This window comes from Tenebrionibacter intestinalis, from assembly GCF_016632365.1.
Lineage (GTDB): Bacteria > Pseudomonadota > Gammaproteobacteria > Enterobacterales > Enterobacteriaceae > Tenebrionibacter > Tenebrionibacter intestinalis.
The window spans coordinates 1-57671 of record NZ_JAEPBH010000020.1 but is presented as its reverse complement, the minus strand read 5'-3'; the positions used below and the strand labels follow the sequence as shown (position 1 = coordinate 57671).

The window sequence follows — 57671 nt, the reverse complement described above, 5'->3', positions numbered from 1 at the left end:
GGCATTGGCGGTTTGTTCTGTGACTCTCTGAATACGCCTGATTTCAACTATGCCTTTCGTTTTATGCAGGCCGTAGGCCTGGGCTATCTCGATGCTTATCTGCCCATTGTACAGCGTCGTCGGGATATGCCCTGGGGGGAGCGCGAACGCCATTTTCAGCTTTACCGCCGCGGACGGTACGTGGAGTTTAATCTGATCTGGGATCGCGGCACGCTGTTTGGGTTACAAACCGGTGGGCGCACTGAGTCTATTTTGATGTCGATGCCGCCGCAGGCGCGCTGGGAATATGATTATCATCCCGAGCCCGGCAGCCCGGAAGCTGCGCTGGCGAAGTTCATTGAGGTGCGCGAATGGGTGTAACGCGCGGTCCCGTTATTAATCAATAAAAGCGCCTTCCCCCTTCGGCGCCTTATAAAATATTTTTATTTATTTTCGATAAATTACCACTATCAGTTTGTTTATTTGGTTTGATAAAAACCCCTGGCTTGCGGGATTAAATCTCGCAAATTGCCACGCCGCACGTTCACCGCCCAATCCCTACTGGTAGCCCGGCGGGATCTATGGATATACTGTCTGAAATAAGGAATAAATTCTCAAAGGAACACAATGCGTAAATCACCTCTTGTTATTGCCGCTGCGCTGGCCTTTCTGCTCGCTGGCTGCGATAACAAAAAAACCACCACCGATGATCCCGGCAAACCTCCGGTTGTAGAAACCCCACAGTCAACCGACAACGGTGAAGACATCAAGGCCGATTTGTCGCTTATGGGCGAAATCGTCAATAACAACGAAGCGGAAGTGAATAAGCTTCGGGAAAGCATTAAATGGTTTAGTGACAAAGACGAGCAGGAAATGCTTAAGGAAACTCTTGCCCGCTCGCGCAAATTGCAGGAAAACGCAAACAGCCAGCTACGGGCCCTGACGCTAAAAAGCAAGGAAGGCGAAGGGCTGCGCCATAAACTGATCGATTCCAATAATATGGCGATCAAAATGGCCGAGCTGGCCAGCGGCGAAACCGTCAGCGAGGAAGACAAACAGTCGCTTGAGCAACTCGGCAAGCAATTTCTCGCCCTGCAAATGGATATCATGCAGGAAGTGAACGCGCTGGCCGTGAAATATAACTGGCAATAACACCGGCCGCTGCCTGTAGAGCGGCCCCCCTGCGCCATTAAACAATCGGGGAAACCGCCTGCGCGTTCAGCCTGTCTCGTTAACACGCCGCGCCTTGGGCGCATCGCCCACGGCGCGCCAGTTTTGGCTATAATACGCCAGCCTGCGCCTCCACCACCGCCAGCGCGACCATATTGACGATGCGGCGCACTGACGCAATAGACGTCAAAATATGCACCGGTTTCGCCACTCCCATCAGCACCGGCCCAACGGTCACCCCTTCAGAGCTGGAAACGCGCAACAGGTTATAGCTGATTCGCGCCGCTTCCATATTCGGCATAATCAGTATATTGGCCGCCCCCTTAAGTGGGCTGTCCGGCATACGGTCATTGCGGATGCTCTCAACCAGCGCCGCATCGCCGTGCATTTCACCGTCTATCATCAGTTCCGGCGCTCGCTCGCGCACCAGCGCCAGCGTTTCACGCATTTTCAGCGCGCCCGGCGCATCCGATGAGCCGTAGTTAGAGTGAGACAACAGCGCTACCTTCGGCTTAATACCAAAGCGACGCACCGTTTCTGCCGCCATTAGCACAATTTCGCTCAACTGCGCAGGCGTAGGATCGGCATTAACATAGGTATCGGCAATAAATGTATTGCCGCCTGGCAGCAGCAGCGCGTTCATTGCGCCCGCGGCTTTTACGCCCTCACGATAGCCGAACAACTTCTCCACCACCGTGAAATGCTCATGATACTCACCGATAGTGCCGCAAATCAGCGCATCCGCTTCGCCACGGTGCACCATAATCGCGCCAATTACCGTGGTATTGCTCAACACCGCGCGCTGCGCCTGCTCCTGCGTTACGCCGCGACGCTTCATAATAGTGTAATATTCGTTCCAGTACGCTTTATAGCGCGGATCGGATTCGTTGTTTACAATTTCGAAATCACGCCCCGGCTGGATCTGAAGCCCAAGTTTCTGGATACGCATCTCAATCACGCTCGGGCGGCCGATAAGGATCGGCTTCGCCAGCCCCAGCGTCACCAGCTCCTGGGTAGCATGCAGCACGCGGGTATCTTCCCCTTCCGCCAGTACCACGCGCTTGGGCGATTTGCGCGCCTGGGAGAAGATGGGTTTCATAAACAGGTTGGTTTTATAAACAAACTCAGTAAGCCTGTCAGTATAGGCGTCAAAGTCTTCAATGGGCCGCGTCGCCACGCCGGAATCCATCGCTGCCCTGGCCACCGCTGGCGCGATTTTTACAATCAGACGGGGGTCGAACGGTTTTGGAATCAGGTATTCCGGGCCAAACGACAGCTCCTGATCGCCATAGGCTGACGCCACCACCTCGCTCTGCTCGGCATGGGCCAGTTCGGCAATGGCGTGTACTGCCGCCAGCTTCATTTCTTCATTAATAGCCGTAGCCCCGGCATCCAGCGCACCGCGGAAGATAAACGGGAAGCAGAGTACGTTATTAACCTGATTTGGAAAATCAGAGCGCCCTGTGCAGATGATGGCATCCGGGCGCACCGCTTTCGCCAGCGGCGGCATAATTTCCGGCTCCGGATTCGCCAGCGCCAGAATCAGCGGCGACGGCGCCATTTTTTTTACCATTTCCGGCGTTAAGACTTTCGGCCCGGAACACCCCAGGAAAATGTCCGCGCCTTCAATAACCTCTTCCAGGCTGCGCCGGCCATCATCATCCACCGCATAAGCAGCTTTGGTTTGCGCCATATTCGCTTCGCGGCCTTTATAGATAACGCCACGCGAATCGCAGACGACAATATTATGTTTTTGCATACCGAGCGCCGCCAGCAGGTTCATGCAGGCAATGGCGGACGCCCCGGCCCCGGACACCACCAGCCGTACGTCGGAAATAGCCTTTTTTACCACCCGCAGGCCGTTGAGTACCGCAGCGGTACAAATAATAGCGGTGCCGTGCTGGTCGTCGTGAAACACAGGGATATTCATGCGCTCACGCAACTTTTGCTCAATATAGAAACATTCAGGCGCTTTAATATCTTCAAGGTTGATGCCGCCAAAAGTTGGCTCCAGTGCGGCCACAACGTCAATCAATTTATCCGGGTTGGTTTCGTCAACTTCAATATCAAATACGTCAATGCCGGCAAACTTTTTAAACAGCACGCCTTTACCTTCCATCACCGGTTTGCCCGCCAGCGCGCCGATGTTGCCCAGCCCCAGCACCGCCGTGCCGTTAGAAACTACCGCCACCAGGTTGCCGCGCGCGGTGTATTTGTGGGCAGCCAGCGGATCTTCTGCAATTTCCAGGCAAGGCACGGCCACGCCTGGAGAATAGGCCAAAGCAAGATCGCGCTGGGTTGCCAGCGGCTTGGTGGGTGAAACCTGTATTTTTCCCGGAACGGGAAACTGATGAAAATCGAGGGCGCTTTGTTTTAACTGTTCATCCATCGTGTTTTACCTGTGAATTTATTCTGAAAATCTGCCGGGTTATAGAACCGTTAAGTATCTCCCGTACGCAGCGTCTAAACTTTGAAGAACGCCATACTCTCGGCAACGGACGCCAATCGTTGTTAATTAATTTTTGACAAAATGTTGCATAGCCCAAACAACAGTATTATGCCCTTCTGCTATGCTTTTTTGTTATGCGTCACAAAATATTCACCTCGAGGAAGCGCAGAAGCGCAATATAAGCAATTGATAAACATGGAGTTTATAAAATGAACCAGTTAGAAGCGATCAAACAGTTCACCACCGTCGTTGCCGACAGCGGCGATATTGAATCTATTCGCCATTACCAGCCGGAAGATGCCACCACTAACCCATCATTACTGCTTAAGGCCGCCGGGTTGAAAAACTACGACCCGCTGATTGAAGACGCGCTGGCCTGGGCGCGCAAGGCAGGCGGCAACCGCGAACAGCAAGTTATCAACGCCTGCGACAAGCTGGCGGTAAACTTCGGCGCGGAGATCCTCAAAAGTATACCGGGGCGCGTCTCTACCGAAGTCGACGCCCGGCTCTCCTTTGATAAAGAAAAAAGCATCGCCAAAGCGCGCCGCCTGGTTGCGTTATATAAGGAGCAGGGCGTTGATCCATCACGTATCCTGATTAAACTCGCATCGACCTGGGAGGGCATTCGAGCGGCCCATGCGCTGGAAAAAGAGGGTATTCACTGTAACCTGACGCTACTTTTTTCCTTCGCGCAAGCCCGCGCCTGCGCCGAAGCGGGCGTATTTCTGATTTCGCCTTTTGTCGGGCGTATCTACGACTGGTACAACAGCCGCAAGCCGCTGGATCCCTATGTGGTGGATGAGGACCCAGGCGTAAAGTCGGTACGCAATATTTATGACTACTACAAGCAGCACAGTTACGAAACTATCGTCATGGGCGCCAGCTTCCGACGTACCGAACAAATCCTCGCGCTGACGGGCTGCGATCGCCTTACCATCTCGCCAAACCTGCTTGAAGAGCTGCAAAAAAGCGAGCAGCCAGTCATACGCAAACTAATCCCAACACCGCAAAAATACCATCGCCCGACGCCGATGAGCGAAGCGGAGTTCCGCTGGGAGCACAACCAGGACGCGATGGCGGTGGATAAACTGGCTGAAGGTATCCGACTGTTCGCTATCGATCAGCGCAAACTTGAAGATCTGCTTGCCGCCCGACTTTAATCCGACATGGAGTAAACTATGACTCGCCAGGCACTTGCCAACGCCATTCGCGCCCTGAGTATGGACGCGGTACAAAAAGCTAACTCCGGGCACCCCGGCGCGCCGATGGGAATGGCGGATATCGCCGAAGTACTGTGGAATGACTTCCTGCGGCATAATCCGGGCAATCCGGCCTGGTACGATCGCGACCGCTTTATTCTCTCCAACGGCCACGCCTCGATGCTGCTCTACAGCCTGCTTCACCTCACCGGCTACGACCTGCCGATGGAAGAACTGAAAAACTTCCGCCAGCTACATTCAAAAACGCCAGGCCACCCGGAACTGGGCTATACGCCTGGCGTCGAAACGACCACCGGCCCACTTGGGCAGGGGCTGGCAAACGCCGTAGGGCTGGCCATCGCCGAGCGCACGCTCAGCGCGCAGTTCAACCGGCCAGGGCATTCTCTCATCGACCATTACACCTATGTGTTTATGGGCGACGGTTGCCTGATGGAGGGGATCTCCCACGAAGCCTGCTCGCTGGCCGGTACGCTGGGGCTTGGCAAACTGATTGGCTTCTACGACCACAACGGCATCTCGATTGACGGCGAAACGGAAGGCTGGTTTACCGACGATACCGCAAAACGCTTTGAAGCCTATCACTGGCATGTCGTGCATGAAATCGACGGTCACGATCCGGCGGCGATTAAGCGTGCAATTGAAGAAGCGCAGCGCGTAAAAGACAAACCCTCGCTGATTATCTGCCGCACCGTTATCGGCTTCGGCTCGCCTAATAAAGCAGGCAAAGAGCAAGCGCATGGTTCACCGCTCGGCGCCGAGGAGGTCGCGCTGGCGCGTAAAAAGCTCGGCTGGAACGAACCGCCGTTTGTCATTCCAGAGGATATCTATAAGGGCTGGGATGCTCGCGAAAAAGGCGCCAGGGCCGAATCCGAGTGGAACCGTACCTTTGCAGCCTATAAACAGGCTTTCCCGGAACAAGCGGCTGAATTTGAGCGCCGCATGCGCGGCGAACTGCCAAAAGACTGGGAAAAAACTACCACCGCACTGGTAAAAACCTGGCAGGACGACCCGGCTAAAATCGCTACCCGCAAAGCGTCGCAAAATATGCTTAACGTGATTGGCCCGCTACTGCCGGAACTGCTCGGCGGGTCGGCGGACCTGGCGCCCAGCAATCTCACGCTCTGGTCCGGTTCAACCTCGCTAAAGGAGGATCCCGCCGGTAATTACATCCACTACGGCGTGCGCGAATTCGGTATGACCGCTATTGCTAACGGCATCGCTCACCACGGTGGATTTATACCCTATACCGCCACGTTTTTGATGTTTGTGGAGTATGCGCGCAACGCCGCACGCATGGCGGCGCTCATGAAAGCGCGTCAGATAATGGTTTATACCCATGATTCCATCGGGCTTGGTGAAGACGGCCCCACGCACCAGGCCGTTGAACAACTCGCCAGCCTGCGCCTGACGCCCAACTTCAGTACCTGGCGGCCATGCGACCAGGTGGAAGCGGCAGTGGCATGGAAAGCAGCGCTTGAGCGCCATGACGGCCCGACGGCGTTAATACTGTCGCGCCAGAATCTGGCGCAAATGACGCGAACGCCGCAGCAGCTTGCTGACATCGCCCGCGGCGGCTACGTGCTTAAGGCGTGCAACGGCAAACCGGATGTTATCCTGATAGCCACCGGCTCCGAAGTGGACATTACCGTCCAGGCGGCGGATGCACTGGCGCAGGAAGGCATCAGCGCGCAGGTGGTGTCGCTGCCGTCCACCGATGTGTTTGATGCGCAGGAGGAAAGCTGGCGCGAATCTGTGTTGCCGTCTGACGTCAGCGCGCGCGTGGCGGTGGAAGCCGGGATTGCCGATTACTGGTACAAATACGTTGGATTAAAAGGCGCAGTCGTCGGTATGACCCGCTTTGGCGAATCAGCGCCCGCCGAAAAGCTGTTCGCGTATTTCGGTTTCACCGCCGAAAACATCGTGGAAAAAGCGCGCCAGGTATCAGGGCGCTAGCGTTGCGCTGAGCGGATGGTTTATCCACAGCACGGGCCAGCCAACCGGCCCGTGCCAACCGTCACACGCCGGTTCGGCGGCATAGCGTATAAGCCGAAATTGCTGACCGTCAAAACGCCAGCGCGTCGCCACGCCGCAATCGCCAATTCCTCTGTTTTTCTTAAGCGTTCTCAGCTCTCCGGTCTGCTCATCAAAGACGCTGTTCATCAGCTCCAGCCGTCGGCCGTGGCCTGGCGGTTGAAACGGCAGCACCAGTTGAACCGGCGTCGCCGTTACAGGCTCGCTGCGCGATACAAACCAGGCTAAATCAACGATATTCCACGCTCCCGCTTCGCAGTTAACCAACACCAGCGCTGTGGTATTCGACAACGCATACGCTCTTACCGACTGGCGCATCGGCGAGAGAGAGCAGCGGCTGGTATTCATACGCCAGGCTGCATAGTCCAGCAGCGCGCTTCGCTCCTGTGAAGACAGCGGCGGCACGCTGTACGCCTGCTTCACACCGGCCGCCGCCTCTGGCGTCGAAGCCGCCGTATGCCGCGGGCGGGCGTTAATATAGGCCAGCGCGGCATTAAACCCCTTCAGCGACAACTTGCCCGGCCCCTGCTTTAGCGTAATCACCTCGCCTTCGCCGATTGTGTGTAAAAAGGCGTCCACGGTGGCGGCATCGTCAGTAAAAAGCATATGTTCGCTGCTGTGCCATTTACCGGCGAGAACCAGCGGCTCACCGTCAAGCTCCAGGCGCGACATAAAGTGCGATTGCGGCGCAAGCACGCTGCGCTGAAGGCCCGCTTCCCTGCGTAACCCCACCCCAATATCGCCTTTTTCACCACGCTCAAGCGTCATCACCAGCCCCTGATGCTGGCCGGTATTGCGCGCCAGGCAAAGGTTAAGGTTGTTGCAGGTGACCTGCCAGTCGGCAAAGCTGCGCTGCGCAGGGTCAGCCTGTGCCGGAACAACGCAGCAAAGCAAACAACACAGCAGCAAAAGTTTAAATGGATAGAACATGAATAAGGCGTTCCGGCAGGATCTTTGATGGTCGAAATATGCGCATATCTTTGACTGTGGCGCTGCGCCACTCAATCAGATTTTTCAGATTACGCTATAGCGCGTATGCCGCGCTATCCGGCTTGTGACGGCGGTTCACATCACGCCTCGTAGCTGTAGTTGTTGCAGTAAAATAACCGTTTTACCATCACGGATTTCACCCCGGCGTACCATCTCCAGCGCCTGGCTAAACGGAAGTTCCAGTACGTCTATCTCCTCATCGTCCACGCCGCCGCCGCAGCCGGTGCGCTGCGCGTCGCTGTATTGCGCTATAAAGAAATGAATAAGCTCGGTCACCCCGCCGGGCGACATATACAGCTCAAAAACTTTCTCTACCTCGCCAACCTGATAGCCGGTTTCTTCAATGGCCTCCTTGCGCGCGCACGCTTGCGGCGCATCCTCATCCAGCAGCCCGGCGCAGCTCTCAATCAGCATGCCGTCGCCATTGCCGTTTAACCAGGTTGCTACCCGAAACTGGCGCGTCAGCACCACGGTTTTCTTCTCACGGTTATACAGCAAAATGGTCGCGCCGTTGCCGCGATCGTACACTTCGCGGCGATGACGCACTACCTCGCCGCTGCGGCGCGTGAGATCGTAGGTAATATTGCGAAGAACAAAATAGTTATCCGAAAGAATTTTATCTTTGATAACGCGGACATTCAGCGACATAGCAGCTCCATCACAACAGCCGATGCATCATAGTATCCGCTCCGTCAGCGTTTGTCGCGAAACGTAAAAGCCGCCCGGGCGCGCAGGCGGCAAAACAGCGTTAAAAACCGTTTTTTACTTCATGCATATCCGGCAATCTGTGCGCGATGCCCTTGTGGCAGTCAATGCAGGTTTTACCCTCTGTAATGGCCTGGCTGTGCATTTTTGCCGCCACCGTTTTCTGCACGGTAAAGTCCATATTGTTGAAATTATGGCAGTTTCGGCATTCCTGAGAGTTATTATCTTTCATCCTTCGCCACTCGTTCTGCGCCATAGTCAGGCGATGCTGTTCAAACTTTTGCGGCGTGTCAATAACGCCGAACAGCTTACCGTACAGCTCTTTACTGGCCTTGATTTTGCGCACCATCTTCGGCACAAACTCATGCGGCACGTGACAGTCCGGGCAGGTTGCACGCACGCCGCTGCGGTTATTATAGTGCGCCGTCTCCATATATTCTTCGTACACGGTATTACGCATCTCATGGCAGCTTATACAGAACTGCTCGGTATTGGCCGCCTGCATACCGGTATTAAAGCCGCCCCAGAACAGGATTCCGGCTCCAAAGCCCAGTAGCAGCAACGTTCCCAGCGCCAGACGGCTCGGGCGCCGCCACCACTGCCAGAGGCGACGAATCAAACCTGGTTTTTTATTATCCATCCTGCGCCTCACTGACCAAAGCCTTTAGAAGGTTCAAAGGTATTACCGACAATAGGCGCAGCATCGGCTTGCGGCACATGGCACTGAAGGCAGAAGTAGCGACGCGGCGCGACGCCGGAGAGCACCTTACCGTTGCTGTCCATAAAATGGGTCGGGCTGATACGCGGCGCGCCGGTGCTGCGATAATGCTCCACGCCGTGACACGCCAGGCAGCGGTTCGTGCGGGTAGAGACCTGATAGCCGTCCACGCTGTGCGGGATCATCGGCGGCTGGTTTACGTAGTTCAGCGCCATACGCTCCTGTTGCTTCGGCATACGCGCGGCTTCCTGTACGCCGGATACCTCCGGCGACTGACTCAGATCCACCGCGTCCACCGCCAGCGCAGCGCCGCTCATTATTAACATCAGTGCCGCCATGCAGCTCAAAAGGCTTCCTTTACGGACAGGGCTTTTCATGATTTTGCTCCCGAACTCCAACGTGTCGTTATTGTAAGAACCTCTTCGGCACAGATATCCACACAGCGGCCGCAGGCGATGCAGTCGCGATGAGTAACCCGCGCCGGGCTCTCTTTATTCAGCACCGGGGCGCGCAGTACGTGCGGCTCCGGGCAAATGTGAAAACAATCCATACAGCGTGTGCACTTATCGCGCCCCGCCGCGCTAATCTCCAGCGCGCCTTTCGCGCCCGCCAGGCCATAGAGCGCGCCCAGGGGACAAAGATGTCCGCAAAAACCGTGCTCCACGATCAGTAAATCAAAGACAAAGAGCGCCGCCAGCAGCCAGACGCCGGCGCCGAAGCCGAAAATCAGCCCCCGCCCCATCAGCGATACCGGATTCAGCCATTCCCATACCATGCCGCCAAAAGCGGCGCTGCCCGCCAGCACCAGTATCAGCACTACGTAACGCAGCGAACGCGGCAGCGCCGCCGAGCGGGTAATGCCAAACCGCCGCCGCAGCCAGGCCGCCAGGTCGGCCAGGGGGTTGACCGGGCAAACCCAGCCGCAGAAAACGCGTTTGCCGATAAGCGCATAACCCGCCAGCACGACGGCTGCTCCCGCCAGCGCCAGAGCGCCAGGCAAATGGCCGGCGGCCAGGCTTTGCAGAATCATTAACGGATCGCTTAGCGGCACCGTATTAAGCAGCAGGCTACCGCTGTAATTTCCGTGCAGAATCCACACGCCAAATCCTGGCCCGCTCAGAAAAAGCCCCAGTATCAGCAGTTGTGTAATGCGGCGCAGTACCAGCCAACGCAGGCTACGCCAGCCGCCCTTTTTGGCCCAGGCGTCACGCCCGGCGTCTCGCTTAAGGTTTGCCATTACGCCCCTCCAGCCAGCTAAAGCGATAGTGATGCCCCAGCTCGCCCTTCGCCAGATAGCGCGGCAGCACTTTTATCGCCGCGACTTCCAGAACGCAGGCCTTCTCGCACTTGCCGCAGCCGGTGCAATCGCTGCTGTGTACCGTGGGTAAAAAGCGTGCATGCTTGCCGGTGCGGGCGTTGCGCTCCCGCTCCAGGGTGATGGCCCTGTCGATAGACGGGCAGACGCGGTAGCACACATCGCAGCGCAGCCCCTGAAAGTTAAGGCAATTTTCGTGGTCGAGCAGCACCGCCAGCCCCATGCGCGCTTCGTCAACAGAGGTCAGCGCATTATCGAGCGCGCCGCTTGGGCAGGCCGCGGCGCACGGGATGTCTTCACACATTTCACAGGGAATATCGCGCGCTACGAAGTACGGCGTCCCGGCGGCGTCGCCGGTGACGAGCGTCGCCAGCTTTAGCGTATCGTAGGGACAGGCCTGCACGCACTGCCCGCAGCGCACGCAGGCGCGGGAAAACGCCGGCTCCGGCAGTGCGCCTGGCGGACGCAGACGCACCCCGCTTGCCTGGCTGCGCTGCTGTTGAATTCCCAGCAGCGCGACGACAATCCCCAACCCGCCCGCCGCCCGCGCGGCGTCGCGCAGGAAGCGGCGGCGTGCCGGCGTCGACGCGTCCTTACGTGGCATGGCTTACACCTTCACCAGCTTGACGGCGCACTTCTTGAAATCCGTTTCGCGGGAAAGCGGATCGGTGGCGTCCAGCGTCAGGTTGTTGACCAGTTGTCCCGCATCAAAGAATGGCATGTAGACCAGGCCTTTCGGCGGCGTGTTGCGCCCACGGGTTTCGACAGTGGTCAACACTTCGCCACGCCGCGACACCACTTTTACCTTCTCCCCCCGACGCAGACCGCGATCTTTGGCATCCAGCGGGTGAATAAACAGCACCGCCTCCGGGAAGGCGCGATGCAGTTCGGGCACGCGGCGGGTCATGCTGCCCGTATGCCAGTGCTCCAGCACGCGGCCGGTGGAAAGCCACAGGTCGTACTCTTGATCCGGGACTTCTGCTGCAGGTTCATACGGCAGCGCAAAAATGACCGCTTTTCCATCCGGTTTGCCGTAAAACGTAAAGCCTTCGCCAGCTTTCACATACGGGTCGTGACCTTCGCTGTAGCGCCACTGCGTCTCTTTACCGTTAACAACCGGCCAGCGCAGGCCGCGCGCTTTGTGGTAATCGTCAAACGGCGCCAGATCGTGCCCATGACCGCGACCAAAGGACGCGTACTCCTCAAACAGCCCTTTCTGGATATAGAAGCCCAGCTCGCGCGCTTCGTCATTCAGCTGATCATCCTTAAGTTCGCTGAGCGGATACCGGCGAACGCGCTCGGTGGCAAACAGCACGTCATAGAGCGTTTTGCCGCGCATTTCCGGGCGCTGCGCCAGCAGCGTTTCAGGCCAGACATCATCGGTTTTAAAGCGTTTTGCAAAACTCACTAACTGCCAGAGATCCGATTTTGCCTCACCCGGCGCTGATACCTGCTGGCGCCAGAACTGAGTGCGACGCTCGGCGTTACCGTAGGCGCCTTCTTTTTCCACCCACATAGCGGTCGGCAGTATCAGATCGGCGGCCAGCGCGCTTACGGTCGGATACGGATCGGAGACAATGATAAAGTTGCGCGGATCGCGCCAGCCCGGCATGCGCTCTTCGTTGATATTCGGACCAGCCTGCATATTGTTGTTGCACATCACCCAATAAACATTGAGCTTGCCGTCTTTGAGCGCCCTGTCCTGAGCCACGGCGTGCAAACCGACTTTCGCAGGAATAGTGCCTGCGGGCAAACCCCACTCTTTTTCCGCGATCTGGCGATGTTTTTCGTTAGTTACCACCATATCCGCCGGCAGGCGATGAGCAAAAGTGCCTACCTCGCGCGCCGTACCGCACGCCGAAGGCTGCCCGGTAAGCGAGAACGGGCCGCAGCCCGGCTGCGAGATTTTGCCGGTCAGCAGATGAATGTTGTAACAAAGATTGTTGGCCCACACGCCGCGTGTATGCTGGTTAAAGCCCATCGTCCAGTAGGAGATAACTTTTTTATTCGGGTCGGCATAGAGCTTCGCCAGGCGTTCGAGCTGATCTTTCGGCACGCCGCTCATCTTGTGAGCTTTGTCAAGGGTATAATCGGCTACAAAGGCCTTATATTCGTCAAAACTCATCGGTTCAGAAGCGTCAGAACCGGGGTTCTTCGCCGCTTTTTCCAGCGGGTGCTCCGCACGCAGGCCGTAACCGATATCGGTCGCGCCGCGGCGCAGGCTGACGTGGTTTGAGAAGAAGTCCTGGTTCACCGCATTGTTCTGGATAATGTAGTTAGCGATGTAGTTAAGAATCACCAGGTCTGTCTGCGGCGTAAAGATCATGCCGTTGTCCGCCAGTTCAAAACTACGGTGACGGAACGTAGACAGTACGGCCACTTCCACATCGTCATTAGCCAGGCGACGGTCGGTGATGCGTGACCACAGGATCGGGTGCATCTCCGCCATATTAGAGCCCCACAGCACGAACGCATCGGCCTGCTCGATATCGTCATAGCATCCCATCGGCTCATCCATGCCAAAGGTGCGCATAAAGCCCACTACCGCAGAAGCCATACAGTGGCGCGCGTTCGGATCGATATTATTGGAGCGCAAGCCCGCCTTGAACAACTTAGCGGCAGCGTAGCCTTCCCAAACCGTCCACTGACCGGAGCCGAACATGCCGATGCTGTCCGGACCTTTCTCTTTAAGCGCGGCCTTGAACTTCTGCTCCATCACGTCGAACGCTTTTTCCCAGGTGACCGGGGTGAACTCGCCCTGCTTGTCATATTCGCCATTGCGCATACGCAGCAACGGCTGCGTCAGGCGGTCTTTACCGTACATAATTTTCGGCAGAAAGTAGCCCTTGATACAGTTCAGGCCCCGGTTGACCGGCGCGTCCGGATCCCCCTGGCTTGCCACCACGCGCCCGTTTTGCGTGCCCACCAGCACGCCGCAGCCGGTGCCGCAGAAGCGGCACGGCGCCTTGTCCCATTTAATGGCGTCAGATTGCCCCACTACCGCACGAGCGGCTGAGGGGATGCTGATACCGGCTGCCGCTGCGGCGGCGGCAACGGCATTAGCTTTCATGAAGCTACGACGACTGAGTTTCATGGCGTTTCCTCACCTGTACTTTCTTGCTGGTGGTAGACCAGCGAAACGGCCAGCACGCCCGAAATTTCACGCGCTGACTCAATATTGTTCAGCAGCGCTCGCGACGAACCTGCTTCCATTACTACCGCCAGCTTGCCGGTGGCGGCATCGCTGACGGCCACTTCGCTACCGGGCAGCGCGTTTAGCGCCGCGCTGACTATGGCGATATTCTCTGGCCGGGTCTGAACCATCAGCCCGCATACCTGCCAGCTATTACTCATTACAACTCCTTAAATTCGATCGCGAAAACCGGGCACCCCGCCGCACACGCCCCGCAGGCGCTACACCTTTCGGGAACGATTTGCGGCCTTGCAACGCCTGCGCGCGTTGGGCGAAAGCGAATCGCGCGTTCGGGGCAGGCGTCTTCACAACTGCGGCACTCAATGCGGTTTTCCGCCAGGCAATGCGCGCCAACGGCTGCCTGATAACGCCAGGGCAGGCTGTCACGTGCGACGAATAGCGCTTCAGCGCAACTTTCCGCGCAGGCATAGCAGAACGTACATTCACCGCGGTGAAAATCGACAACGGGAAAGCCGCCTGCGCCACGTATCACAATGCCTGTCTCACAGGCCTGAACACAGGCATCACAGCGGGTACATACGGCGGTAAACGCTACGTCTGCGCGGCTCCACGGCGGCCGCATCGCGCCCGACTGGCCGCGAAAAGCGCCGGTCAGTAAGCTACGTCGGGAGCATTCAGCCATGACTGTTCCTTAACTCATCAATCCGGGAGTTACGCTGCATTTTTCGTCAGTGGGGACGTCGGAGGGAGACAGCGGTATACCCCTTATCTCTGGTGTCGGTAAAATATTCGACCAAAGAGCCCAGCGCATCACCCTTAAGGGGTAAATGCCGTTGCCCGATCAAGATTAAAGCGATTATGTGTAAAAGCGGCGCACTCATGGTTAAGTTATGCACATTCAGGCGCGTAGCCTGCACGGTCGTTAATCAAACAAATGACGGGGTTAAATACGGCGCTGTAATTAACAGGTCGCCTAACGGCAACATGTTACACTTAGTAGGTATCCCGGAAGACGCGCTGGCAAGGCGAATTGCGCTTTACGCCTGTGTTGAAAAATAGCGCTGAGCGCATAGCTATTCTCACCTGTTCACTTTCCACGGCGCGTTACGCGTTTTACCCATCGATACCGCCGAAAAACCCGCAGAATGTAATAGTGACGTTATGCATATTTTACGCGCAGGTAGCAGGTAACGATTAAAGCAAGCAAAGCGCCGTAATTCCCTCTTTATCGGGTTTTCGCTACCGTTCATTTCTGGTACGTTGCGGCCATATTTACAGGAGAGATAACGATTGATCATGGTTAAGCGCCCGGTATCCACCAGTCTGGCTCGCGCCTTTTTTTATATCGTGTTGCTCTCTTTACTGACTACCGGCATGGCGCTGTCCATGCTTGCCAGCAGCATGCGTGACGCGGAGGCCATTAACCTTGCCGGCTCGCTGCGTATGCAGAGCTGGCGGCTTGGTTATGATTTGCAGGGCAAGCGCGACAGCCTGACGCGCCACCGCGCGCAATACGAAAAAACGCTGCGCGCGCCGCTGCTCAGCGCGCCCGGCTGGCTGGCGCCGCAATCGGTGCGCGAACGTTACGCCACGCTTTATCAGGCCTGGCAAGAGATGGACGCCCGCCTCGCCCGCGGCGATCTGGGCTGGTACCAGAAAAATATTGACGACTACGTCGCCCAAATCGATCTTTTCGTCCTCGCGCTCCAGCACCACGCAGAAAGCAAAATGGCGCTGGTCGTGGCCGTATCCGCCATGGGCTTTTTCGCCATTTTTACGCTGGTGTTCTTTACGCTACGCCGTATTCGCCGCCAGGTGGTGGAACCGCTGAATGCGCTGGTGGCGGCCAGCCAGCAGGTGGAGCGCGGCGTTTTTACGCCGCCTGAGCTAAATGCCCATCTCCCTAACGAACTCGGGCTTCTGGGGCACACGTTCACCCGCATGGCGGGCGAACTGCGTAAGCTCTATCAGTCGCTTGAAGCGAATGTGCAGCAAAAAACGCAAAGCCTGAAAGAGGCCAATCGCCGCCTGGAAGTGCTGTATAACTGCTCGCAGGCGCTGAGCGCCAGCACGCTCAATCGCCGCAGTTTTGAGAGAATACTCACTATCTTACGCCAGGATACCCAGCTTACCGCCGTTGAAATGCGCACTAACGACAACTGGCTATTGCAGGACGGCATGCCTGACGCCAGCGCTTCCTGGAGCAGCACCCCGGTGCTCCTGCTGGACAACGTACTCGGCGAGCTGCGCTGGCAAAGCCAGGCGGCCGCGCCTTCGAACCAGTTAATGGAAAGCGTGGCGAATATGCTGGGACGCGCCATTGGATTTAACCAGGTTCAGAAACATCGTCAGCAACTGTTGCTGATGGAGGAGCGCGCCACCATCGCCCGTGAACTACACGATTCACTCGCCCAGGCGCTTTCCTATTTACGCATCCAGCTCACCCTGCTCCGTCGTGCGCTACCGGAGGAAAACCACGATGCACACGGCATAATTAACGATTTTTCCCAGGCGCTGAACGATGCCTACCGGCAACTGCGCGAACTCTTGTCTACGTTCCGCCTGACGTTACAGCAGGCGAATTTTACCGCAGCGCTTAAAGAAACCCTTGTTCCGCTACGCGCGCGCAGCGCCGCGCGAATCACGCTGGAATCCAGCCTGCCGGATCAGACTCTGGACGCTCAGCGCCAAATCCACCTGCTGCAAATTATTCGCGAGGCAGTGCTTAACGCTATCCGCCATGCCGACGCGCGCACCATTGCGGTACGCTGCTTTAGCCCTACGCCCGGCGTACACGAGGCTGAAATCGTGGACGACGGCTGCGGCATTGCGTCGCCTGAAGAGCCAGAAGGCCATTATGGCCTTAATATTATGCAGGAGCGTGCCGAACGTTTAGGCGGCGTGCTGACAATTTCCCGTCCGCCGCAGGGCGGCACCCGCATTTGCGTGCGCTTTTGCGCCGCTGCGGACACCAAAGCCGATAATGATGCTTATAACGACAACACCAGCAATTTACCCGGGAGCACGATATGACTAACAACAACAGCTATCAGGTTCTGATAGTGGACGACCACCCGCTGATGCGGCGCGGCATTCGCCAACTGCTGGAGACAGAAGCAAGCTTCGACGTTGTGGGCGAAGCCAGCAACGGCGCAGAGGCGATAAGCCTGGCCAACCGCCTTGAACCGGATCTTATTTTGCTGGATTTGAACATGAAAGGCCTGAGCGGGCTTGACACGCTGCATGCGCTACGTCGCGACGGTATCAGTTCACGCGTGGTTGTTTTAACCGTCTCCGATGCGCCTGCGGATATTTACGCGCTGGTGGACGCCGGCGCCGACGGCTATCTTCTTAAAGACAGCGATCCGGAAACGCTGCTGGATAATATCTTTCAGGGCGCAATACACGGCGACGCGTTCAGCGAACAGGTGAAAGCGCACCTGGAGCGCCGTAAAGATCATCAATCGCAAAGTTCGCCGTTCGCCTCGCTCACCGAGCGCGAACTTGATGTCGTTCAGGAGGTGGCTCGCGGTCTGTCTAACAAACAAATCGCCGACACGCTGCATATCTCCGAAGAGACGGTAAAAGTGCATATTCGCAACCTGCTGCGCAAACTTAATGTGCGTTCACGCGTGGCTGCCACCGTGCTGTTTCTGGAAAACCGCGGCCTGTAATTCCCTGTCGCAGGCCGCATCAGGCCTGCAAGCCTAAGGTACTTTTACATTTTTTCCTTATTTTCTCCACGATTGTAATGCGGGAAACGGTTACAGTGCTGCGGCTATCCATTAACACACGTCCACGCGTTCACGAGGTTTTTACTGCATGGCGAATTTTTTTATTAATCGTCCTATTTTCGCCTGGGTATTAGCAATTCTTTTGTGCCTGACGGGCACGCTGGCCATTTTTTCGCTCTCCGTTGAGCAGTACCCGGATCTTGCGCCGCCGAACGTGCGCATTAGCGCCAGCTACCCCGGCGCCTCGGCGCAAACGCTGGAAAATACCGTCACTCAGGTTATCGAACAGAACATGACCGGTCTCGATAACCTGATGTATATGTCCTCCCAGAGCAGCAACACCGGGCAGGCTTCCGTCACACTCAGTTTCAAAGCAGGCAGCGACCCGGATGAAGCCGTCCAGCAGGTGCAAAACCAGCTTCAGTCCGCTATGCGCAAACTGCCGCAGGCGGTACAAAATCAGGGCGTAACGGTACGCAAAACCGGCGATACCAACATTCTGATGATCGCCTTCGTCTCTACCGATGGCAGCATGGATAAACAGGATATTGCAGACTATGTCGCCAGCAACATCCAGGATCCCATGAGCCGCGTCAACGGCGTGGGCGACGTGGACGCCTACGGCACCCAATATTCCATGCGCATCTGGCTTGATCCTAATAAACTCGCGGCTTACCAGCTCACTACGCAGGACGTGATAAACGCCATTAAATCGCAAAACAGCCAGGTCGCGGTAGGCCAGCTCGGCGGTACGCCATCTGTAGCCCTGCAGGCGCTTAACGCTACGGTCAACGCCCAGTCATTGCTGGAAACGCCGCAGCAGTTTCGCGCCATTACGCTGCGCGTAAATCGCGACGGCTCGCTGGTAACGCTAAACGACGTAGCGCAGGTGGAGTTGGGCGCGGAAAAATATGACTATCTCAGCCGCTATAACGGCATGGCCGCCTCCGGGCTTGGCATCAAGCTTGCCTCAGGCGCCAATGAGATGGAAACGGCAAAACAGGCGCTGACCCGCCTTAAGGAATTGTCGCAATATTTCCCGCACGGGCTGGAATATCGCATTGCCTATGAAACATCGTCTTTTGTAAAGGCCTCTATCATCGACGTCGTCAAAACGCTGCTCGAAGCAGTGGTGCTGGTCTTCGCCGTGATGTACCTGTTTTTGCAAAATTTCCGCGCGACGCTCATTCCTACTATTGCGGTACCGGTTGTTCTGCTTGGCACCTTTGCCGTGCTGTGGCTGTGTGGATACAGCATTAACACGCTGACAATGTTCGCGATGGTGCTGGCCATCGGCCTGCTGGTGGATGACGCCATTGTCGTCGTAGAAAACGTCGAGCGTATTATGAGCGAAGAAGGCCTGTCGCCGCGCGCCGCCACGCGCAAATCAATGGGGCAAATTCAGGGAGCGCTGGTCGGCATTACGATGGTGCTGTCGGCGGTGTTCGTACCGATGGCGTTTTTCGGCGGCACCACCGGCGCCATTTACCGCCAGTTCTCTATTACGATTGTTTCATCAATGGTGCTCTCTGTGCTGGTTGCGCTCATCCTTACGCCCGCGCTGTGCGCTACGCTTCTCAGGCCGCTCAAAAAAGGCGAGCATCACGGCCAGCGCGGTTTCTTCGGCGCGTTTAACCGCGGGTTTAACCGTTACGCGCAGCGCTATGAAAACAGCGTTGGCAAAATCCTGCGCCGCTCCCTGCGCTGGCTGGTAGTCTACGTTCTGCTGCTCGGCGGTATGGTATTTCTGTTTCTACGCCTGCCCACCTCGTTCCTGCCCCAGGAAGACAGGGGCGTATTCACAACGTCAGTCCAGCTACCGCCTGGATCCACTCAGCAACAAACGCTGAAAGTGGTGGAGCGCATTGAACAGTACTATCTGACCCAGGAGAAAGACAACGTGCGCTCAGTCTTTGCCACCATCGGCTCCGGGCCTGGCGGCAACGGCCAGAACGTGGCGCGTATGTTTGTGCGCCTCAAAGACTGGGACGAACGCAATGCCCGTACGGGCACGTCGTTCGCCATCATCGAGCGGGCCACCCGCGCATTCAGCGAAATCAGGCAGGCGCGCGTCTTTGCCAGCAGCCCGCCGGCCATCAGCGGTCTTGGCAATGCCGCCGGATTCAATATGGCGCTTGAAGATCACGCAGGCCTGGGCCATGATGCGCTGATGGAAGCCCGCGACCGGCTTCTGACGCTCGCGCAGAGCAATCCGAACCTAACGCGCGTGCGCCACAACGGCCTTGACGACAGCCCACAACTGCAAATTGATATCGATCAACGCAAGGCGCAGGCAATGGGGATTTCCATTGATGATATAAACAATACGCTGCAAACCGCCTGGGGCTCAAGCTATGTAAACGACTTTATGGATCGTGGGCGCGTCAAAAAAGTCTATGTGCAGTCGGCGGCGGAATTCCGCATGCTGCCAGAGGATATTAACGCCTGGTATGTGCGTAACAGCAACGGCGAGATGGTGCCCTTCTCCACCTTCGCCACCTCGCGCTGGATAACCGGCTCGCCGCGCCTTGAGCGCTATAACGGCTACTCCTCGCTGTCGATTGTTGGCGAGGCGGCGCCCGGCGTCAGCACCGGTACGGCCATGAGCATCATGGAAAACCTGGTCAAGCAGCTACCGGGCGGCTTTGGGCTGGAATGGACGGGCATGTCATACCAGGAGCGTCTGTCCGGCGCGCAGGCGCCCGCACTGTATGCGGTATCGCTGCTGGTTGTGTTTCTGTGTCTGGCCGCGCTGTATGAAAGCTGGTCAATACCCTTCTCGGTTATGCTGGTGGTGCCGCTCGGGGTCGTCGGCGCACTGCTCGCAACCTGGCTGCGCGGGCTGGAAAACGACGTTTATTTCCAGGTCGGGCTGTTGACGGTTATCGGATTGTCGGCCAAAAATGCGATACTTATCGTTGAGTTTGCCAACGCGCTTAACGCCAGCGGTAAAGATCTTCTCGCTGCCACGCTTGAAGCATGCCGCCAGCGCCTGCGGCCTATTCTGATGACCTCGCTGGCGTTTATTTTCGGCGTGCTGCCCATGACAATCAGCAGCGGCGCGGGGTCCGGCAGCCAGCACGCGGTAGGCACCGGCGTCATGGGAGGTATGATTTTTGCAACCGTACTCGCCATATTTTTTGTGCCGCTATTTTTTGTGCTGGTTCGCCGCCGCTTCCCAATGCGGGAAACCGCGCCGGATTAAGCGCTTGTCGTACACTAACGAGACCGGGCGGGCGCTTTTTTAGCGCTAAGACGCCGTATCAGCGCATCGTTTCTTAAAACGGACGTTACGGTTTAGCCAGCATCAGTTCGATAAACGTTTTCCAGTACCCCAGTTCAGCTTCAATCATAACGGCCTCTTTGATAATCGCAGGAGGAGTATATCGCCAGCAGCACGATGACAGAAGCTAAACGGTGCGGTATTAGATGAAAAAGATGGCTACTCTGCCCTGCGCCTTGCCAGCGGATTTTTCGCTCAGCGTCAGCATCATGAGGATTAAGGGACACAGCCTGAGACTCTCATTATTAGCAGCGTTCAGGCATGGATTCGTAAAGTTTACGATTTTTGTTGAAAATTCACGCATTCCGGCGCCGCAAGGCGTAATCATTAAGCATTCGCCAGCCCGGTCAGGTATATTGTCGCGTCAGAAAACACCCGCTACCGGCGTCAGACAGGCGTCATGTCGCCAGGCGTAAAGGATAAATACAGTATGATCACCCTGTACGGCATTAAAAACTGCGATACCGTGAAAAAAGCCCGGCGCTGGCTGGATGAACGCGGTATCGACCACCGCTTCCACGACTACCGCGTTGACGGCCTGAACCAGGCAATGCTGGCAGAATTTATTGCTGGGCTGGGCTGGGAGGCGCTGCTGAACACCCGCGGCACCACGTGGCGCAGGCTTGATGAGGCACGACGCAGCGCGGTTGACGGCCCTGCTGCGGCAACGGCCCTGATGCTGGAGATGCCGTCCATTATCAAGCGCCCATTGCTCTGCGCGCCCGGCAGGCCCATGCTGCTGGGTTTTAGCGACAGCGGCTACCAGCAGTATTTTAGTGAGGTTTAAGTATGTCCTGCCCGGTTATTGAGCTTACTCAACAGCTTATCCGCCGCCCTTCGCTCAGCCCCGATGATGCAGGCTGTCAGGCATTGCTTATTGAGCGTCTGCGCGCTATCGGCTTTAATATTGAACCTATGGATTTTGGCGACACGCAGAATTTCTGGGCATGGCGCGGCGAAGGCGAAACGCTGGCCTTTGCAGGCCATACCGATGTCGTACCGCCTGGCGACGCCGATCGTTGGATTAACCCGCCGTTTGAACCCACTATCCGCGACGGCATGCTGTTTGGCCGCGGCGCGGCCGACATGAAAGGATCGCTTGCGGCAATGGTCGTAGCTGCCGAGCGTTTTGTCGCTCAGCATCCGCACCACCGGGGCAGGCTGGCGTTTTTGATAACCTCTGACGAAGAGGCCAGCGCGAAAAACGGCACGGTGAAGGTGGTTGAAGCCCTGATGGCGCGCAACGAGCGCCTTGATTACTGCCTGGTGGGCGAACCGTCCAGTACTGAAGTCGTCGGCGACGTAGTTAAAAACGGCCGCCGCGGCTCCATGACCTGCAACCTGACTATCCACGGAGTGCAGGGCCACGTGGCATACCCGCATCTGGCTGATAACCCGGTACACCGCGCAGCGCCAATGCTCAACGAACTGGTGAGTATTAAGTGGGATAACGGCAATCAGTATTTCCCCCCGACCAGTATGCAAATAGCTAATATACAGGCCGGTACCGGCAGCAATAATGTGATTCCGGGGGAACTTCACATCCAGTTCAACTTCCGCTTTAGCACCGAGTCAACGGATACCAGCATCAGGCAACGCGTCATTGAACTGCTTGAACGCCACCAGATGCGCTATACCGTTGACTGGTGGCTGTCCGGCCAGCCCTTTCTCACCGCTCGCGGCAGGCTGGTGGATGCGGTAACAAACGCAGTTGAGCACTATAATGAAATTAAGCCGCAGCTACTGACCACTGGCGGTACCTCCGATGGGCGTTTCATTGCCCGCATGGGGGCGCAGGTGGTGGAGCTTGGTCCGGTCAACGCAACCATTCATAAGATTAATGAATGTGTCAACGCCGCCGATTTGCAGCTTCTGGCGCGCATGTATCAACGTATTATGGAGCAACTGGTCGCCTGACGGCCGCCCTTACAGAGAGGTTATCGCATGGAATGGCTGGCGAAATACTGGTGGATATTGGTTCTGGTGCTCCTGGTCGGTATCTTTATTAACGTCATTAAGGATTTAAAGCGCGTCGATCCGAAAAAGTACCTGAATAACCGGCCTAAACTGCCGCCGCATCGCGACTTCAATGATAAGTGGGACGATGAAGACGACTGGCCGAAAAAGAAGCCGTAGGGCTTAAGCCCATGCCTGAAATTATGTCAGCCCGTTCAAACCGGCGGGTATTTTTATTTGCAGGCCAATCACAACGGCTGGATTAAAATTGCGGCTGAAACTTTTTAACCCTGCTGAGCAACTTCATCAGGGCATCAGCGCGCGTCCCGTTTAACGCACGCAGCGCCTGTGCGGTTTCCCGCCGCCACGCCGCCCGCAGCGCCTTTTGCCCCGTCAGCCCGAGCGTAGCGCAAATCTGCGTAACACACTGGCGCTGCTCCAGCCACGCGCGCAGCGCCGGTAGCGGCAGGCGCACATTAAGCAACAGCCGCTGCAGGCTGGCGAGGCTCGCCTGCGGCGGGCGATGGGTAAATGCGAACCCGGCCAGCTCCCACCAGTCTCTTTTATTAAGCGTAGACGCTTGCGCAGCGTTAACCGGGATCTTCTCGTCTACTTCGCGCTCCAGCCAGCGGACATCCCGCATAAGCCGTTCACGCTGAAGACGTACCAGCGTTTCGCCCGCAGGCGTTAGTGGCCGCAGCGCCATCGCCGCGTAACAGCCGCTGCTTGCTTCGCGATGCGTGCCAAAACGCACCAGTTGAAACCCCGCTCGCTGCCAGAAGCGCCACAGTTCTTCGGTATAGCCAAAGCTAACGGACAGATAGTCGTAGCCCCTGGCATGCGCTGACAAACCTGCCAACAGGCAGGAACCGTATCCCTGTCGCTGAAGCCGGGGATGAACGGCTATACGGCTCACGCGAAGCCCCTTCAACATGGCGGCAAACGGCGAAGCGCCGTGCGCCGCCAGAGACTGCGCAACCAGGTTGCCCCGCGGGCGGCGCAACCCGGCCCAGACGCTAAAACTGAGCAGGGGCGGCAAACCGCCCTCTTCCACCAGCCAGGCGGCGGCGGCGGCGCTATCGCCACGCACAGTGACAAAACGCTGGCCGGGCGCATCCATCATGCGGCGCAGGTCAAGCGGCGAAGTACGGTAGTGCGCGCCAGAGAGCAACAAATAAACCTGTTTCGCCAGCGCGGGCGCACTGCGCCAGAGGTTCTCAACCGGCGCGTCTTTTATCTGAAACGCTACGCGCCCCGGTTCCGGCAACACATCATTAAACAGCATCATCTCATCGATGATACGCTCCAGCGGGCAACCCGCGGCCCAGCGCACTGGCGTAGTGAGAGAATAATGCCGCAGCCCCGGCACCGACGCGCAAAACTTCAGCATAAAACCGCGTCCCGTACCTTCATACCCCTGTACGGTTGTAGTCATCAGCACGCGCGGGTAATGCGCTATCAGACGGCGTAGCTGTGGAGCAGGTAGCGCAGCGGCTTCGTCAATAATAAGCCAGTCGCCGTGCGGCGCAGTGCCTTCCTCCAGCGCCTGCAGCAGCGCATCAGGCGCTATAAAAAAGCCGCGCCCGAGGGCATGTTGGCTGAGCACATCGGTTGCCGCTCTGGCGGGCGCAGTAATGATAACCGCGCCCGGCCAGCTATGAACCAGCATCCCCGCCAGCGCGGATTTGCCGCGCCCTCGCGGCGCCGTCACCACCGCCACGCCGGTAGTCATCCGCCGTAGGTTCGCCAGAATAGCCCTCTGGCCGGCAAGCGGCGCACCGCTTGCCGCCTGCCAGTGTGGTCTGTCATCGTCCGCCGCCCGCAGCGCTTCGCCCTGCCGCCAGAGCAGCGTATGGGCGTCAGCTTCTATGCAGTTGCGAAGATGGCGAATAAACACAGGCGTGGGGATGGGCTGCGGCGTATCGCTCCAGCGTATGCTGTCGGCATCGGGTTTAACAGGCCACGCGCGCCAGTCGGGCGTTAAAAGCACCAGCCAACTGCCTGCCTTTAGCGTTCCGGCAAGCGCGGCGAGCGCTTCGGCATCCAGCCCCTGACGGGCATCAAACACCGCATGCATAAACTCACGCCCAAGCAGACGGCGCAGCGCGCCGGGCGCGCAGTAACGTCCGTCGCGCGGCTGGGGGCTGACCCATAACCAGTCCCCATCATAACGTTCACTGAGTTCAGTAGCGCGCGCTTCACACCAGCCGGGCGCGCCGCTAATTACCAGCAAACGCCGAATCCCCTGCAGCGCCTGGCGCGACCTCAGGCGATCCAGCGCCTCCAGCGACATGCGTTAGAGTCTACCGTTACCGAAGGTGTCGCACTGTTTCGGATCGCCGCTGTCAAAGCCGCGTTTAAACCAGGTATAACGCTGTTCGGAAGAGCCGTGCGTAAAGCTGTCCGGCACCACGCGCCCCTGGCTTTGTTGCTGGAGACGATCGTCACCGATAGCTTCAGCAGCATTTAGCGCTTCCTGAAGATCGCCCACTTCAAGCACATTTTGTTTATCCATGTCCTTACCCCAGACGCCGGCAAAGCAATCGGCCTGCAGCTCCATACGCACCGAGAGCTGATTAACCTGAGCCTGAGAAGCATTCTGCTGCATCTGACGCACGCGCGGCTCAATACCAAGCAGGCGCTGTACATGGTGGCCCACCTCATGAGCAATCACATAGCCCTGCGCAAAATCGCCTTCCGCGCCGAGCTTGTTTTTCATTTCATCAAAAAATGAAAGATCGATATAGATAGTGCTGTCCGCCGGGCAGTAGAACGGCCCCATAACGGACTGACCCGTGCCGCAACCGGTACGGGTAACGCCACGATACATGACCAGCTTTGGGTTCTGATAGGTTTTGCCCATTTCCTGAAATTTATGCGTCCAGGTATCTTCTGTAGTGGCGAGAATTACTTTAGTAAATTTTGCCGCCTGCTCGTCATCAGGGCTGATGCTCTGTTGGCTTTGCTGCGTCAGCGACTGGCTATCGCCGCTCAACAGCGGCGTAAGATCGTAGCCATAATAACCTGCGACCAGCACCACCAGTAGAACGATGATCCCCCCTTTACCGCCCGGCAGCCGAAACCCGCCGCCGCCGCGAGGAAATCCACCCTGAGAATCACCACGACGATCTTCAACATTGTCGCTTTCGCGACGCCCTTGCCAACGCATAGCCTGCTTCCTTTTTAGGGTTACGATAATTACTGAGATCGTAGGAGGTTCCGCACAGGATTACCACCTAAAAGAGTCCTGAAAATTCGCAAGGCGGCGGAAAATTTCCTCTACAGAACAAGCTACGTCAACAATATAAAAGGCCGACGCCCCGAAGCGAGGCGCCGGCCAGCGACGTAAACGATTGCGCGATCAGTCCAGATTAACGCCAAGACGGCGGGCAACCTCTTCATACGCTTCAATCACCCCGCCCAGGCTCTGGCGGAAGCGATCTTTATCCATTTTGTTCAGCGTGGCTTTATCCCACAGACGCGCGCCATCCGGGGAAAACTCATCGCCCAGCACCACTTCGCCTTTAAAAAGCCCAAACTCCAGCTTGAAATCAACAAGTATAAGGCCGGCATCATCAAACAGTTTTTTCAACACCTCGTTGGCTTTGTAAGTCAGCGCCTTCATACGCGCCAGATTCTGCTGACTCACCCAGCCAAAGGTTTCGCAGTAAGAGTCGTTGATCATCGGGTCATGCATGGCGTCGTTTTTCAAAAACAGATCAAACAACGGCGGGTTAAGCTCAACCCCCTCTTCCACACCCAGACGCTTTACCAGCGACCCGGCGGCGCGGTTGCGAATAACGCATTCTACCGGCACCATATCGAGTTTTTTCACCAGCGACTCTGTATCGGAAAGCAGCGCTTCGAGCTGCGTCGGGATACCTGCTTCGGCCAGCCGGGTCATAATGAAATGGTTGAACTTATTGTTCACCTCTCCTTTACGTTCGAACTGCTCGATGCGCGCACCGTCACCTGCTGACGTATCATTACGGAATTCGAGCACCAACAGATCGGGATTCTCCGTACTGTAGACGGTTTTCGCTTTGCCGCGATACAACTCAGCTTGCTTTTGCATCTTGATTACTCCAGGTGTCATGACCGCCTGCGCGGCCCGGTTTAACACGAATGAACAAGGCCGACTCACGTCGGCCCCAGATTGTTGACAAAGAAGANTTTTCCTTCTTTGTGGTAAGCAGGCGAAAATCAACGGATTGATTTTCTTTATTTTTTATTGCATTTCATCCATCCTGTCTGCGACAGGATGGGGTTTGTCGGCAGTCTCAGGCCGACTCACGTCGGCCCCGGAAATTACTTGTTGAATGCGGCCTGGAATACCGCTACCAGCGCATCATTTTGCGACTGGGTTAGCGTATGGCCTTTCGGATCGATAAACTGCAGGCTGCTGCGATTATCAAGGTCGCCGACCTGTAGCGTGTATTTGCCATCAGGCAGTTTCGGATCAGCCGCGCCCAGCGCCCGCCAGCCGCTCCCGGAAAGCGCGTCATATGTCACCGCCATGCTGCCCTGTGAACGCGTGCTGTCGGTCATTTTCATGCCCGCTTTCGCCAGCACATTCGGCAAACGCGTCCACACCTCGTTAAACGGCGCGCGCACCACCAGCATCGGCAAACCGGTTTCATCCGCGCCGCTCTGAACATCAACAGAAGCCCCCACGCTTCCTTTACCTTTGCTGGCGCTCATGTCTTTATTAAGGCCGCGGCCGATGGCGTTTAGCATCTGCGCGCTGTAGCGCTGAAGTGAGGCCGCGTCGGCAACGGCTTTGCCGCCCTGCTCCAGCCCCAACAGCTTAACGATAATAGCCTGCTGATAGCCCTGCTGTTGCACGCTCACCTGATAGCGGCCGCGATATTGCGCGTCTTCATCCGCGCGATTCCACTGCACCCAGTCGGTGCTCAGACTCTGGTTTGCATCATCGCGTTTGGCAATGGGGAAATCCTGCGCCTGCATCACAGAAACCACCTGCGGCCACAGCGCGCCGCTACGTCCGCTTTCCATCAGCATGGTCGCCGTATCGCCGGTAAACTGAGTCCGCGCGCCGCTGACCAACGCCAGCGGCTGCGACGGCGGGCGAATATCAAGCTGCTTGCCGACTGCGCCGCTGCCGTTAGTGACGGGAACATTATATTGCCCGTTTTCAATCGGCAGAATCATGCCGGACGGCGCATGAAGCTCCGCCAGCGGCGCAGCTTTCAGATAGGATTCATCGCCGCTCACCTGGCGCTTATAGCGCGAGTCGGAACTACAGGCGGCAAGCAACATAACGAGCGATACGCTCACCACTTTTGCTACCGTTGACTTCTGTACTGGGTAAGTCATTCAATCTCCCTAAACTTTATAGCAAACCGGCGTGCTTGAGCGCATGGGTAACAACCGGGCGACCGGCATCGGTCAGCGGCGTCATTGGCAGGCGAAGCGTATCGGTCGCCACAAGTCCCAACGCCTTACAGGCCCATTTCACCGCAATAGGGTTGGGTTCAACAAATAAACCGTCATGCAGCGGCATCAAACGCTGGTTTATCTTGCGCGCAGCGGCAAAGTCTCCCGCTGCCGCCAGCGCGCACATGCGTGCCATATCGCGCGCCGCTACGTTTGCCGTAACAGAAATAACGCCGTTGCCGCCAAGCTGGATAAAATCCAGCGCGCTGTCGTCGTTGCCGCTCAGCAGCGCAAAGTCGTCAGCGACCCGCTCTTTAATCTGATTAACGCGGCTTAAATCCCCGGTCGCTTCTTTAATACCGACAATATTTTTTATCTGCGCAAGGCGGCCTACGGTCTCAGGCAACAAATCGCAGCCAGTGCGGGACGGCACATTATACAGAATCTGCGCCAGACTGGTGCTCTCAGCTATCGCTTTAAAATGCTGATACAGTCCTTCCTGCGTAGGGCGGTTGTAGTAAGGTACGACCGTAAGACAGCCGGCAACGCCGCTGTCGTTAAAACGCTGAGTTAAGGAGATGGCTTCAGACGTAGCGTTAGCGCCGGTTCCGGCAATAACGGGAATACGGCCATCGGCCAGCTCCAGCGTCATCATAACAACATCGCCGTGCTCATCGTGGCTCAGCGTCGCAGACTCGCCCGTGGTGCCTACCGATACAATCGCCGACGTTCCATTTTCGACGTGATAATCAATCAGTTTTTTAAGGTCTGACCGACAGACATTGCCCTTCTCATCCATCGGCGTAATCAGCGCGACAATACTTCCCGTGAACATGGACCATCCTCTGTGCTTACAAGTGGTTTAATGGTACGTTTGGTGCCGCCTCAAAAGCAAGCGGGCCAACGGGATCTGTGCGGTTGTATACGAGATTTTTTTATGCTTTCCTTATAATTACTCTATCGTTCCACAGGAAGTTCTGGTTTGGCTGACTCATCTCAACATTATCTGGTCATTACCGCGCTGGGCGCCGATCGCCCGGGGATCGTAAATACCATTACCCGCCACGTCAGTAGCTGCGGCTGCAATATTGAAGACAGCCGCCTGGCCATGCTGGGCGACGAATTCACCTTCATTATGCTGTTGTCTGGCACCTGGAACGCCATTACTCTTATTGAATCCACGCTGCCGCTCAAAGGCGCCGAGCTGGACTTACTCATTGTGATGAAGCGCACTAATTCACATCCACGCCTCGACATGCCCACCACCGTGCGCGTGCAGGTGCAGGTTCCCGATTCACCGCACCTGATTGAACGCTTCACCGATTTATTCGATAAACACGAAATGAACATTGCCGAGCTGATTTCTCGCACGCAGCCGGCAAGCGGGCGTGAAAAAACACACGCCTCTGAGCTGTACATTCAGATAGCGGCGCACAGCCCTGCGCAAAATGATGCCACAAATATTGAGCAAGCATTCAAAGACTTGTGTACAGAACTGAATGCGCAAGGCACTATTAGCGTGGTGAATTATCCAATGCAAGATGAATAAAGATGGAGAGTAGTGATGAGTCCACTGAAAGCCGGCGACATCGCACCCAAATTTAGTCTGCCCGATCAGGATGGCGAACAGGTCAATTTATCCGACTTCCAGGGACAGCGTGTACTGGTCTATTTTTACCCCAAAGCCATGACGCCTGGATGCACCGTTCAGGCCTGCGGCTTGCGCGACAGCAAAGACCAGTTAAAGCGCTACGGCGTGGAAGTTCTGGGTATCAGCACCGACAAGCCGGAAAAACTTTCCCGCTTCGCTGAAAAGGAGTTGCTCGATTTCACACTTCTTTCAGATGAAGATCACCGGGTATGTGAACAATTCGGTATCTGGGGCGAAAAAACATTTATGGGCAAAACCTATGACGGTATTCACCGCATCAGTTTTCTGATTAACGGCGAAGGCGTTATTGAACATGTCTTTGATGATTTCAAAACCAGTAATCACCATGAAATTGTTCTCGACTGGCTTAAGCAACATACAAGCTGATTTTCTGATGCGGTAAAGCGCAGGCTAAGTCTGTTGGCGGACAACGGCCAAACAGCAGGAACATCAGGCCGCTGCCTTACGGCTGGTACCCACAAAGGGGGCAAAGCGCGTTTTTGCCCCCTTTATCATCGCGCTAATCCGGCTTTAATCTCCTGCCAGCCACCGGCGGCCATACGGACGCTGCCCGAAAACGGCTTCAGGTCAGGGGCGTTTGTATCTGTGGCGGGCTGTCTGGCCAGGCGCGCGCTACGGCTTTAATCAGCGTCGCCAGCGGAATCGCGAAAAACACGCCCCAAAAACCCCACAGGCCGCCAAAGATAACGACCGCAAGGATGATAACCAGCGGATGTAAATTCACGGCCTCGGAAAACAGCACCGGCACCAGCAGGTTGCCATCCAGCGCCTGAATAACGAGATAAATAATAAAACACGTCCAGAAATCTGTGCCGAGACCAAACTGAAACAGCGCCACGCCAATGACCGGCAAAGTCACCATAAAGGCGCCAATATAGGGGATAAGTACCGAGAATCCGACCAGCACCGCCAGCAGCAGTGAATAATTAAGCCCGGAAATCAAAAATCCGATATAGGTCGCAACGCCGACAATCACCATCTCCAGCGCTTTGCCGCGAATATAGTTGGTTATCTGCTGATTCATTTCAGCCCATACCTGCCCGGCCAACCCGCGGTTGCGGGGCAGGACCCGGCGCACGGCATTAAGCATCTGCTCTTTATCTTTCACCAGAAAGAAAACCATGAGCGGCACCAGAACCAGATAAATAGCCAGCGTCAGTAAACCAACCAGCGAAGCGACGGAATATTTCACCACCGACTCCCCCATCGTCGTCATCCGCGCGCGCGCATTTTCCGCCATCGCGTCAATGATGCCCGCATCCACCAGCGCCGGATAGCGGCGCGGCAGCGCAGCGGCAAACTCAGCCAAACGGTTGAACATGCCCGGCATATCACGAACAAGATATATTCCCTGCTGCCAGGCGACCGGCGCAACGACAAACGCCAACAGCAGCAAAATACCGACAAACATCACCAGCACAATGCTGGCGGCCCAGCTTCGCGAGCAGCCGACGCGCTCAAGTCGCGCCGTAGGCCATTCCAGCAGGTAGGCCAGCACCAGCGCCACCAGCAGCGGCGCCAGCAGACCAGAGAAAAAAAACAGAATACAGAATCCCGCCGCCAGAATAACCAACAGCGCGATGGCTTCCGGGTCGCTGAAGCGGCGGCGATACCACTGTAACAACATCTCAAGCATAGTTTTCTTTCCCAGCCTACTTCATCAGTTATATACGGCGACGAATTGTATCGAAATGTCACAGTAAAGACTTCGTTTTTTATTGCGCTCATACAGTCGTCGATAACGCGGGTTTACTGGCGGTTAATGGCGCGAAAGAATCAAAAAAAGATCGCCATCACAGTTTAACTAATTGAAATAAAAGGGAATAAATATACCTGCCGATAAAGTACCTGTCGACTTCGTACAGGAGCTTTTTAATGAAAATGGACAGCCCGGTAACACAGCAGGAATATGTGTTCACAGAAGATATCACGTTGATGTCTACCACTGACCCGCAAAGCAAGATTAACTACGCCAACAGCAATTTCATTGCCGTCAGCGGCTACACCCGCCAGGAGCTTACCGATCGGCTGCACAATATTGTGCGTCATCCCGATATGCCGCGCGAAGCCTTCCGCGATATGTGGTTCACCCTCAAACAGGGCGAACCGTGGACGGGCCTGGTAAAGAACCGGCGTAAAAACGGCGATCATTACTGGGTGCGCGCAAACGTCGTACCGGTGATTCGAAACGGCGTCCTGAAAGGTTATATGTCGGTGCGTATACGGCCCGGCGATGAAGAAATCAAAAAAGCGGAGCAGTTTTATGATAATTTGCGCAACGGCAAGATAAAAGGCGTCGCTTTTTTTAAGGGCGTGGTGGTTCGCACCGGAATTATGCGCTGGCGCTCGCTGCTAAAAACCCTGCCCCTGCGCTGGCGTTTGCGCAGCGTATTCTTTTGCCTGCTGGCGTTGAGCGCGCTGGCTGGCGCAGTGCTGTGCGCCAGCGCCGCTTCAGCGGCGCTTTTTACCACGCTGGCGGGGCTGATACTCTTTATCGCCGCGCTGTTTCTTGAAGCCCAGATAATCCGCCCGATAGAACGACTCAGGCGCCAGGCGCTGGCGGTCGTCACCGGGGATTATTCACGCACGGAGCATATCGAACGCGTAGACGAAATTGGCATGACGCTGCGGGCCGTCAATCAACTGGGGCTGATGTTTCGCTGGCTGGTCGATGACGTCAGCGCCCAGGCGCTGAGCGTGCTGAAGACCTCAGACATATTACGTACCACTAACGAAGAGTTAAACCAGCATACCCACCGTGCGGCCAGCAATGTTGAACAGACGGTCGCGGCAATGCACCAAATGTTACAAACGGTGCAAAGCAATACCGGCAAAACCGCTCAAGCGGACGCATTATCGCACGAAACCCGCAATGCCGCGATCGACGGCGGCCAGGCCATAAATAACATGGCCGGGATCATGACGGCTATAATCGAAAGCGCGAAGGAAATTACCAGTATCATCAGCATCATCGACGGTATTGCTTTTCAGACCAATATCCTCGCACTCAACGCCGCCGTCGAGGCTGCCCGCGCCGGAAAACAGGGCAAGGGGTTCGCCGTCGTGGCGGATGAAGTACGCCAGCTTGCACAACGCAGCGCAAGCGCCGCCTGCGATATTAAACATCTGGTGGAAACCAGCGCCGCACAGGTTAATTCAGGCAGCTCAGGGGTAAAAGAAGCCTGTGGCAGAATGGATGAAATCGTTGAACGAATCAAAATCGTCACCGCGCTCATTGCCGAAATTAGCGACGCGACCGTCAGGCAAACGCAGGCGCTGGCGAATGTCAACAAGGCGGTGGAAGAGCTTGACAACCTGACCCAACACAACGCGCAACGGGTTCAGGAAAACGCGCTGGCAGCATTGAAAATGCACGAGCAGGCAAGGCGACTGGCCGAAGCTATCTCTGTGTTTCGTTAAATATGCGCACAGGACGTTGCCCGGTTACGCCATACCGGCAGCAGCGCTGCGTCCCTCTCGCCCCGGATGTAATATTCCCGCCATCTTCTGCGGCGATGGCCTGCCCTGCCCGGTATCAACACAGATAGCCGCATTTCACTCTACGTACACTCCGGTCGCGAAGCCGCTGTAAAACTTTATTCGCGCCCGCTCCCCGGCTACACTCCTGTTGCCGACAAGCCGAACCCTGCCCTCCTTTGGCTTGTCTCAGAATGACGTTAAATACAAAGGATACGAGGCTATGTTCAGGCAGTTGAGAAAAACGCTGGTCGCCGCCCTCATCACTACCGTTATCGCAGGCCAGGCGGCGCCGGTATTCGCTGACGCCGCAGACAGCCTGCCGGATATAGGCACAACGGCCGCAAGCACGCTGTCTATCGCCCAGGAAAATCAGATGGGGGATTTTTATATTCGCCAGCTACGCGCCAGCGCCCCCCTGATTAACGACCCGTTGCTCAATCAATACATTAACCAGCTCGGCATGCGGCTGGTAAACCATGCCAACTCAGTACGCACGCCTTTTTTCTTCCACCTTATTAATAATGACGAAATTAACGCCTTCGCCTTTTTTGGCGGCCACGTTGTGCTGCATTCGGCGCTGTTTCGCTACGCCGATAATGAAAGCCAACTGGCCTCGGTTATGGCGCACGAAATTTCTCATGTGACCCAACGTCATCTGGCGCGCGCAATGGAAGATCAGAAGCGTAGCGCGCCGCTCACCTGGGTCGGCGCGCTGGGCTCTATCCTACTGGCAATGGCAAACCCGCAGGCGGGTATGGCGGCGCTCACCGGCACACTGGCAGGCACACGCCAGGGAATGATAAGCTTCACTCAGCAAAATGAGCAGGAAGCGGATCGCATCGGTATCCAGGTGTTGCAGCGGGCTGGGTTCGATCCCCAGGCAATGCCGACCTTTCTCGACAAATTACTGGATCAGGCGCGCTACTCAAGCCGGCCGCCGGAAATTCTGCTGACGCACCCACTACCGGAAAACCGCCTGGCGGATACCCGCAACCGCGCCAACCAGATGCGCCCTGTGGTTGTTCAGTCTTCAGAAGATTTTTACATGGCGAAAGTACGCGTACTGGGCATGTATAACGCCGGGAAAAATCAGCTTACGAGCGATTTGCTTGACGAACTGGCCAAAGGCAATCTGCGCCAGCAGCGCGCCGCGCAGTATGGCCGCGCCCTGCTGGCAATGCAGAACAACAATCATGCCCAGGCGCGACAGTTGCTACAGCCGCTGCTAAGCGCCCAGCCGGATAACCCGTGGTATCTCGATCTGTCCACCGATATCGATCTTGGTCAGAAAAAAGCCCGCGACGCCATTGCGCGCCTGCGCGCGGCAAAAGCGCTGCGTAATAATCCTGTGCTGCAAATTAACCTTGCCAACGCCTGTCTACAGGGCGACCAACCCGGTTCGGCGGTGACCCTCCTTAATCGTTACACCTTTAATTACCCCGATGATACTAACGGATGGGACTTGCTCGCACAGGCGCAAGCGGCGCTTAACAACCGCGATCAGGAGCTGGCCGCCCGCGCTGAGCTATTAGCGCTCCAGGGGCAGCTTGACCAGGCGATAACCACGCTCAGCAGCGCCAGTTCGCTGGTCAAAACCGGCAGCCTGCAACAGCAGCGTTACGATGCCCGTATCGATCAGCTACGCCGTTTGCAACAGCGCTTCAGGCAGTACCAGAAAAGTTAATTTAAGGAGAAAGTATGTCCGCACCAGTGACCATTTATCATAACCCACGTTGCTCAAAAAGCCGCGAAACGTTAAATCTGCTGCATAACAACGGCGTCGAAGCGCAGGTCGTTCTCTATCTGGAAACGCCGCCAGACGCCGCCGATATCCGCAAACTGCTCCATATGCTGGGCATGAATAGCGCCCGTGAACTGATGCGTACTAAGGACGATTTATATACGCAGCTTCGCCTGAACGAGGCCGCACTAACGCAAGAGGCGCTGATTCAGGCTCTGGCGGACAACCCGGGGCTTATGGAACGCCCGGTTGTTGTGGCAAACGGCCAGGCGCGCATCGGCCGCCCGCCGGAGCGGGTACTGGAAATCCTGTAGCCCGCGCCCTGCGGACAGGCCGCCGTTTGCAGGCCATAACAAATCAACATTATCGGCGCCCGCGATAGCGGCAAGCCCGCCCTGTCGCGCGCCATCAGCCAACGTGCAACCTTTATTGAGATAGATACGCCTACTGGCGTAACGGCTGGCGGGCCAGCATGCGGCGGCGAAGCGTTATATACAGCGCGACAGGCGGCGATGCCGCATCCCGCCTAGAGCAACAAAATGTCTTTTACGAATGGGATAGTGAGCTTGCGTTGAGCGGTAATAGAGGCGCGATCGAGCTGATCGAGCGTGGTAAACAACGTGCGCATTTCACGATCGAGACGCTTGAGCAAAAAACGTCCCACGTCTTCCGGCAGTTCAAAACCGCGCAGGCGCGCGCGCAACTGGAGCGCCTGGAGTTTATCGACATCGGAAAGCGGCTGAAGGCGGTAAATTTGCCCCCAGTCAAGCCGCGATGCGAGATCCGGCAACTGTAGATTAAGCTGGCGCGGCGGCCTGTCGCCGGTAATAAGCAGGCGCGTCTGTCCGCATTCAAGAATACGATTATAGAGGTCGAAAATCGCCATCTCCCACTGCGCATCCCCGGCCACGCACTCAATGTTATCAATGCACACCAACGCCAGTTGCTCCATTCCTTCCAGGACATCCGGCACAAACCAGGTGCGCTTATCCAGCGGCACATAGCCCACGGCTTCGCCACGCTGAGAAAGTTCGGCGCATGCCGCATGCAGCAAATGGCTGCGTCCGCCGCCTTCGCGTGACCAGAAATAAAGATAACCGCTGTGTTCCTGATGCAATACATTATGCAGTGCGGCAAGTAAAGAGGGGTTATCACCCGGCCAGAAACTGGCGAACGTTTCATCGTCGGGAAGATAAAGTGGCAGTGAGAGCTGCGCCGGTGTGTTCAGAGGGACCTCAGCTTGAGCTTGCAAAAAACGCGCTGAGTTTAACACAGGTCTGGCAGTGGAGAGAACCAGGCGGATCGCACCGCCCGGTTATTGTCGCAATCAGGCTTTATCGCGATCGGTCGGATCGAGCACCGCTTCCTCCGGGCGCAGTACGCTGATGAGCTTAAAGATAAGGCTGAGCAGCACGCCGACGATGGTCGCAAGCGCCATACCTTTGAGCTCCGCAGCGCCAATATGCACCTTCGCGCCGCTGACGCCGATAATCAGAATGACTGAAGTCAGAATCAGGTTCTGGGCTTTGCTGTAGTCTACTTTGGATTCTATCAGCACGCGGATGCCGGACGCGCCAATCACGCCATACAGCAGCAGCGACACGCCGCCCATGACCGGTACGGGTATAATCTGAATCGCCGCCGCAAGCTTGCCGACGCAGGAAAGCAAAATGGCAAAAACGGCCGCCCCGCCGATAACCCAGGTGCTGTACACTCGCGTAATCGCCATTACGCCGATATTCTCGCCGTAAGTGGTGTTCGGCGTCGAGCCGAAGAAACCGGAGAACACGGTAGATAAGCCATTAGCAAACATAGAGCGATGCAGCCCCGGGTCGCGCACCAGATCTTTTTGCACAATGCTGGCCGTCACAACCAGATGACCGACATGCTCAGCAATAACCACCAGCGCCGCCGGCAGGATGGTCAGCACGGCAAACCACTCAAAGCGCGGCGTGTAGAACGTCGGCAATGCAAACCAACTGGCCTCGCGGATAGGCGTGACATCAACCACGCCCATTGCAAAAGACAGCGCATAACCCGCCAGCACGCCGATGAGAACAGGAATAATAGCGAGAAAACCGCGAAACAGTACGGAACCGAATACGGTCACGCCCAGCGTTACCAGCGAAATAGTAATATTAACTCCGCTCGCCGCCTGGCCGTCTGCTGGCAACAGGCCCGCCATGTTAGCGGCAACGCCCGCCAGCTCAAGGCCGATTACCGCAACGATCGCCCCCATCGCCGCGGGCGGGAACATCACATCCAGCCAGCCGGTGCCCGCTTTTTTCACAATCAGCGCCACCAGGCAAAATAGCGCTCCGCACAAAATAAATCCTCCAAGCGCCAGCTCGTAACCCAGCGGCAATAACAATATTACCGGCGAAATAAACGCAAAGCTGGAACCGAGATATGCCGGAATTTTACCTTTACAGATAAAGAGATAGAGCAGCGTGCCGATACCGTTAAACAGCAGTACGGTAGCCGGGTTGATATGGAACAGAAACGGAACCAGAACGGTCGCCCCAAACATCGCAAACAGATGCTGCAAACTGAGCGGGATTGTCTGTAAAAGCGGCGGTCGTTCACTCACCCCGATAGCGCGGCGCGTCATAATTCATCCTCTGTATGTAATTAAGAAAATCAAAAAAAAGCCGACTTTCGAAGCCGGCTGCTTTTATTATTTTGTACCGAATATTTTATCGCCGGCATCGCCAAGGCCCGGAATGATATAGCCGTGTTCGTTTAGCCCCTGATCAATGGAAGCGGTGTAAAGCTCTACGTCCGGATGCGCTTTTTCCAGCGCCGCGATGCCTTCCGGCGCCGCCACAAGCACCAGCACCTTGATGCTGCTACAGCCCGCTTTTTTCAGTAAATTGATAGTGGCGATCATCGAGCCGCCGGTCGCAAGCATCGGATCGACCACCAGCGCCATGCGTTCATTAATATTGGAAACCAGTTTTTGAAAGTACGGCACCGGCTCAAGCGTTTCTTCATTGCGATACACGCCCACCACGCTGATACGCGCGCTTGGCACGTTTTCCAGCACGCCTTCCATCATGCCCAGACCGGCGCGCAGGATAGGCACTACGGTAATTTTTTTGCCCTTTATCTGGTCGATTTCCACCGGGCCATTCCAGCCTTCGATAGTTACTTTCTCTGTTTCCAGATCGGCGGTTGCTTCATACGTCAGCAGGCTGCCGACTTCAGAGGCCAGTTCACGAAAGCGCTTAGTGCTGACGTCGTTTTCACGCATCAGGCCCAGTTTGTGTTTTACGAGCGGGTGTTTTACTACCACTACTTTCATGCGCTGTTCTCCTCGAATGCGGCAACCACAAAAAAAATCGCGGGATTATACCGCTTTTTTCCTTGCGCGCCATACGACAGGGATCAAGGCGACCCGATGTGAGTATAGAGCAGCGATTTCCGCTGTCGCCGAATATGACGCTCGCAAACGTTTGCCTGGACTGTTAGAATCTCCGCGTTTTCTATCTACCCAACCGCGTGGGGACTTTGCAGTGACCGAAAAAACCTCTCTTAGCTATAAAGACGCCGGTGTTGACATTGATGCCGGAAACGCCCTGGTCGATCGCATTAAAGGCGTAGTGAAGAAAACGCGCCGCCCGGAAGTCATGGGCGGGTTGGGAGGCTTCGGCGCGCTGTGCGCGCTGCCTCAAAAATACCGCGAACCCGTGCTGGTATCCGGTACCGACGGCGTGGGCACCAAGCTACGTCTGGCGATGGATCTGAAGCGTCACAATACCATCGGTATCGATCTGGTTGCGATGTGCGTAAACGATCTGGTGGTTCAGGGCGCTGAACCGCTATTTTTCCTGGACTATTACGCCACCGGCAAACTGGACGTAGAGACAGCGGCAAGCGTTATCAGCGGCATCGCCGAGGGCTGCCTGCAATCCGGCTGCGCGCTGGTCGGCGGCGAAACGGCGGAAATGCCCGGTATGTATCACGGCGAAGACTATGATGTGGCCGGTTTCTGCGTGGGTGTGGTAGAAAAATCAGAAATTATTGACGGCAGCCGCGTTGCCGACGGTGACGTGCTGGTGGCGCTGGCCTCCAGCGGCCCACACTCCAACGGCTATTCGCTGGTGCGCAAAATTATCAACCTCAGCGGCCACGATCCGCTTATTACTGAACTGGAAGGCCAGCCGCTGGCAGACCACCTGCTGGCGCCGACGCGCATCTACGTCAAGTCCGTACTGTCGCTGATTGCGTCATTTGACGTCCACGCCGTGGCGCATCTTACCGGCGGCGGCTTCTGGGAAAATATTCCGCGCGTGCTGCCGGAAAACACCCAGGCCGTGATCGATGAAGCATCCTGGCAGTGGCCGGCGGTATTCAACTGGCTACAGCAGGCGGGCAACGTCAATCGACATGAAATGTATCGTACCTTTAACTGCGGCGTAGGCATGGTTATCGCCCTGCCCGCCGACAGCGCGGATAAGGCTATTGAACTGCTTAACAGTTTGGGTGAAAAAGCGTGGAAGATCGGTATTATCAGGGCTTCTGATTCTGAACAGCGCGTGGTCATTAAGTAATGAAACATATCGTGGTGCTTATCTCCGGCAACGGCAGCAACCTTCAGGCGATAATTGATGCCTGCCAACAGCGGCGTATCAATGGCACCATTAGCGCAGTATTCAGCCACCGCGCCAGCGCCTTTGGCCTTGAGCGCGCCAGGCAGGCAAATATCCCCGCTCACGTCCTGGCGCCCGCCAACTTTGACGGGCGTGAGGCCTTCGACCAGGCGCTGATGCGCCAAATTGACGTCTTCACGCCCGATCTGGTGGTGCTTGCAGGCTATATGCGCATTCTTAGCCCAGCGTTCGTGGCGCATTACCGTGGCCGCCTGCTCAATATTCATCCTTCACTGCTGCCAAAATACCCTGGCCTGAACACGCATCGCCAGGCGCTGGAAAATGGCGACAAAGAGCACGGCGTTTCCGTACATTTCGTTACCGACAAGCTGGACGGCGGCCCGGTAATCCTGCAGGCTCGCGTGCCGATATTCGCAGGCGATGATGAGGCCATTATCGCCGCCAGAGTGCGGCATCAGGAGCACGCTATCTATCCGCTGGTCGTAAGCTGGTTTTTGGACGATCGCCTGGAAATGCGCGGCAATGAAGCCTGGCTCGATGGCCAGCCGCTGCCCCCGCAGGGCTATGCCGCCGACTAATCCTTTCGCTCTCGCCTTTTATAAAAGAGCGCGTTTTTCACCGTTGGACAACGCCCACCTTTGCTCGCCATAATAGCGGCGAGGCGGAATTACCACGTCCCGAGATCAATAAATCGGAGTGTGAGTCGTAATGGGTCAGGAAAAGCTCTATATCGAAAAAGAACTAAGCTGGTTATCCTTTAACGAGCGCGTACTCCAGGAAGCGGCGGATAAGCAAAATCCACTGATTGAGCGCATGCGCTTTCTCGGCATTTATTCCAATAACCTGGATGAATTTTATAAAGTGCGTTTCGCTGAGCTAAAGCGGCGCATTATTATCAGCGAAGAACAGGGCTCCAACTCTCACCCTCGCCATCTGCTGAACAAAATTCAGACTCGGGTGCTAAAAGCCGATCAGGAGTTCGATACCCTCTATAATGACCTGCTGCTCGAAATGGCGCGCAACCAGATCTTCCTGATTAACGAACGCCAGCTATCGCCTAATCAGCAAACCTGGCTTCGCCATTACTTTAAGCAGTATCTGCGCCCGCACATTACGCCTATCCTCATCGTCCGTGAAACCGATCTGGTGCAGTTTTTAAAAGATGATTACACCTATCTGGCGGTGGAGATTGTGCGCGGCAGCGATATTCATTACGCCCTGCTGGAAATACCGTCGGACAAAGTGCCGCGCTTTGTCAACCTGCCGCCGGAAACGCCGCGCCGACGCAAACCAATGATTTTGCTGGATAATATCCTTAGATACTGCCTGGACGATATCTTTAACGGCTTCTTTGATTACGACTCGCTGAACGCCTATTCCATGAAGATGACCCGCGACGCGGAATACGATCTGGTGCATGAAATGGAATCCAGCCTGATGGAGCTGATGTCCTCCAGCCTCAAGCAGCGCCTGACCGCCGAGCCGGTACGCTTTGTTTATCAGCGTGATATGCCGGATGCAATGGTGGAAATGCTGCGTAATAAACTCTCTATTTCACGCCTGGATTCCATTGTACCCGGCGGGCGCTACCATAATTTTAAAGACTTCATCAGCTTTCCAAACGTGGGTAAAGCTAATCTGGTGAATAAACCGCTGCCGCGCCTGCGCCATATCTGGTTTGATAAATTCCGCAACGGCTTCGACGCCATTCGCGAGCGCGATGTGCTGCTTTACTACCCGTATCACACATTTGAGCACGTGCTGGAATTGCTGCGTCAGGCATCGTTCGACCCCAGCGTGCTGGCCATCAAAATCAACATTTACCGCGTAGCGAAAGATTCTCGCATTATTGAGTCCATGATCCACGCGGCGCACAACGGCAAAAAAGTTACCGTGGTGGTGGAACTTCAGGCCCGCTTTGACGAAGAAGCCAATATTCACTGGGCGCGTCGTCTGACCGAAGCAGGCGTACACGTTATCTTCTCCGCGCCAGGGTTAAAAATTCACGCCAAACTCTTTCTGGTATCGCGCAAAGAAGGCGATGAAGTGGTGCGTTACGCCCATATCGGCACCGGCAACTTTAATGAAAAAACCGCGCGCCTTTATACCGATTATTCGCTGCTTACCGCCGATGCGCGTATCACTAACGAAGTGCGCCGGGTATTTAACTTCATTGAAAACCCTTACCGGCCCGTCACTTTCGATTACCTGATGGTATCGCCGCAAAACTCGCGCCGCCTGCTTTATGAACTGGTGGACAAAGAGATAGCCAACGCTCAACAGGGGCTGGCGTGCGGCATCACGCTCAAGCTCAATAATCTGGTCGATAAGGGCCTGGTTGACCGCCTGTACACCGCATCGAGCTTCGGGGTGCCGGTAAATTTGCTGATCCGCGGCATGTGTTCACTGATTCCGCAGCTTGACGGCATCAGCGACAATATTCACGTTATCAGCATCGTCGATCGCTATCTCGAACACGATCGGGTTTATATTTTCGAAAACGGCGGCGATAAAAAAGTGTTTCTCTCCTCCGCCGACTGGATGACGCGCAATATCGACTACCGCATCGAAGTCGCCGTGGCGCTGCTCGATCCGCTGCTTAAACAGCGCGTGCTGGATATTATCGCCATTCTGTTTAGCGACACCGTAAAAGCGCGGATCGTGGATAAGGAACTCAGCAACCGTTACGTACCGCGCGGCAATCGCCGTAAAGTGCGTGCGCAGTTGGCAATTTATGATTACATCAAATCTCTGGAACAGCCCGAATAACCATGCCGATTAAACAACCTACCCCAAGGCCGCAGGAGTTTGCTGCAATCGACCTCGGCTCAAACAGTTTCCATATGGTCATTGCCCGGGTGGTGGACGGCGCCATGCAAATTATTGGCCGCCTTAAGCAGCGCGTACGCCTGGCCGACGGGCTGGATGCTAACAATAGGCTAAGCGAGGAGGCGATGGCGCGCGGCCTCGCCTGCCTGGGGCTATTTGCCGAGCGCCTGCAAGGGTTTAGCGCATCCAGCGTCTGTATTGTGGGCACCCACACGCTACGCGAAGCAACCAACGCGCAGGAATTTTTACGCCGCGCTGAACAGGTGATTCCCTATCCTGTTGAGATAATTTCAGGTAATGAAGAAGCACGCCTGATTTTTATGGGCGTGGAGCATACCCAGCCTGAGCGTGGCAGCAAGCTCGTCATCGATATCGGCGGCGGCTCCACTGAACTGGTCATCGGTGAAAACTTTGAACCGCAGTTGGTGGAAAGCCGGCGCATGGGCTGCGTCAGCTTTGGGCAAAACTTCTTCCCGGGCGGCATCATCAGCAGCGAGAACTTTCGCCGCGCCCGGCTGGCTGCGGTGCAAAAGCTGGAAAACCTGGCATGGCAGTTTCGCATTCAGGGCTGGAACGTGGCGCTGGGCGCATCCGGCACCATTAAGGCCGCGCATGAAATTTTACTGGCGATGGGGGAAAAAGACGGCCTTATTACGCCAGAGCGGCTGGATAAACTGTGTACGGCGGTGCTGGCGCATAAATCCTTCGCCGCACTCAACCTGCCGGGGCTTTCCGATGAGCGCAAAGCGGTATTTGTACCGGGGCTGGCGATTATGTGCGGCGTTTTTGATTCCCTTGGCATTAAAGAGCTGCGGTTATCGGACGGCGCATTGCGCGAAGGCGTGCTTTACGAAATGGAAGGCCGCTTTCACCACCAGGATGTGCGCATCCGCACGGCCAGAAGCCTTGCCAGCCATTACAACATTGACGCCGACCAGGCAAAACGCGTGCTGGAAACCACGCTACATATGTACGAACAGTGGCGGGCGCGCCACCCTAAATGCGTCAATGCTCAGATGGCCGCGCTGCTGAAATGGGCAGCAATGCTGCACGAAGTGGGCCTGAGCATTAACCACAGCGCCATGCATCGCCATTCGGCCTATATTCTTCAGCACAGCGACCTGCCAGGCTTTACCCAGGAGCAGCAACTAATGATGGCAACGCTGGTGCGCTTTCATCGCAAAGGCATTAAGCTCGACGATATTCCACGCTTCACGCAGTTTCGCAAAAAAGAGTTCATCCCGCTGATTAAGCTACTGCGCCTTGGCGTGCTGCTCAACAACCAGCGACAGGCAACCACAACGCCGCCTACGCTTGCGCTGGAAACAGACGATCTCCACTGGACGCTGCGTTTCCCGCACGCCTGGTTTAGCCAGAATGCGCTGGTGCTGCTGGATTTAGAGCGTGAGCAAAAATACTGGGAGGCGATTGACGGCTGGAAACTGTCTATAGAGGAAGAAGAAGCAAGCCCCGTTAACGGAAGCTGACGCAGGCGGGTGGTATGCCGCCCGCCGTCAAACAAGGCTTTCCAGCATCCTGGGATGACTAATAAGATGCCCCTGCATATAGTCAATGCCCATTGATTTTACCGTGTTCAGCACATCCTGTGTTTCAATAAATTCAGCAACCACCTGCATTTTCTTCATGCGCGCCAGTTGGCAGATTGACTCCACTAGCTGATAATCCACGCTGCTTGAGGCAATATTACGTATGAAGCTGCCGTCCAGCTTCAGCATATCGACATTCATTTCCCGCAGACAGACATAGCTCGCATAACCCGTGCCAAACCCATCGATCGCAATGCGGCAACCAAGCTGGCGAAGCTGATAAATAGTCTGATTCGCCAGCGCCATATTCGATGAGGCGCTGCTTTCGTTGATTTCAAACATCAGTTGCCATGCCTGAACATCATAGCGCTGAAGCAGCTCATACACTTCCGTCGCAAAGTGTGCGCGACACACCGACGCCAGGGTCAGATTAATGGAGAAACGAATACCGGGCAGCGCTTCACGGTGTTTAGAAATAAACTCAAGCGCGCTTTCCAGCACCCAGCTATCAATACGCGACGATAATCCAAATTCATGAGCAATAGGCAGAAAATGGTCTGGTTTCACCAGCGAGCCATCATCATTCTTCATTCTGAGCAGGATTTCATAAAAACCGTCGCCGCGAATACCTTCAACCCGCTGCGCCATAAGCTGGAACCCGTCATCATCAAGCGCCTTTTGCAGGCGGTTCATCATATAAACCTTCTGCTTTACAACGTTTTGTACATGACGAGCGCCGCTTACCTGCAGGCTTTCCGGGCGATTAGTGCTGAGTGAAAAATCAGCCATCGTTCCCAGTTCACCGAGCAATAAATAGTGGTGGCTGACCGGCGAACGCACATAGCAATAGCTCATTCCCACCTGCAGTTGCATTGCCCTGCCGTCCCACAGAAAACGGAAACTGCGAATTTTTTGGTATAACTCTTCAACCCGCGTTTTACCTGACTCGCCGCTTAAGCGCAGCACCAACTCTTTGTTCGATAGGTGGTAGAGCGATTCGCCATTTTGCAGCGAGCGCTGCAACCCATTGGCAAGCTGTTGTTTGTAGCTCACGCGCATTAGAACGCCGTAATTCTGCCCCAGCAAATCAAGCTCAGAGAAATTCAGCAAGCACAGCGTGGAACTGGAATAAAAATTCAGATCGCGCGTTAACGCCCGCAAATTCGGCATCTGTACGACAGGGTCGATAAAGGCCGCGTTACGCACCTTTTCATAAATTGTGCGCTGGTGAGTAGTCATTTCCGCCATTAAGTAGATAGTGAAGGAAAAGACCGCATAACACGACGAGGTAATCGCCATCTGCACATCGTATTTATCGCCGGGCAACAGATAGCGATAGTAATAGTGGCTAAGAATAATCAGCACCAGCGTCCATACCGGGATAATGAACAGAAAACCAAAGCGCATTGCTCCCCAAAGCATTACCGGCAGCATAAGCGTCAGCGTGTAGTTGGTATTAAAAATAGTACTGTGGTCGCTCAGCGGCAACAGCATCAAACTCACCAGCCCCAGCAGTATCAGTAGCCATAACACCACTTCCATCTGGCTGGAGTGCGCATGGAACTGCATACGCATACGGGAGATGAAATGGCGGGCAAAGGGAGGGTGGCGTAGCGCGCGAAGAATAAAATAGAAAAAAGGTATGCCGACCAGGCTGCTCACTAACTGGCTTTGATAGTTAATCAGCGTGCTGACTTGCAACGGATCTTCGCCCAACATACTGGCTCGGGCAGAGTAAAACTCAAATATTATAAGCCCCTGATAAATAACAAAAAATATTGTAGCCTGACAGAAAACCAGCCAAAATAAACGCGCAGCGCTCAGGGGCATATAGCCAAAGCTGACTGCGTTACGCCGGGGTACAAACAGCCGATACCCGCCCCAGCTAATTATGCAGGTAAAAAGATAGTGACAAACCGAGGCAATCGCATCAACTTCGCCGCGCATAGGGAGATAGCGTATAACCAACGCTGCGGCGATACCCGGTAACGCGGCCCAGCCGTATAGCAGCATTAGCGCCATCATCAGCGCTGGCGGCATATAAAATAATACAACCCTGACGCCATGCAATTCGGTATATACGTTGCACAGCACGGCCAGTGGTTGCAGCAGTATCGGCAGAATTAACGGCAGGCACCACCAGCGATTTTTGTGTTTCTGATACCAGTCAGACCACTGCATGATGTGTCCCTGGACAATACCGTTTCCCTGGCGACGTTTTTAAGGCAGGCATCCAACCTGACTGTTGCTACCGGCGAACCATACGTTTGCACCGGAATGGATGGCTGATTTTAGTCAGGCAACAAAAGTAGTATCTGATTTAGATCAACTCTTAGGCCCACATTCTGACGTCAACCTGCCCCCATTATATTTTGCCCAACGCAGGGCTAACAGGAATAATTCGCAGTATTTGAAAAGTTTAGATAAAGTTGACGGAATTTTACGCATCAAAGAATTGACCTTACACCCGGAGTATGGCTAAATTTTTCCGTTGCCCGCTTTGTCGGGCCTGCTTAAAGGAGTTCCGTGTGTCACAACCTCCAGGGGTGCATAATCGCAGCCGTTTTAATAGCCGGATGACGCATATTGTGTTACTTATCAGCTTTCTCTTTTTCTTTGGGCGTTTCGTCTACTCCTCTGTGAGCGCCTGGCATCAGTATCAGAATAAAAACAATACCCAACAGCTAAGCCTTGTACTTGAGCGAGATAGCGTATCGCGGTAGCCTTTTTCGTCTGCACCTGTTTTCCCACGTAAGCAGTGCGTTATCGCCTGAGTTTCACTCATATTCCGGCAAAACGGCACAATACAGGGAGCAACCTGGCCATTAATGCCAGCGGCATTTCTGTTTTTTAGTTCTGTCATATCTTTTTTCACGCCCCACAGTAAAAACAAAAATAGCGCATTCGCCGCCACACTCCGTTAATAGCGGCGAAGCGTAGCCTTAACGTAATTAAAATAAGAGAGTGACAAAGTAACTGGTTTCATACCGGGGGAGCGGGACTTAAAAAACGCCTGGCGGGTTTGCCGTTTGATGACAAAGAGGACAAAGCCATGCTTTGTCCTCCTTGTCGCTAACAGTCGAAAAACAATAAATTTATTTTGCTGACAGTTCGTACCGACGTCGCACGTATCAGCGTCTATTTTCAGTAGCAAAAATCCCGCCTGGCGGGTTTTTATATCAGACTCTGTCTCTCCTGCGCCGGGCTATCACTCCCACTCGATTGTCGCTGGCGGCTTGCCCGAAATGTCATAAACAACGCGGGAAATACCGTTAACTTCGTTGATAATACGATTGGATACCCGGCCCAGGAAATCATACGGCAGATGCGCCCAGTGCGCGGTCATAAAATCGATGGTTTCCACCGCGCGCAGCGAAACAACCCAGTCATACTTGCGGCCATCGCCCATTACGCCAACAGAACGCACCGGCAGGAACACCGTGAAGGCCTGGCTTACCTTATCGTAGAGATCGGCTTTACGCAGTTCTTCAATAAAAATGGCATCCGCGCGGCGCAACAGATCGCAATACTCTTTTTTGACCTCGCCAAGCACGCGCACGCCCAGGCCCGGGCCCGGGAACGGATGGCGGTAGAGCATATCGTAAGGCAGCCCCAGTTCAAGACCGATTTTACGCACTTCGTCTTTAAACAGCTCTTTGAGCGGCTCAACCAGCCCCATCTTCATCTCTTTTGGCAGACCGCCTACATTATGATGAGATTTAATCACGTGCGCTTTGCCGGTTGCCGAAGCGGCAGACTCAATCACGTCCGGGTAAATCGTGCCCTGCGCCAGCCATTTCACATCTTCAAGCTTCAGCGCCTCTTCATCGAACACTTCAACAAAAACGCGACCGATGGTTTTACGCTTGGCTTCCGGGTCGTCGATACCGGCAAGCTGACTCAGAAAACGCGCTTCAGCCGGAACGTGTATAATATTCAGCCCGAAGCGATCGCCAAACATATCCATCACCTGCTCTGCTTCATTCAGGCGCAGCAGGCCATTATCCACAAATACGCAGGTCAGACGTTCGCCAATGGCGCGATGCAGCAGCATCGCGGTCACAGAGGAGTCCACGCCGCCGGACAGACCGAGAATAACGTTATCCTGACCCACCTGCTCACGAATGCGCTCAACGGCGTCATCGATAATTTTTGCCGGGGTCCACAGCGCGTCGCACTGGCAAATATCGCGCACAAAGCGCTCAAGCATACGCAGCCCCTGGCGAGTATGGGTCACTTCCGGGTGGAACTGCACGCCGTAAAAGCGCTTTTCTTCATTGGCCATAATGGCGAACGGACAGGTTTCAGTGCTGGCGACGGTTACAAAACCCGGCGGAATGGCCATCACTTTATCGCCATGACTCATCCATACGTCCAGCAGCGGGCTACCCGAACCGCTTAACGCATCTTCAATGCCATGTACCAGAGCGCTGTCGGTTTTAATTTCTACCTGCGCATAGCCAAATTCGCGCTCGTTTGAACCTTCAACGTGGCCGCCAAGCTGCATTGCCATCGTTTGCATGCCGTAGCACACGCCCAACACCGGCACGCCCGCGTCGAAAACATACTGCGGCGCGCGTGGGCTGTTGGCTTCAGTGGTGCTTTCCGGGCCGCCGGAAAGGATTATCCCGTTTGGGCTGAATTCACGAATCTGGGCTTCTGTAACGTCCCATGCCCACAGTTCGCAGTAGACCCCCAGTTCACGCACGCGGCGCGCGACAAGCTGAGTGTACTGGGAACCAAAATCGAGGATAAGAATGCGGTGCTTATGAATATTTTCCGTCATTGACGCTAATTCCGAGGCAAAAAGCAATTAAGAAAAAGGCGCCTGGCGCGTAGTAAATGCGTCAGGCGAATAAACATCAGGAACCCATACGATAGTTTGGCGATTCCTTAGTAATGGTCACATCATGAACGTGACTTTCCTGAATACCCGCGCCGCTGATGCGCACAAATTCTGCTTTAGTACGCAAAGCGTCGATGGTGGCGCAGCCGGTAAGCCCCATGCAGGAGCGCAAACCGCCCATTTGCTGGTGAACAATCTCTTTCAAATGTCCTTTATACGCCACGCGGCCTTCAATACCTTCCGGCACCAGTTTGTCAGCGGCGTTATCGCTCTGGAAATAGCGGTCTGAGGAGCCTTTAGACATCGCCCCCAGCGATCCCATACCGCGGTAAGACTTGAACGAGCGCCCTTGATACAGCTCGATTTCCCCCGGCGATTCTTCAGTGCCCGCCAGCATAGAGCCGACCATCACGGCGCTGGCGCCTGCGGCGATAGCCTTGGCGATATCGCCAGAAAAGCGAATGCCGCCGTCTGCGATAACCGGGATACCGGTGCCTTCCAGTGCTTCAACGGCGTCAGAAACCGCCGTTATCTGCGGCACGCCCACGCCGGTCACAATGCGGGTTGTGCAGATAGACCCAGGGCCAATTCCCACTTTTACCGCGCTCACGCCGGCATCGGCCAGCGCGCGGGCGCCTGCGCCAGTTGCCACATTGCCGCCAATTATCTGTAATTGCGGGTATTTCGCGCGCGTTTCGCGAATACGTTGCAGCACGCCTTCAGAATGACCGTGAGAGGAGTCAATCAGCAGCACGTCAACGCCTGCGGCAACCAGCGCGTCAATACGCTCTTCATTACCGGCGCCCGCGCCAACCGCAGCCCCCACGCGCAGGCGGCCATGTTCGTCTTTACAAGCGTTTGGCTTACGCTCCGCCTTCTGGAAATCTTTAACCGTGATCATGCCGCGCAGGTGAAAGCCTTCATCAACAACCAGCGCTTTTTCTACACGCTTTTCATGCATACGGGATAATACAACGTCGCGGGCTTCATTTTCATGTACGGTAACCAGGCGCTCCTTCGGCGTCATGTAGGCGCTTACCGGCTGGCTCAGGTCGGTTACAAAACGCACGTCGCGCCCGGTAATAATGCCCACCAGCTCATGCTGAGCATTCACTACCGGATATCCCGCAAACCCGTTACGCTCGGTCAGTTCCCGCACTTCCTGCAGCGTTGTGGAAGGCAGAACGGTTTGCGGATCGGTCACCACGCCGCTTTCATGTTTTTTAACGCGGCGCACTTCTTCCGCCTGGCGCTCAATCGACATATTTTTATGGATAAAGCCGATGCCGCCTTCCTGCGCCAGCGCAATGGCCAGTCGGGATTCCGTCACCGTATCCATTGCAGCAGAAAGCATAGGAATATTCAGGCGAATCGTTTTTGTCAGTTGCGTGCTGAGATCGGCGGTGTTAGGCAGAACGGTGGAATGTGCGGGAACGAGCAAAACGTCATCAAACGTCAGTGCTTCTTTAGCAATACGTAGCATGGGCAATATCTCAACCTGAGGGGTGATGGAATGGATAAAATATTGCCGCGGCATTATACAGGGGGAAATCGGTTGCTTCTACATCTTTTATCAAAAAACTTGCCTTTACTCGCCACAGCGGTAGTATCAGGCGAATAACCTGCTGATTGGGATTTTGATCCAGCTCACATGTCTTCTTCACTGTCTGCCGCCATTTTTACCGTCAGCCGCCTTAATCAGTCGGTACGTCAGCTTCTTGAAAACGAGATAGGTACGGTGTGGATCAGCGGTGAAATCTCCAATTTTTCCCGCCCGGCTTCCGGCCACTGGTATTTTACGCTCAAAGACGATACCGCCCAGGTACGCGCGGCCATGTTTCGCAACGCTAACCGGCGCGTTACATTTCACCCTGAACATGGCCAGCAGGTACTGGCGCGCGCCAGCGTCACGCTCTACGAACCACGCGGCGATTATCAGATTATTGTCGAAACGATGCAGCCGGCAGGCGAAGGCCTCCTTCAACAGCAGTTTGAACAACTGAAGCGCCGGCTGGCCGCCGAAGGCTTGTTTGACGCGGCGCACAAACAGCCGCTGCCTGCGCCGGCCCGCCAGATTGGCGTAATTACCTCAAAAACCGGCGCGGCGCTGCACGATATCCTGCACGTATTGCAGCGGCGCGATCCGTCGCTGCCGGTGGTCGTCTACCCGAGCGCAGTACAGGGCATCGAGGCGCCGGCGCAACTTGTGCGCGCTATTGAGCTGGCAAACCTGCGCAACGAATGCGACGTACTGATTGTTGGACGCGGCGGCGGTTCGCTGGAAGATTTGTGGAGTTTTAACGATGAACGGGTAGCGCGCGCTATCTTTACCAGCCGAATTCCTGTTGTCAGCGCCGTAGGTCATGAAACTGACATCACTATCGCCGATTTTGTCGCCGACCTGCGCGCGCCCACGCCTTCGGCAGCGGCTGAAATCGTCAGCCGCAATCAAATTGAACTGCTGCGCCAGTTGCACAGCCAGCAGCAGCGGCTGGAAATGGCGATGGACTATTATCTTTCAGGGCGAAGCCAGCGCTTTATCCGGCTGCATCACCGTCTGCAGCAGCAGCATCCGCATCTGCGGCTGGCGCGCCAGCAAAATACCCTGTTTCAGCTACGCCAGCGCCTGAATGCCGCGCAGGAAAATGCGCGACGCCAGGCGCTCAATCGCCTGCAGCGCCAGATCCGCAGGCTCGATCAGCAGCAGCCTTACGCGCGCATTCACCACGCCAACGCTCGCCTGCAACAGCTTGAATATCATCTTTCCCGGTTGACTAGCCAGCGTCTTAGCGCCGCACGCGAACGTTTCGCCAGCGCTCTCGCCCATCTTGAAGCCGTCAGCCCACTGGCGACGCTTGCGCGCGGCTACAGTGTGACCTCTGCGCCCAACGGGCAGGTACTCAAGCAAACAAAGCAGATAAAAACAGGCGACAATCTGACTACCCGTCTGACTGACGGCTGGGTTATTAGCAACGTTATCAGCGTAAAGCCCATCAAAAAAGCACGCAGTAAATCTTAGCGCTACGGCTAACCTGCGGGAGATAAACCGCCATCGATAATGCCGCACGTTCACCGGCGCCTCGCCGCCCTGCCGGTGAACGCTTGCGGTATTTAACACACTATTCATCCAGCATACACCCTGCCGCCAGGCGCAAATCAAAACGGCAAACCGGCTGTATTTTTCCCGCGTCTTCGCGAGATTGATAGAATTTTTGCTATAAAAAGAATAAAAAAGCCTGGAGAATACCTTAATCAGTTAATCTGGATCAAAATATATAATTTAGATATAAATAATATTTCCTCCCTGGCCTGGGTTAATCGCCTTACTGGTTTTTCGGGCAACGTTAAATTAAACCACTTCTTATTCAGCAAATAATCGGCACTAACAGTAGTTTTAAATTAAAACGCCCTTATGCCAGGTAAAAAACTAACAGCGGTCAATACGCGCTTCTCTTATACCGCCAGGCGTTATTAGTTTCATTATTATAACTATTGATATTATTCTCCAACTATCGCATCCTGCGCTTGACGTATGCGATTAATTCATTTACTTACCAACCAGGGCTTGCCTGTAAAGCTCTTGCGGTAGCTATGCCCTTAAGAAAATTTCACAAACTTTTCTCATTGAGTTTTTCGCACAGAGAAAAAGGTTGTAAAAGTATCAAACCCTCAGGAAGGCTAATTGAAATGGAAAACGCCATAAAGAATATTCAACCGCTTTTTATCACCTTGCTGCTTATTTTTTCGCTGGCTGGATGTCAAAAAACAAAACCTTTGACCGATGACACGCTGGTCACAAGCCTGGTGGATGGCGTAACGCTGACGCATCGCTATGCCATTACGCCGCCGCAAACTTTTACGCCTATAAATGAAGACTACCGCGCTCTCTATGCGGCATCACTAATGAGCGAGCCGGATTTCGGCGGTAAAATCGTCCGCACGCTGGAAAACGGCGAAACCTATGTCGCGCTGGGCCAGGTAGAGCACTTCTGGATAGCGCTTGCGGATAAAGGCCAACAGGAACTGATAGGCTACGTGCCTTTACGCGCCGTCGTCAAAAGTTCTCTTTATGCCGATACCGTACGCAAAGATTCGCGCCGCATACGCAAAAGCAGTAAAAACAAAAAGGCCGTTAAAAATATTTGCGTAACGCTAGGTGACAACAGCAAGGCTTGTAAAAAGGCCAACGAAAACACCTGGATTATCGATTAATTACAAATTCCCCTGGCGGGCACAACATGCGTTCTCAATATCGAGGTGCATTATCGTCGCTGGTACACTTTATTGTTATTAGCGGTGAATTTTTCCTGACCTCGCAGCATTGATTTACAGGCGCGCCAGCTCGGCATGATCGCAGCCATTCGCGCCATTATTGCCGCCATGCTGCAATCCTTAAACCCTGAGCAACGTGAAGCGCAGGCAAAACAGCACGGCGCACTATCCCGTCTGTCGTTGCTCAATAGCCGTAAGGCCGCGCTCTGAGAACATTTCACCCGCCATTACGCCCAGACCGCAGGCGAAATGGAAGATGGTTTCCATACGCTATTCGGCGAGGCCTTTCTGCACGCTTACGACATGGAAGTTAATCAGTACAAAGGTTCACAAAGCGGAGCGGATAAAGCATGAATATCACTACAGCATCGCTGAGCGCGCGCGCCTGCAATCAGGATCACCTGAGTGAAATCCCTGGCTCCCGTGCCGCCTGTTTTGTAGTTTGCGACGGTATCGCGGGCGCTCCCGGCGGCGAAGTTGCCGCAAAAATTGCCTGCGCAAGCATCGTTTCCCACTTCGAAGCAGAAAGCCATCTGAATTTGCGTCACGTGCGCCAGGAAGTTAACAAGGCCAATCAGGCGATCCGCGCCGGGCAAAAAGCCTCGCCAGTTTACGCCCGCATGGGCACAACGCTGGTTAGCCTGTTTATCGACAGGGATGACCCGTTGGCGTACTGCGCTCATGCAGGCGACAGCCGCCTGTATCTGTTTCGTCGCGGCTGGCTGCGTCACGTCACCACCGCTCACAGCCTGGTGCAACAAATGAAAAACGCCGGTCACGATACAGACGGCATTAACAGCAACCTGCTCTATTTTGCCTTAGGGATGAGCGACAACAGCCGTGAGGCCAGTTACAGCTATCTCAAACCTGTTAAAGACGGCGAGGCCTTTTTATTGTGTACCGACGGCTTCTGGCACGGCCTCAGCGAAGCGCACTGCATCTGAGCCTCCTGACAAACCCCAGCCTGTCGCTGTCAGGATGGATGAAATGCAATAAAAAACATGGAAAATCAATGCATTGATTATCGCCTGCTTACTACAAAGAAGGAAAAACCCCGTTTTTTCCTTCTTTGTCAACAACCTGAAACGCAGCAGTCGCTGCACCTTGTCACCACGCCGCAGGAGTGGCTGACGCTAATGCAACAGGCGCTTATTAAAAATAACGACGTCAGTCAGAACAAACAGGACAACTACAGCGCCCTGGCCGTCTGGATGGGGTCGCCCCAGGACACCACGCTACTGCATGCTCCGGCAGATGCCGTGCAGTTTCTCTCTTCACGTGATTAATCAAGGATCGTTATGAAATACTGGCTCTCAGGTTTTGCGTTATTAATGGCCACAAACAGCCTCAGCGCAGCGGCAGAAAACTACCGTATTGTGCAATCGCCCTCCCAAAAGCTGGACGTCTGGATAGATGACATCAAAGACAGTTCCGTTAAAAGCTGGTGCACAACAGATGTGACGCTGCGTATCGTCGCAAAAGAGAATAAAAACCCGAAAGTACTCAACACCTTCATGCCTCGTCTGGGCTCGCTTTTGCGCAGCCAATGCAGCAAGCTCGACACGCTCACCTGGCGGCTTACCGATAACCGCGGCATAAGTCTTGCGACAGGCAGCGCCAGCGCCAGCAACGGCTGGCGAAACGTGCAGTTACAGGAGCAGGCCTACGCCCCCCAGCCCGCAAACGCGCCGGCTGCTCCGTCGGCGGCGCCCGTTTCTCAGGCCGTCTCTCCCCTTGCCGATAATCGCCCCTGGCAGGAGTTTCGCCTGCAGGATGGCTGCATCCTGCGCGTGTACTGGCAGGACAGCAATATGATCTCAGGCTGGTTTATCCCTGATGGCAACGATGGTGACTGTGAAACCCGCCGCTGGCTGCACGGGCGCCGCAACATCGTATTACAAAGCGACAACGGCGAGCAGAAAACGCTGCCGGCTACCTTCATTAACGGCTTTACTCTGCTGGGGTTGGCGGATAACGGCAACCTCGACGATCTGTCCATCGTCTCCGCCAACAACGAACGCCTGGTGCTCGCCAGCCGCCAAAACCTGCAAAGTTGGATGATCTTACCCTATATTCCGGCCCTGAACGGCTGGCAGGCGCAGGGAACCATTGCCGTGGAAATGCCGGCGAAAACCGCGCAAAACGTAAAACTAATGAACGAACAACTAAAACGCGCGCGCGATTACTGGACTGCCTGGCTACCCGCTGGCGTGCGCCAACGTCTTTTGCTTATCGAGACGCTACAGCCGCAGTTGCGCGATCCGGCTGCCAACGCGTGGAAAACGCGGGAATAGGGAAATTGTAATGAGAACACTAAACCAACTGCCGGGCGACGCTTCACTTAAACAGGCAAGGATACGTCTGGAAAACGACATTACCGCTCATCCGACCAACGCCGATCTTCGCACAGCGCTGGCCCAGCTTTTATGCCTGAGCGGCGACTGGTCGCGCGCGCTGACGCAGCTAAAAAGTTGGTTGGCGCTGGCGCGCGGCCAGCTTCGTACTATCGCCGCCAGCATTGACGACAGCGTGACGGCGCAGATTGTAGCGCGCTGCACCGAAGTGGAGTCCGGCGGGCGTATGGTTGATGCCATTTTGACAAACACGCTTTTGCCGCAAATGAGCCGCCAGTTGCTGAGCGCCGGAACGCGCGATGAAAAATACCGCCATCTGCCTATCACATTTGAACAGGACGCCTTTCAGTGTCTGTTTACCGCATAACCTTAACGCCAGAGAGTAGCTAACATGACCCACCGGACGCAAAATCAGGACGTACCCAACGCTTTGCCGCTGGGATATCGCTTCAATGAACTTGAAATCAAGGAAGTTATCGGCGGCGGCGACTTCGGCATTGTATACCGCGCCTGGGATAGTCAACTGGAGCGTAATGTCGCTATTAAAGAGTTCATGCCTGTATCACTGGCGCTGCGCGGCGATAACAACGCCCTGGTGTTGCGCAGCCAGCGCTGTAGTAAGGCATTTATTGCCGGGCTAAACAGTTTTATTCAGGAAGCGCGCCTGCTGGCGCAGTTTAATCATCCTAACCTGCTGCACGTACTGCGCTTTTGGGTGGAAAACGACACAGCGTATATGGCTACAGCGTTTTACAGCGGTATGACGCTGTCCCGCCTGAAGCAACATTATCCGGACAAGTTTGACGAAAGCTGGATTCGCCAGATGCTGCCGTTACTGTTGGGCGCTATCAAAACCCTGCACAACGGCGGCTACCTGCACCGCGATATTTCGCTGGATAACATTCAGATTCAGGAAAACGGCCTGCCGATACTGCTGGATTTCGGTTCTGCGCGCCGCATCATCAGCAATATCGCCGATGAAACCGAAACCATGCTGCGCCCCGGCTACGCGCCAATTGAGCAATACACCGACGACAATGATAATGAGCAAGGCCCCTGGACCGACATCTACGCGCTGGGCGCGGTGCTGTATACCCTGATAACCGGCGCAACGCCGCCGGTTAGCGTCATACGCAGCATAGAGGATAACTATGTTCCGTTAAATAAACTGCGCCCGGAAGGCTACTCGCCGGCGCTGTTACAGGCCATAGATCGCGCGCTGGCGCTACGGCCGGAAGACCGGCCTCGTTCCGTGGATGCGTTCGCCGAACTGCTGACGCTGCCGGTAAAAGAAGTGGAACCGCTGGCAAAAGCGCCGGAGCAGACCCCGCGCCCTACCGCACCGCTCACGGCCGCGCGCGAAAAGCCAGCGCGGATAGCGGCCAGGATAGCACGCTATCGCCTGCCAGCGATGATTGCCGTTTGCGCCATAGCGGGTCTCACACTGGGCGGGATGCTGCTTAAAAATATGCTGAATTCATCAGACGTCCCCCCTGTCGCCGCCCCGGCGCTTAGCGGCGGCGAGGCGACCGCTCTGGTTTATCTGCGCCTTAGCGAAGCAAGCAGGCTGCTTATTAACGCCAGCCCCTACGAACGCGCGCCCGGCTCGGACAATGTTCTTAAGCTACGCCTGAAGGCCGGCCAGTATACGTTTGCCGTGCAAAAAGATGGCGCGACACGCAGCCAGAGCATCACCATTGCACATCCCGGCACCTGGTTTATCACGCCATAACGGCAAAGGAACGCCATGAAAAATATTAAGCCTTTACGCCTGAGCGTATTGAACCGCCTTTTCGGCTGGCGCGCCAGAACCAACTGGGCGTAGCGCTGATGGCGCTGGCGGACATGAGCGAGAAGCCCAGGTTACGCCCGGAGATGGAACTTTGGCGGCTTGCCGAAAAAGAGCTACGGACCAACGGCGGCGTCGTGGATTTATCCATCCCTAAATCCTGCGCCGAATATCTGGCAACAGGCTATGCGTACACGCGTCACCAGGACGATAAAACCCACTGCCCGATGCGTATTGATGTAGGCGAACTGAGCAAAACGCTGTTAATAATCGGCGATCGCTATTGGGCAGGCAACCATCCTACTCCGGCAGCCCCATTTGATAAAATGCGCCTTGATTGGAGCCGGGCCTGAGGCGGGCGGCACGCTGAAGAAAACCCGCATGGGCTCTGAGGGATCCCCACAAACTCAGCGCTAATAAACCAGCA

47 protein-coding genes and 4 pseudogenes (1 of these 51 running past the window's edge) are annotated in these 57671 nt (G+C 55.5%); 29 read left to right on the top strand and 22 right to left on the bottom strand.

Annotated features, from left to right (window positions below; translation table 11 throughout):
- Together hemF and JJB97_RS09275 are read left to right on the top strand one after the other, a co-directional pair.
- On the top strand, positions 1-360 hold the end of the coding sequence (gene hemF / locus JJB97_RS09280; protein WP_238713743.1) for an oxygen-dependent coproporphyrinogen oxidase. It extends 534 nt beyond the left edge of the window; the window shows 360 of its 894 coding nt (coding positions 535-894); the start codon falls outside the window, past its left edge; the stop codon is at positions 358-360.
- A gap of 246 nt (positions 361-606) precedes the next feature.
- The gene (locus JJB97_RS09275) at positions 607-1131 is read left to right on the top strand and encodes a hypothetical protein (protein ID WP_238713742.1); all 525 of its coding nucleotides are present in this window, start codon (positions 607-609) and stop codon (positions 1129-1131) included.
- A 127-nt stretch (positions 1132-1258) separates the two neighbouring features.
- Here JJB97_RS09275 and maeB read toward each other — a convergent pair whose 3' ends face one another.
- Positions 1259-3538, bottom strand: a complete 2280-nt coding sequence (gene maeB / locus JJB97_RS09270) for an NADP-dependent oxaloacetate-decarboxylating malate dehydrogenase (protein WP_238713741.1) — start codon at positions 3536-3538, stop codon at positions 1259-1261.
- Positions 3539-3807: 269 nt separating this feature from the next.
- Here maeB and tal point away from each other — a divergent pair, with 269 nt between their 5' ends.
- Together tal and tkt are read left to right on the top strand one after the other, a co-directional pair.
- Entirely contained in the window at positions 3808-4758 is a 951-nt protein-coding gene (tal, locus tag JJB97_RS09265) for a transaldolase (protein ID WP_238713740.1), read from the top strand.
- An 18-nt stretch (positions 4759-4776) separates the two neighbouring features.
- Complete coding sequence (tkt, locus tag JJB97_RS09260; RefSeq protein WP_238713739.1) at positions 4777-6771, top strand: transketolase; 1995 nt, start codon at positions 4777-4779, stop codon at positions 6769-6771.
- Here the strand turns inward: tkt and JJB97_RS09255 are convergent.
- From JJB97_RS09255 to napF, 9 genes are all read right to left on the bottom strand, one after another.
- The gene (locus JJB97_RS09255) at positions 6760-7779 is read right to left on the bottom strand and encodes a DUF1176 domain-containing protein (protein WP_238713738.1); all 1020 of its coding nucleotides are present in this window, start codon (positions 7777-7779) and stop codon (positions 6760-6762) included. The genes tkt and JJB97_RS09255 overlap by 12 nt on opposite strands.
- Positions 7780-7914: 135 nt before the next feature.
- Positions 7915-8487 (bottom strand): GDP-mannose pyrophosphatase NudK, encoded by a 573-nt coding sequence (gene nudK / locus JJB97_RS09250; RefSeq protein ID WP_238713737.1) that lies wholly within the window; start codon positions 8485-8487, stop codon positions 7915-7917.
- Between the two features lie 100 nt (positions 8488-8587).
- On the bottom strand, positions 8588-9184 hold the full coding sequence (gene napC / locus JJB97_RS09245) for a cytochrome c-type protein NapC (protein ID WP_238713736.1): 597 nt from the start codon (positions 9182-9184) through the stop codon (positions 8588-8590).
- 8 nt (positions 9185-9192) lie between these two features.
- The gene (gene napB / locus JJB97_RS09240; protein WP_238713735.1) at positions 9193-9639 is read right to left on the bottom strand and encodes a nitrate reductase cytochrome c-type subunit; all 447 of its coding nucleotides are present in this window, start codon (positions 9637-9639) and stop codon (positions 9193-9195) included.
- Positions 9636-10499 (bottom strand): quinol dehydrogenase ferredoxin subunit NapH, encoded by an 864-nt coding sequence (gene napH, locus JJB97_RS09235; RefSeq protein WP_238713734.1) that lies wholly within the window; start codon positions 10497-10499, stop codon positions 9636-9638. The genes napB and napH overlap by 4 nt, the downstream gene beginning before the upstream one ends.
- On the bottom strand, positions 10486-11181 hold the full coding sequence (gene napG, locus JJB97_RS09230; protein ID WP_238713733.1) for a ferredoxin-type protein NapG: 696 nt from the start codon (positions 11179-11181) through the stop codon (positions 10486-10488). Before napG ends, napH begins: the two co-directional genes overlap by 14 nt.
- A 3-nt stretch (positions 11182-11184) precedes the next feature.
- Positions 11185-13671, bottom strand: coding sequence for a nitrate reductase catalytic subunit NapA (gene napA, locus JJB97_RS09225; RefSeq protein ID WP_238713732.1), 2487 nt, complete (start codon positions 13669-13671; stop codon positions 11185-11187).
- Positions 13668-13931, bottom strand: a complete 264-nt coding sequence (napD, locus tag JJB97_RS09220) for a chaperone NapD (RefSeq protein WP_238713731.1) — start codon at positions 13929-13931, stop codon at positions 13668-13670. Before napD ends, napA begins: the two co-directional genes overlap by 4 nt.
- The gene (napF, locus tag JJB97_RS09215; RefSeq protein ID WP_238713730.1) at positions 13931-14413 is read right to left on the bottom strand and encodes a ferredoxin-type protein NapF; all 483 of its coding nucleotides are present in this window, start codon (positions 14411-14413) and stop codon (positions 13931-13933) included. Before napF ends, napD begins: the two co-directional genes overlap by 1 nt.
- Positions 14414-15027: 614 nt before the next feature.
- Between napF and narQ the strand changes: the two genes are divergently transcribed.
- From narQ to JJB97_RS09185, 6 genes are all read left to right on the top strand, one after another.
- On the top strand, positions 15028-16764 hold the full coding sequence (gene narQ / locus JJB97_RS09210; RefSeq protein ID WP_238713765.1) for a nitrate/nitrite two-component system sensor histidine kinase NarQ: 1737 nt from the start codon (positions 15028-15030) through the stop codon (positions 16762-16764).
- Positions 16761-17405 (top strand): nitrate/nitrite response regulator protein NarP, encoded by a 645-nt coding sequence (gene narP, locus JJB97_RS09205; protein WP_238713729.1) that lies wholly within the window; start codon positions 16761-16763, stop codon positions 17403-17405. Before narQ ends, narP begins: the two co-directional genes overlap by 4 nt.
- Positions 17406-17553: 148 nt before the next feature.
- Entirely contained in the window at positions 17554-20670 is a 3117-nt protein-coding gene (gene acrD, locus JJB97_RS09200; protein ID WP_238713728.1) for a multidrug efflux RND transporter permease AcrD, read from the top strand.
- Positions 20671-21178: 508 nt separating this feature from the next.
- Positions 21179-21535, top strand: coding sequence for an ArsC family reductase (locus tag JJB97_RS09195; RefSeq protein WP_238713727.1), 357 nt, complete (start codon positions 21179-21181; stop codon positions 21533-21535).
- Positions 21536-21537: 2 nt separating this feature from the next.
- Complete coding sequence (gene dapE / locus JJB97_RS09190) at positions 21538-22665, top strand: succinyl-diaminopimelate desuccinylase (RefSeq protein ID WP_238713726.1); 1128 nt, start codon at positions 21538-21540, stop codon at positions 22663-22665.
- Positions 22666-22692: 27 nt separating this feature from the next.
- Positions 22693-22884 carry a YpfN family protein gene (locus JJB97_RS09185; RefSeq protein WP_238713725.1) on the top strand — a complete coding sequence of 64 codons (192 nt, stop codon included), beginning with the start codon at positions 22693-22695 and terminating at the stop codon, positions 22882-22884.
- Positions 22885-22966: 82 nt separating this feature from the next.
- Here the strand turns inward: JJB97_RS09185 and JJB97_RS09180 are convergent, their stop codons facing one another.
- From JJB97_RS09180 to dapA, 5 genes are all read right to left on the bottom strand, one after another.
- Entirely contained in the window at positions 22967-24997 is a 2031-nt protein-coding gene (locus JJB97_RS09180) for a tRNA(Met) cytidine acetyltransferase TmcA (protein ID WP_238713724.1), read from the bottom strand.
- A gap of 3 nt (positions 24998-25000) precedes the next feature.
- On the bottom strand, positions 25001-25873 hold the full coding sequence (gene ypfJ / locus JJB97_RS09175; protein ID WP_238713723.1) for a KPN_02809 family neutral zinc metallopeptidase: 873 nt from the start codon (positions 25871-25873) through the stop codon (positions 25001-25003).
- Between the two features lie 192 nt (positions 25874-26065).
- Positions 26066-26779: a phosphoribosylaminoimidazolesuccinocarboxamide synthase gene (gene purC / locus JJB97_RS09170; RefSeq protein WP_238713722.1), complete on the bottom strand. Its 714-nt coding sequence runs from the start codon at positions 26777-26779 to the stop codon at positions 26066-26068.
- A gap of 233 nt (positions 26780-27012) precedes the next feature.
- Positions 27013-28041 carry an outer membrane protein assembly factor BamC gene (gene bamC, locus JJB97_RS09165; protein WP_238713721.1) on the bottom strand — a complete coding sequence of 343 codons (1029 nt, stop codon included), beginning with the start codon at positions 28039-28041 and terminating at the stop codon, positions 27013-27015.
- A 16-nt stretch (positions 28042-28057) separates the two neighbouring features.
- Positions 28058-28936: a 4-hydroxy-tetrahydrodipicolinate synthase gene (gene dapA / locus JJB97_RS09160; protein ID WP_238713720.1), complete on the bottom strand. Its 879-nt coding sequence runs from the start codon at positions 28934-28936 to the stop codon at positions 28058-28060.
- A 147-nt stretch (positions 28937-29083) separates the two neighbouring features.
- On the opposite strand from dapA, the gene JJB97_RS09155 reads away from it, so the two are divergent.
- Entirely contained in the window at positions 29084-29650 is a 567-nt protein-coding gene (locus tag JJB97_RS09155) for a glycine cleavage system transcriptional repressor (RefSeq protein ID WP_238713719.1), read from the top strand.
- Between the two features lie 15 nt (positions 29651-29665).
- Entirely contained in the window at positions 29666-30139 is a 474-nt protein-coding gene (bcp, locus tag JJB97_RS09150) for a thioredoxin-dependent thiol peroxidase (protein ID WP_238713718.1), read from the top strand.
- A 196-nt stretch (positions 30140-30335) separates the two neighbouring features.
- Here bcp and JJB97_RS09145 read toward each other — a convergent pair whose 3' ends face one another.
- Positions 30336-31409, bottom strand: coding sequence for an AI-2E family transporter (locus tag JJB97_RS09145; protein ID WP_238713717.1), 1074 nt, complete (start codon positions 31407-31409; stop codon positions 30336-30338).
- A 239-nt stretch (positions 31410-31648) separates the two neighbouring features.
- Between JJB97_RS09145 and JJB97_RS09140 the strand changes: the two genes are divergently transcribed.
- The 3 genes from JJB97_RS09140 to arsC all read left to right on the top strand — a co-directional run bounded on the left by JJB97_RS09140 (position 31649) and on the right by arsC (position 35308).
- Positions 31649-33193, top strand: coding sequence for a methyl-accepting chemotaxis protein (locus JJB97_RS09140; protein WP_238713716.1), 1545 nt, complete (start codon positions 31649-31651; stop codon positions 33191-33193).
- 280 nt (positions 33194-33473) lie between these two features.
- Entirely contained in the window at positions 33474-34937 is a 1464-nt protein-coding gene (bepA, locus tag JJB97_RS09135; protein WP_238713715.1) for a beta-barrel assembly-enhancing protease, read from the top strand.
- Positions 34938-34951: 14 nt separating this feature from the next.
- Complete coding sequence (gene arsC / locus JJB97_RS09130; RefSeq protein WP_238713714.1) at positions 34952-35308, top strand: arsenate reductase (glutaredoxin); 357 nt, start codon at positions 34952-34954, stop codon at positions 35306-35308.
- Positions 35309-35520: 212 nt separating this feature from the next.
- On the opposite strand, the gene JJB97_RS09125 is transcribed toward arsC, so the two are convergent.
- The 3 genes from JJB97_RS09125 to upp form a co-directional block, all read right to left on the bottom strand.
- Positions 35521-36222, bottom strand: a complete 702-nt coding sequence (locus JJB97_RS09125) for a DnaA inactivator Hda (protein WP_238713764.1) — start codon at positions 36220-36222, stop codon at positions 35521-35523.
- A gap of 99 nt (positions 36223-36321) precedes the next feature.
- A complete protein-coding gene (gene uraA, locus JJB97_RS09120; protein ID WP_238713713.1) occupies positions 36322-37605 on the bottom strand; it encodes a uracil permease in 1284 nt (427 codons plus the stop codon).
- 66 nt (positions 37606-37671) lie between these two features.
- Positions 37672-38298, bottom strand: coding sequence for a uracil phosphoribosyltransferase (gene upp / locus JJB97_RS09115; RefSeq protein WP_238713712.1), 627 nt, complete (start codon positions 38296-38298; stop codon positions 37672-37674).
- Positions 38299-38509: 211 nt separating this feature from the next.
- Between upp and purM the strand changes: the two genes are divergently transcribed.
- From purM to ppx, 4 genes are all read left to right on the top strand, one after another.
- The gene (gene purM / locus JJB97_RS09110) at positions 38510-39547 is read left to right on the top strand and encodes a phosphoribosylformylglycinamidine cyclo-ligase (protein ID WP_238713711.1); all 1038 of its coding nucleotides are present in this window, start codon (positions 38510-38512) and stop codon (positions 39545-39547) included.
- On the top strand, positions 39547-40185 hold the full coding sequence (gene purN / locus JJB97_RS09105; RefSeq protein WP_238713710.1) for a phosphoribosylglycinamide formyltransferase: 639 nt from the start codon (positions 39547-39549) through the stop codon (positions 40183-40185). Before purM ends, purN begins: the two co-directional genes overlap by 1 nt.
- A 130-nt stretch (positions 40186-40315) precedes the next feature.
- Positions 40316-42376: a polyphosphate kinase 1 gene (ppk1, locus tag JJB97_RS09100; protein ID WP_238713709.1), complete on the top strand. Its 2061-nt coding sequence runs from the start codon at positions 40316-40318 to the stop codon at positions 42374-42376.
- A gap of 2 nt (positions 42377-42378) precedes the next feature.
- A complete protein-coding gene (gene ppx, locus JJB97_RS09095; RefSeq protein ID WP_238713708.1) occupies positions 42379-43923 on the top strand; it encodes an exopolyphosphatase in 1545 nt (514 codons plus the stop codon).
- Positions 43924-43950: 27 nt separating this feature from the next.
- Here the strand turns inward: ppx and JJB97_RS09090 are convergent, their stop codons facing one another.
- Positions 43951-46164: an EAL domain-containing protein gene (locus JJB97_RS09090; RefSeq protein WP_238713707.1), complete on the bottom strand. Its 2214-nt coding sequence runs from the start codon at positions 46162-46164 to the stop codon at positions 43951-43953.
- 100 nt (positions 46165-46264) lie between these two features.
- On the opposite strand from JJB97_RS09090, the gene JJB97_RS09085 reads away from it, so the two are divergent.
- Both JJB97_RS09085 and JJB97_RS09080 read left to right on the top strand, forming a co-directional pair.
- Entirely contained in the window at positions 46265-46465 is a 201-nt protein-coding gene (locus tag JJB97_RS09085) for a hypothetical protein (RefSeq protein WP_238713706.1), read from the top strand.
- Positions 46466-46511: 46 nt separating this feature from the next.
- Positions 46512-46706 (top strand): YfgG family protein, encoded by a 195-nt coding sequence (locus tag JJB97_RS09080; RefSeq protein ID WP_238713705.1) that lies wholly within the window; start codon positions 46512-46514, stop codon positions 46704-46706.
- A gap of 485 nt (positions 46707-47191) precedes the next feature.
- On the opposite strand, the gene guaA is transcribed toward JJB97_RS09080, so the two are convergent.
- The gene (gene guaA, locus JJB97_RS09075; protein ID WP_238713704.1) at positions 47192-48769 is read right to left on the bottom strand and encodes a glutamine-hydrolyzing GMP synthase; all 1578 of its coding nucleotides are present in this window, start codon (positions 48767-48769) and stop codon (positions 47192-47194) included.
- 76 nt (positions 48770-48845) lie between these two features.
- Positions 48846-50312, bottom strand: a complete 1467-nt coding sequence (gene guaB / locus JJB97_RS09070; RefSeq protein ID WP_238713703.1) for an IMP dehydrogenase — start codon at positions 50310-50312, stop codon at positions 48846-48848.
- Between the two features lie 168 nt (positions 50313-50480).
- Between guaB and xseA the strand changes: the two genes are divergently transcribed.
- The 8 genes and pseudogenes from xseA to JJB97_RS09025 all read left to right on the top strand — a co-directional run.
- The gene (gene xseA / locus JJB97_RS09065) at positions 50481-51848 is read left to right on the top strand and encodes an exodeoxyribonuclease VII large subunit (RefSeq protein ID WP_238713702.1); all 1368 of its coding nucleotides are present in this window, start codon (positions 50481-50483) and stop codon (positions 51846-51848) included.
- Positions 51849-52516: 668 nt separating this feature from the next.
- Positions 52517-53041 carry an SH3 domain-containing protein gene (locus JJB97_RS09060; RefSeq protein WP_238713701.1) on the top strand — a complete coding sequence of 175 codons (525 nt, stop codon included), beginning with the start codon at positions 52517-52519 and terminating at the stop codon, positions 53039-53041.
- A gap of 108 nt (positions 53042-53149) precedes the next feature.
- A pseudogene (locus JJB97_RS09055) lies at positions 53150-53455 on the top strand (type VI secretion system-associated FHA domain protein); the annotation flags it as partial.
- Positions 53452-54387, top strand: a pseudogene (locus JJB97_RS18755) (PP2C family protein-serine/threonine phosphatase). The pseudogenes JJB97_RS09055 and JJB97_RS18755, both read left to right, overlap by 4 nt.
- 12 nt (positions 54388-54399) lie before the next feature.
- On the top strand, positions 54400-55395 hold the full coding sequence (locus JJB97_RS09040) for a hypothetical protein (RefSeq protein ID WP_238713700.1): 996 nt from the start codon (positions 54400-54402) through the stop codon (positions 55393-55395).
- A gap of 211 nt (positions 55396-55606) precedes the next feature.
- Positions 55607-55822, top strand: a pseudogene (locus tag JJB97_RS09035) (hypothetical protein); the annotation flags it as partial.
- A 24-nt stretch (positions 55823-55846) separates the two neighbouring features.
- Positions 55847-57187, top strand: a complete 1341-nt coding sequence (locus JJB97_RS09030; RefSeq protein WP_238713699.1) for a serine/threonine protein kinase — start codon at positions 55847-55849, stop codon at positions 57185-57187.
- A gap of 15 nt (positions 57188-57202) precedes the next feature.
- A pseudogene (locus JJB97_RS09025) lies at positions 57203-57594 on the top strand (DUF2169 domain-containing protein); the annotation flags it as partial.
- Between the last annotated feature and the right edge of the window lie 77 nt (positions 57595-57671).

Coding starts and splice junctions, on each gene's coding strand:
- JJB97_RS09275 (WP_238713742.1), top strand. CDS start 607: ATGCGTAAATCACCTCTTGTTATTGCCGCTGCGCTGGCCTTTCTGCTC.
- maeB (WP_238713741.1), bottom strand. CDS start 3,538: ATGGATGAACAGTTAAAACAAAGCGCCCTCGATTTTCATCAGTTTCCC.
- tal (WP_238713740.1), top strand. CDS start 3,808: ATGAACCAGTTAGAAGCGATCAAACAGTTCACCACCGTCGTTGCCGAC.
- tkt (WP_238713739.1), top strand. CDS start 4,777: ATGACTCGCCAGGCACTTGCCAACGCCATTCGCGCCCTGAGTATGGAC.
- JJB97_RS09255 (WP_238713738.1), bottom strand. CDS start 7,779: ATGTTCTATCCATTTAAACTTTTGCTGCTGTGTTGTTTGCTTTGCTGC.
- nudK (WP_238713737.1), bottom strand. CDS start 8,487: ATGTCGCTGAATGTCCGCGTTATCAAAGATAAAATTCTTTCGGATAAC.
- napC (WP_238713736.1), bottom strand. CDS start 9,184: ATGGATAATAAAAAACCAGGTTTGATTCGTCGCCTCTGGCAGTGGTGG.
- napB (WP_238713735.1), bottom strand. CDS start 9,639: ATGAAAAGCCCTGTCCGTAAAGGAAGCCTTTTGAGCTGCATGGCGGCA.
- napH (WP_238713734.1), bottom strand. CDS start 10,499: ATGGCAAACCTTAAGCGAGACGCCGGGCGTGACGCCTGGGCCAAAAAG.
- napG (WP_238713733.1), bottom strand. CDS start 11,181: ATGCCACGTAAGGACGCGTCGACGCCGGCACGCCGCCGCTTCCTGCGC.
- napA (WP_238713732.1), bottom strand. CDS start 13,671: ATGAAACTCAGTCGTCGTAGCTTCATGAAAGCTAATGCCGTTGCCGCC.
- napD (WP_238713731.1), bottom strand. CDS start 13,931: ATGAGTAATAGCTGGCAGGTATGCGGGCTGATGGTTCAGACCCGGCCA.
- napF (WP_238713730.1), bottom strand. CDS start 14,413: ATGGCTGAATGCTCCCGACGTAGCTTACTGACCGGCGCTTTTCGCGGC.
- narQ (WP_238713765.1), top strand. CDS start 15,028: ATGGTTAAGCGCCCGGTATCCACCAGTCTGGCTCGCGCCTTTTTTTAT.
- narP (WP_238713729.1), top strand. CDS start 16,761: ATGACTAACAACAACAGCTATCAGGTTCTGATAGTGGACGACCACCCG.
- acrD (WP_238713728.1), top strand. CDS start 17,554: ATGGCGAATTTTTTTATTAATCGTCCTATTTTCGCCTGGGTATTAGCA.
- JJB97_RS09195 (WP_238713727.1), top strand. CDS start 21,179: ATGATCACCCTGTACGGCATTAAAAACTGCGATACCGTGAAAAAAGCC.
- dapE (WP_238713726.1), top strand. CDS start 21,538: ATGTCCTGCCCGGTTATTGAGCTTACTCAACAGCTTATCCGCCGCCCT.
- JJB97_RS09185 (WP_238713725.1), top strand. CDS start 22,693: ATGGAATGGCTGGCGAAATACTGGTGGATATTGGTTCTGGTGCTCCTG.
- JJB97_RS09180 (WP_238713724.1), bottom strand. CDS start 24,997: ATGTCGCTGGAGGCGCTGGATCGCCTGAGGTCGCGCCAGGCGCTGCAG.
- ypfJ (WP_238713723.1), bottom strand. CDS start 25,873: ATGCGTTGGCAAGGGCGTCGCGAAAGCGACAATGTTGAAGATCGTCGT.
- purC (WP_238713722.1), bottom strand. CDS start 26,779: ATGCAAAAGCAAGCTGAGTTGTATCGCGGCAAAGCGAAAACCGTCTAC.
- bamC (WP_238713721.1), bottom strand. CDS start 28,041: ATGACTTACCCAGTACAGAAGTCAACGGTAGCAAAAGTGGTGAGCGTA.
- dapA (WP_238713720.1), bottom strand. CDS start 28,936: ATGTTCACGGGAAGTATTGTCGCGCTGATTACGCCGATGGATGAGAAG.
- bcp (WP_238713718.1), top strand. CDS start 29,666: ATGAGTCCACTGAAAGCCGGCGACATCGCACCCAAATTTAGTCTGCCC.
- JJB97_RS09145 (WP_238713717.1), bottom strand. CDS start 31,409: ATGCTTGAGATGTTGTTACAGTGGTATCGCCGCCGCTTCAGCGACCCG.
- JJB97_RS09140 (WP_238713716.1), top strand. CDS start 31,649: ATGAAAATGGACAGCCCGGTAACACAGCAGGAATATGTGTTCACAGAA.
- bepA (WP_238713715.1), top strand. CDS start 33,474: ATGTTCAGGCAGTTGAGAAAAACGCTGGTCGCCGCCCTCATCACTACC.
- arsC (WP_238713714.1), top strand. CDS start 34,952: ATGTCCGCACCAGTGACCATTTATCATAACCCACGTTGCTCAAAAAGC.
- uraA (WP_238713713.1), bottom strand. CDS start 37,605: ATGACGCGCCGCGCTATCGGGGTGAGTGAACGACCGCCGCTTTTACAG.
- upp (WP_238713712.1), bottom strand. CDS start 38,298: ATGAAAGTAGTGGTAGTAAAACACCCGCTCGTAAAACACAAACTGGGC.
- purN (WP_238713710.1), top strand. CDS start 39,547: ATGAAACATATCGTGGTGCTTATCTCCGGCAACGGCAGCAACCTTCAG.
- ppk1 (WP_238713709.1), top strand. CDS start 40,316: ATGGGTCAGGAAAAGCTCTATATCGAAAAAGAACTAAGCTGGTTATCC.
- ppx (WP_238713708.1), top strand. CDS start 42,379: ATGCCGATTAAACAACCTACCCCAAGGCCGCAGGAGTTTGCTGCAATC.
- JJB97_RS09090 (WP_238713707.1), bottom strand. CDS start 46,164: ATGCAGTGGTCTGACTGGTATCAGAAACACAAAAATCGCTGGTGGTGC.
- JJB97_RS09085 (WP_238713706.1), top strand. CDS start 46,265: ATGGCTGATTTTAGTCAGGCAACAAAAGTAGTATCTGATTTAGATCAA.
- guaA (WP_238713704.1), bottom strand. CDS start 48,769: ATGACGGAAAATATTCATAAGCACCGCATTCTTATCCTCGATTTTGGT.
- guaB (WP_238713703.1), bottom strand. CDS start 50,312: ATGCTACGTATTGCTAAAGAAGCACTGACGTTTGATGACGTTTTGCTC.
- xseA (WP_238713702.1), top strand. CDS start 50,481: ATGTCTTCTTCACTGTCTGCCGCCATTTTTACCGTCAGCCGCCTTAAT.
- JJB97_RS09060 (WP_238713701.1), top strand. CDS start 52,517: ATGGAAAACGCCATAAAGAATATTCAACCGCTTTTTATCACCTTGCTG.
- JJB97_RS09040 (WP_238713700.1), top strand. CDS start 54,400: ATGAAATACTGGCTCTCAGGTTTTGCGTTATTAATGGCCACAAACAGC.
- JJB97_RS09030 (WP_238713699.1), top strand. CDS start 55,847: ATGACCCACCGGACGCAAAATCAGGACGTACCCAACGCTTTGCCGCTG.